This is a genomic window from Acinetobacter bohemicus ANC 3994 (genome assembly GCF_000367925.1).
In the GTDB taxonomy this organism is placed as follows: Bacteria; Pseudomonadota; Gammaproteobacteria; order Pseudomonadales; family Moraxellaceae; genus Acinetobacter; species Acinetobacter bohemicus.
This window is the reverse complement of record NZ_KB849168.1, coordinates 1-52,839: the sequence shown is the minus strand read 5'-3', so window position 1 is coordinate 52,839 and position 52,839 is coordinate 1. Positions and strand designations below refer to the sequence as shown.

The window sequence follows — 52,839 nt, the reverse complement described above, 5'->3', positions numbered from 1 at the left end:
TTCAAATCTTCAAATCTTCAAATCTTCAAATCTTCAAATCTTCAAATCTTCAAATCTTCAAATCTTCAAATCTTCAAATCTTCAAATCTTCAAATTAAGATCTAAATTTGAGTATACTGTTTAAAATATAAGAAATTTTGCATGATGAAAAATCAGTTAGAACTTGCGCAAAATATTATTGAAATTTATAAAAAACATGCGCGTGCATGGACGGAATTACGCGGCAATTTTCTGTATGAAAAAGCATGGCTCGATCATTTTCTAGCACGGATTCCTCAACATTCTAAAATATTAGATTTAGGCTGTGGTTCGGGAAAACCGATAGCAGATTATTTGATTCAGCATGATCATAAAATAACGGGTGTCGATAGTTCAGATGTGATGATTGAAATGGCTAGGCAAAATTTTCCTGAACAGCTTTGGCTTCAAGCAGACATGCGAACCGTTGAATTAGATCAGAAATTTAATGCGATTTTGGCGTGGGATAGTTTTTTTCATTTAACACCCGATGATCAACGGCAGATGTTTAGTCAATTTGTACGATTTGCGCAGCAAGGCACCGTATTAATGTTTAGCAGTGGACCCAGTCATGGTGAAGCGATAGGTGATCTGTTTGGCGATGCTTTGTATCATGCTAGTCTTGCCCCTGAAGAATATCGAGCTTTATTAAAACAGTCTGGCTTTAAAGTAATAAAAATGGTCGCTGAAGATGTTGAATGTACAGGACATACGGTGTGGTTGACCCAAAAAGATAAAATGAGCCAACCTATCTAAAGCTAAAAATGCTTCATATTTAATGTTTTAGAATGTCCAAGATCTCATTTTGGATTAAATTCTGATATTTTGCTGAAAGTTGTATTTTTTACTTTTGACAGAATACTATTGAAATTAAATATCCATAAAAAAACCACTCTCGAAAGAGTGGTTTTTGAAAATCATTAAATGAAATTAAGAGGCTTTGCTCGCCTTGGCTTCAATTTGTTGTTCAGCCTGAATTGCCGTCAAAGCAATAGTGAACACAATATCATCCACCAACGCACCACGAGACAAGTCATTTACAGGTTTATTTAAGCCTTGCAACATTGGTCCTACACTCACGACATTTGCCGAGCGTTGAACGGCTTTATATGTGGTATTGCCTGTGTTTAAATCTGGGAAAATAAACACATTGGCACGACCAGCAACTTGTGAATCTGGCGCTTTTGAACGTCCCACACTTTCAACCGAAGCCGCATCGTATTGTAATGGGCCATCAATCAGTAGGTCAGGGCGACGATGTTTGGCAATTTCAGTCGCTTTCGCCACTTTTTCCACTTCTGCGCCTGCACCCGATGTTCCTGTTGAATACGAGATCATGGCAATACGCGGCTCAATACCAAACGCTTTAGCAGAGTCGGCAGACTGGATTGCAATTTCAGCCAATTGTTCCGCATCAGGATCTGGATTAATCGCACAGTCACCATAAACGTAGACTTCATCAGGTAACAACATGAAGAATACCGACGATACCAATGAATATTCAGGTGCGGTTTTAATCAGTTGGAATGCAGGGCGAACAGTATTGGCTGTGGTATGTACAGCACCAGAGACCAAACCATCTACTTGATCCAGAGCAAGCATCATCGTGCCTAAAACAACCGTATCTTGCAGTTGTTCACGCGCTTGTAGTTCGTTAATTTTACCTTTACGTAGTTCAACCATTTTAGGCACGTAGTTTTCACGAATCAGGTCAGGATCAATAATTTCAAGATCATGCGGTAATTCAATATTACGTGCCTTAGCAACTTCAACCACAACTTCAGGTTTTGCCAATAAAATACAATGTGCGATACCACGTGATTGGCAAATTGCTGCCGCTTGAATGGTACGCGGCTCGTCACCTTCGGGTAATACAATCCGTTTTTTCGCCGCAATTGATTTTTGCACCAATTCATGACGGAAAGCAGAAGGGGATAAGCGTGGTTTATATGAACCATTTAAAAGCAGTGCAATCCAATCGGCATTGATGTGGCTAGACACGAAACGTGTCACTTGTTCTGCACGCTCAGTGTCATCAATTGGAATTTCATTGCTTAAGTTTGCCAGATTTTGTGCCGTTTCAAATGTGCTTAAAGAGGTATGCAGAATCGGTAAGCCATTTTTAATGGCCGCTTGGCAGAATTCTAAAACGGAAGCATTCGGTTCATGATGCTCAGTTAAGACTAAGCCTGCTAATGGAATCCCATTACTTGTTGCTAAGCTACTTGCCAATAAAACATCAATGCGGTCAGAGGCACTAATAATGAGTTCGCCAGCGACAAATTTATTCAGTTCATGTTCAATATTTGACGCAATTAAACTGCTGTGTAATACCCGACGTTGTTTAGCTTCACCTTGGTTAATCCATTCTGCTGAAATATGGGCGGCCAAATCAGAGATTCGCGGCACACTGAGCGTATTACTAAATGGCACTAAACCAATCACTGGAAGTTTTTCAGAACCAATATGTGCATGGGTTTTTTGAATCTGGGCGGTAAATTTATTGGTATCGCTAATCAAGCGTAAGCTTGGATCAATGGTCACTGGAATTTTAGCAGAGTCTTCAGGTAAGCCTTTAGTACGCATAAACAATACGCCAGCCATACGGGTAGATGATGCTCCACCCAAATAGCGTAATTGATTTTCGACTTTTTCAGCAGTCAATTCAGGTTTGTTAATATCGGCATTACTGACGATAATCACTTTTGCATCCAGTGCCTGAACCAAAGCGGCATTGAGTGTAGATGCAAAGGAGTCACGACTGTTTGGAACCAGACCTTCGACAATAATCAAATCATGATGTTTAGCAATTTGGCGATGTAATCGTACTGCATCTTCCAGTAACTCATCATTTTCACCTAAGTTAAGTTGTTGAATGAGTTTGAGATAAGGAATCGGTTCAACCGTTTCGCTGTTTGATAAATGGCGATACAGTGCCGTTGAACGGTCAGATTCTTGATGCGTTTCTTGTGAAAAAGGTTTAAGGAAACCGGCTTTTACACCTTGGCATTCCAAAGCGTAGACAAGTCCTAAGCAGGCTGAAGTTAAACCTACACCTTCTCCAGTGGGTACGAGCAAAATTGTTTTCATAAATTTATTCTAAATAATAAAAGATTCGTTTAATCACATCATAAAGTTTGCGATCACTTAAGCAATCGCAACATCTTTAGACTTTTTTTCAGCTGCTTGATTCACCTCTTGGCTCACCACAGACTCAGTTTCTTTGGCGATACGACCTTCTTCATCGGTCGGAACAACCCAAATTTGAGGACCTGTTCCCGCATCGATACGGCCTTCAGTGCCACGCTTTAAGTTGTCGTTTTGTTCTTTACTTAAGTTGAAACCAAAGTGAGGGAGGTATGCCAGTGTTTTTTCACGAATATAGGCAGAGTTTTCACCAATACCACCGGTAAAGAATAAACCATCAAGGCGTGGTAAGCCGCAGCTTAATGCAGCAAGAGATTTAGCGAGACGGTAGCAGAACACTTCAATTGCGATGCTGGCATCTTCATTGCCTTGTTCTGATGCTTCAATCAGCGTACGCATGTCATTGGATAAATCAGACAAGCCTAATAAACCGCTTTGGCTATTGAGCATTTTATCGATTTTATAAATATCCCAACCCAAATTGCTGGCAAGGAAGCTATGGAGACTTGGGTCGACATCACCGCTACGGGTTCCCATGACCACACCTTCTAGTGGGGTTAAGCCCATAGAGGTATCGACACTTTCACCATTCCAGATGGCACAGGTCGAGCTACCGTTACCCAAGTGTGCTGTAAGCCAGCCGCCTTGTTTATAACTGCCTGCCAATTGAGAACCACGTTCTGAAACATAGGCATGGCTAGTACCGTGGAAACCGTAGCGACGGACATTATGTTCTGTATACAAGAATTTAGGTAATGCATAACGGTATGCATGTGCAGGCATGGTTTGATGGAATGCCGTATCGAATACAGCGACTTGCGGTAATTCAGGGAATAAACGCATGGTTGCGTCAATACCCACTAAATGTGCAGGATTGTGAAGGGGTGCAAGCGGTGTTGCTGCACGAATACGGTCAACAATTTCAGGTGTCAGTAATTCTGCTTTAGTTAGTGTGCCGCCATGTACTACACGATGACCAATAGCTTGCGGATTATAATGCGATAAACGTTCTAAAATGGTTTCCAAAGCCTTTTCATGGTCGGCATGTGGAATTGAAAGTTCAAGTGCAGCACCACCTGCGGTAATGCCTTTGATGCGTGCTTCAGCAGAGCCTAAATTTTCTGCCAAACCAAAAATACGATCTTCACGACGTTCAGAAACAAGTGCATATTTAATTGATGAAGATCCGCAGTTAATTACTAATACTGATGTAGACACGTTTTTATACCCGAATTCTAATTGAAAGTAAGTTGTCCGTAGTGATCTTCATGCAGTACGATTTAATGCAATCTGGATCTGTACTAATGTTTTAACATGTGTTTTTTTTCTGTCCAAGATAGACTTTAGGTGATTAGACTTAAGCACTATCGACCTGAAAACGATTAATACTTAAAATTTATCAGGTGATTGTTTTTATTTATAGTCATGTTTTGTTTGCCAAATACGTTATTGCTTGTATAACAGTAGCATCATGTATCTGAAACCATCGAATAGGCTTTATTCTGAAGGCTTAGATTGGTATTTAATTTCTGACCAACGCACAATCACATAAGCAATTAATGCCACCATAAAAAACACCAGCATCATCCAAGCCAAGCCCTGTAAGGTTTCAATAATCGTGCGGTAAATTTCCAGTACCCAGCGTTCTTGGGTTAATTCAATCACAATTTTTTTGTCGTTATCGGTATAAGTGAGTGGGGTGATATATTTTTCCATATCATAAATACGAATGCCTGATGACGTGCCCACGACCATGCCCGCAAATTTGGTGTATTTAGCCCAAGCACTGTGAATGGGGTCATTGATAATACGTGCCAGAATTTGGTTAATGGAATTGGAAAAAATTTTCATAACGCCAAAAGAAACCAATAATGCCAATGAAAATGTACAGATCATTAAATAATAGAACATCATTTTTTTCCTTTTATCGTTGTTTTTATGATGTTACGAAATTTAGCGCAGGGATATTGTAGTGACTGTGTTCAGCCTCATGCTTGAAACTGAACACCGGTATTTTGATGAATTAAAGGCGCTTATTGGCGAATTTGACCATCACCGAAAACCACCCATTTTTGTGAGGTGAGACCTTCGAGTCCAACAGGACCGCGGGCATGAATTTTATCGGTTGAAATACCAATTTCGGCACCTAAACCATATTCAAAACCATCAGCAAAACGCGTAGAGGCATTGATCATCACTGAGCTTGAATCGACACGTGCTAAGAACTGGCGGGCAAGGCTAAAGTTTTCAGTAATAATCGCATCGGTGTGATGTGAACCGTATTTATTGATATGCTCAATGGCTTCATCAATGCCACTCACCACTTTAACGGCTAAAATTGGACCTAAATATTCGGTGTACCAATCTTCTTCGCTGGCAGGATTGACCATTGCACCGAGTATGCGCTGAGTTTCGCGACAGCCACGAAGTTCCACCTGTTTTTCTGCATATAATTCAGCAATGCGGGGCAAAAATTCTTCCGCCACTTTTTCATCCACCAGTAAGCTTTCCATGGCATTACACACGCCGTAACGATGCGTTTTGGCATTCAGCGCAATCGGTAAGGCCTTTTGCAAATCGGCTTGTGCTTCAACAAAAACATGACAATTGCCATCCAAATGTTTAATCACAGGAATACGTGCTTCATTGCTAATCCGTTCAATCAGGCTTTTGCCTCCACGTGGAACAATGACATCGACATATTCAGACATGGTAATCAGATGTCCAACGGCTGCACGGTCCGCTGTATTCACCACTTGTACCGAAGTTTCAGGTAGTCCTGACGCTTTTAAACCATGTTGAATGGCCTCAGCAATGGCTTTATTGGATTCTAATGCTTCAGAACCACCACGCAAAATAATGGCGTTGCCTGACTTTAATGCCAGCGATGCTGCTTCTAAGGTGACGTTGGGGCGCGATTCGTAAATCATGCCGACAACACCTAAAGGGACGCGCATTTTGCCCAATTGAATGCCGGAAGGGCGATAGGCTAAATCGGTGATTTCACCAATTGGGTCGACCAGATTCATGACGTCTTTTAAGCCATGTAACATGTCTTTAAAGCGTGTGGGGGTAAGCTCTAAGCGATCAAGTAATGCACTGTCCAAATGATTGTTACGACCTTTGGTCATATCCATTTGGTTCGCAGCTAAAATTGCAGCTTCACTGTCTTGTAAAGCAGTGTAAATTGCAGATAAAGCATTGTTTTTAGTTTGGGTAGAAGCGCTTGCCAACACGCGAGAAGCTTGGCGTGCTTGTTGTCCTACCGTTTGCATATATTGTTCAATTGAATCTTGCATAGCGGTTTGATCACTTAGAAATTACACCTTTGATAGTAACAGTCTGGAACACGACAATGAAGCATCTCGCTTGAAAAAAAATCTTTGAAACTTTTCAGGCTGTTAATATTTTGAAATCTTTTTTGTTTGTAAATTTAGATGAGTGGTGATGGAATAAGTTGCACGTGAAATCATCCTCTGTATAGAATGAAAATATAGGGACATAGACGTCTGATAATTAAAGCGAAGAATGGATGCAGTACAACGCAGAAATTCTATATATATTTTCTTGCAAAATAACAATAAGGCAAGGATGGAGGAAGGGATATGAATTCCATGATCCAAATGGACGCGGAAGTACAACAAGCAAATATGAGCGTTGGTTTTTTTGATCTTTATCATCGAAACAGTTTTAAAGCGCCTGCACGTACCACATGGATTGATGGCTGGAAAATTGAATATATGGCGATTGCTCAGCCTGAAACGATGCACAATACGCCAATTGTGATTGTCGGTGGGGCATTTCAAAATTTTAATTCGTATAAATACTGTGTTGAACAGTTGCTGAGTGCGGGTCCAATCATTTTAATTGATCTGCCTTCGATGGGGGCAAACCAACAAATCAGCAATCGTGATACGGGTCTTTCAGCTGGAACTTTAGAGCTACCCGATTTAGCCAAAATGTTAGGGCAATGGCTCGATATCGAGCAGCTATGCAAAGTCTCGGTGATGGGTATGTCGCTAGGTTCGGTGGTTGCTTCAAGTTTTGCCGTGCAACGTCCAGAACTGGTTGATCGCATGATTTTGATGGGGGTGATGCAAAAAACCCGTAAAAGTTGGCGGATGTTGCTTGAAGAATCTTTGCATTTGATGAAAGAACAACGCATGGACGAATTTGGTCAGGCGGTGATTTTATATTTGGTCAATCATGCCAAAATGGACAAAACGCGCATGTCCCCTACGGCAAAGCGTTTGTTTTTTAGGCAGATGGCTGAGTTTACGGCAACCGAGCAAGAGCGCTATGAAATTAACTGTAATCGGTTGCTGCGTTTAACCGATGTGCCTATTCCACAATGTAAGGTGCTGGTGGCATGTGGGCAATATGACAGTTTTACTTTGCCGCATGAAAATGCCAATTTTGCCCTGCAATGTCCAGAGATGGAATTTGCCATGATTGCCAATGCCGACCATGTTCCACAATTACAACGCCGTAAAGAAACCATGGGTTTATTTGCGACCTTCTTACAAGGTCTATCCATTCACAATGTGGAAGGCATTATTCCCATGACACGGGTGCAATTGCTCACCTTGGAGCGTCGTGGGGAAGAACGGATTGCAGTACAACAACCGATGACGCTATTGACCCATCGTCATTCAGATTTGCAACTGCCGACCCAGATTGTTGATTTAAACTACTTTGGCATTTTACTTGAATTTACTGAAGGTTTAACGGCACAAGCGCAACAATATCCACGTGATTTGGCTTTACATCTGGAAGATGAAGAAGGTCAATTTAAAATTGAATGTTTAATTTTTGACGTAGGTTCAACGCAAATTCGTGCTTTATTTAAACATGGTAGTTTTGAGGTAGCGGAGCGCTTAATGCGTTATATACAACGGCAAAAAGAGGCCGTTGCGGTATTGGAAGCGGTGAGTTAATTTTTCAATACGGAATAAAAAACAGCGTTAATCAACGCTGTTTTTTATGCTGGCATGAATCATCCAAACTAAGTCTCCTAGATGTTCATCATTGTCCCCTAGATATTCCTCATTAGATGGTAAAGAGGATGTCTGGTGGTCAAAATATAGTTGCGGTTGAGTAATATTGGCCTGTTCAAAACCTGCTTGCTGGAAAAAACTTTGTGCCTGTTGGGGATGAACGAAGTGAAAACTAAAAGCGCTACGCGACATCCATTTCAGTAATTTACTGCACCCCCAAATAAACTTGGCTAATTTATTTTTGACCGGTTCAGGGTAGAGATCTGTCAGGTAATGCAGTTCTTTGAAATTTTGCCCGTAATGTGAAATGGCATGCAGTAATTGTAATAACATGTTTTTATTGAAGTAGTTAATCAAACCTTCACTAATCACCACCAATGGTCGGGTGGGATCAAAGACTTGAAATGCTTGTTCGAAGTTCGCAGTGAATAAATCGACTGATAAAACTTCGGGGCTATTGCAATCAATTTTTTGGAGAGCTTGGGTTTTAACTCTTGCCATATCGGGTAAATCAAGTTCACGATAATCAAGGTTGGGGAATTTTTGGCGAAAATTCCATCCTCGCGGTGAAAGCCCACTGGCGATTTCCAGCACTTGTAAGTCGGGGTGCTGCTCAATCAGTTGAATAAGGTGTTGGTCAATCATGCTGTGGCGTTGTTTCAGCGTAGTACGCATGCTGCCACCGACAAATTTTTCAGCCCAACTTTCTAAAGGATGAACCAATTTTGCCAGCATTTTACCTTTAGAGGTTGCAAAAACAGGGTGAGAAATCCCCATGCTGTACCAAATATAGCCGGTATAATGCGCAGTAAATGAAATATGTCGATGTTCTGAAAGCTGTTGTGTCATGTCATCCTGACCTTATCTGTTTTTGTAGTTTTAAATGTAAGTCGATTCGATTTTTTATCTTCATCGCGGCTTTTTTTAAATTTCTTGTGCAAGATAAAATGAGCCAAGCAATGTAAAAAGTCTGTGACTTTGTTTTTTATTATCATAAAGAAAAAGGAACACCTTGTCGTGTTCCTTTTGTCGCATTAATTAAATGATTTTTTAAAGTTTTCGATATTGTCTTTCACTTTTTGCCATTCAGTACCTAATTCAAGGATTTGACCCACAGTGATGGATGGGATTTTTCCACGCATACGTTCCAAGCGTTGTTGATTGGGTAGGGGGAGTCGCTGCATACCAGCTAAAGCAGTACACGCTGCTGAACGGTCATTACAGACTAAGCCCATATCACACCCTGCTTTGAGTGCCGCTTGGATACGCGCATCTGCGCCACCGACCACACAGGCAGCTTGCATGGTTAAGTCGTCTGAGAAAAGTACACCCTCAAAGTTCAAGTCTTGACGTAGGACTTTTTGAATCCAATAGGGTGAGAAACCCGCTGGATTTGGATCGACTTGATCGTAAATCACATGCGCTGGCATGAGTGCATCAAGTTGCGGCATGAGTTGAATAAACGTCTGCATATCTTGGTGATAGATTTCGTCATACGAACGCGAATCTACAGGTGCTGCAATGTGAGAATCGGCCTTGACTGAACCATGACCCGGGAAATGTTTTCCTGTATTTGCCATACCCGCACGTTTCATGCCTGCTAAAAATGCACGAGCAAGTGGCACAATATCTTGAATATTTTGGGCAAATGCACGGTCACCAATCACATCACTGACATCATTTAAGTCCAATACAGGTGCAAAGCTAAAGTCGATCCCTACAGCAAGGACTTCGGTTGCCATCAGCCAACCGCATTGTTCCGCTAAAGCAATAGCTTGTTCTGGATCAGTCAGATAGCGTTCACCTAAACGACCCATTGCAGGCAGCAAGGTGAAACCCTGTTTTAGGCGTTGCACGCGACCACCTTCTTGATCAACGGCAATTAAAATATCAGGTCTTACACGACGCATATGATCTGTTAAAGCACGAACTTGTTCTGGTGATTCTATATTTCGCGAAAATAAAATCATGCCGCCTACTTGCGGTGCTTGTAATAGTTCAATATCTTCTTGAGTAAGTTCTGTGCCAGCGATGTCTAGCATCAATGCGCCAATCATATCGGTGTCCGTGTTGGTATTTTATAAAGCAAAAACAATACCTGAATTCTGCAATGATTTGCTACATTTTGACAGTACAGAATATGATAAAACTACACGACATACACATATTAAGTTGTTTAAGAATTTGAATATACTCAATTCATGCTGAAAAACAACGTTGTAATATTGGTCAAAGACCAAGGAAGTACGAATTATTTATGAAACTTCAAACATTAGCTTGTGCCGTTACAATTGCAACGGGTGGATTTTTCTTTTCCCATGTAATGAACGAGGCAATCGCAGCCAATAATACGGTTGCCGCGCCTGAAACCATTCAATCGACACAAGAACAAGCACTGGTATCACGCCAATTGGCAACATTGGTTGACCGTCAACATTACTTAAATATGCGTTTAGATGCCAATACCTCTAATCGAATTCTTGATTTCTATTTAGATAGTTTAGATGCAGACCATTCATTATTTTTAGCCGCTGAAGTTGAACAGTATAAGAAAAATTATGGTGCAACTTTTGGTGCTGCATTAAAAGCTGGGGATTTATCGGGTCCTTATTTAATTCACGCCCAATATCGTGAGCGTTTAAAACAGTTCTATCAATTCATGTTGGCTGAATTGAAAAAACCACAAAACTTAAAGCAAAGTAATGTTTATATTGAAACCGACCGCGAAAAAGCGCCTTATTTTAATTCTGTAGAAGAGCAGCATAAACATTGGCAAAAAATGTTGGTGTCGCAGCTGATTAACTTAAACATTAGCAAAGAAGAAGAATCTGCCAAACAAAAAGCATTAAAAGATGATCCTACTTTAGCCAATGGGCAAGATTTAACCAGCCCAGAAGATTTAACTCCTGTCCAAACATTGACCAAGCGTTATACGCGCCAACTTGAGCGTGTCAGTCGTGTGAAAAGTGATGATGTCTTGGACAAAACCTTAAATGCGATGATGTTGACCTATGATCCGCATAGCAACTATTTCCCACCTGTCGATGCGATGGAGCTGAACCGCCAAACCACGTTGCAATTAGAAGGGATTGGGGTTTCGATTCGTCCTGAACGTGGTAATGAAGACTACACCAAGATTGAAACGATTGTCGAAGGTGGTCCAGCCAGTAAGTCAGGTCAAATTAAATCGGGTGACCGGATTATTGGTGTTGCACAAGATGGCGACAAAATGGTCGATGTTGTGGGGTGGTCAAGTGGTGAAGTGGTTGGTTTAATCCGCGGTAAGCGCGGCACTAAAGTCAGCTTACGTTTACTCGGTGCCGGTGCATCCATGAGCCAAGCGCGTACCGTAAGTTTGGTGCGTGATGTCATTCAAGAAGAAGATGCAGGGGTACGTTCACGTACCGTTGATATTAAGCGTGATGGTAAAAACCATACTTTTGGTGTGATTGAAATTCCATCGTTCTATTTGAACTATCGTGCGCGCCGTGCGGGCGCCGAATATCGCTCAGTTTCTGAGGACACCAACAATGCATTAAAAGCGTTGGCTGCAAAGAATGTTGAAGGGATTATTATTGATTTGCGTAATAACCCAGGTGGCTCACTCGAAGAAGTTGCACGTATGTTGGGTCAAGTGATCAAGACTGGTCCAGTGGTACAAATACGCGACGGCAGTGGTAATGTCAGCGTATTTGAAGATGATGATGGTGGCACACAAACCTATGCTGGCCCTCTGGCGGTGATGGTGAATTTGGCTTCGGCATCTGCCAGTGAGATTTATTCAGCCGCGATTCAGGATTATGAGCGCGGTATTGTGATTGGCAGCACAACCACGGGCAAGGGTACAGCACAAGTTCAATTGGACACCTTAGCTTATGGTCAAGCGACTTTAACGCAGCGTAAGTTCTATCGTGTGACTGGCGGAAGTACCCAAAATAAAGGCGTTGTACCCGACATTAAACTGGTCGATATTTACAATGAAGAGTTTGGTGAGCGTAAGGCGAAAAATGCCTTGAAGTGGGACACCATTCCAACAGCACCGTTTAAACGTGAAGGTTCGGTACAACCTTATGTGCAAAACTTAGCCCAGTTATCACAACAACGGGTGGTGAATGATCCGCAATTTAAATATTTAGAACAGCGTAAAGCCATTGCTAAAAAAACCGATGAGCAAAAACGTGTCGTCCTAGATATTGATCAGCGTAAAGCAGAGTTGAATGCGTTAGAGCAGCAAACCTTAGAGTCCGAGAATCAACGTCGGGCTGTGACAGGACAAAAACCGTATGCCAATTGGGAAAGTTATCAAGCCTCAATTGACGCTTTGATTGAGTCTCGTGCCAAAATGAAAGCAGCAAAACGACCTGCTTTAGCGGAGGAAGAAGTATTTGTGACTGAGTCTGCTCAAGTTTTATTGGATTATGCTAAATTACAATCGACTCAAGCCTCTGCTCAATAGCATGCTTGATTCAGGATTGTTGACTTAAATGTTAAAAAACCAGTCAGCTCAGTTGACTGGTTTTATTTGGCTGTATATTCATCATTGTGGATTGCATAAGGCTGGTTTAATCTGTACCAGCCAGTAAAAAGATATAGCGATTTTTTTTAAATAGATTAGACTTGTTGTTCAATTATTGGGTTTTATAGATGATGACCTTAAGTATAAAAACATGAACGGAGTAGGGTTAATTGAAAAAAAATTGATCTAGGTTTGCTTAATGAAATGCCTAAATTAGAAATAAAAGTGGATAGCGTAATTACCACTTGACCAAAATGAAATAGTATAAGATTCTTATTTTGATCGATTTTTTATATAAGCACTTTTTAGAGGCGAAAAACTTTCGTGAAAGGGTAATTGATATTAATAATGCGGATTAAAACAAAAATATAACCAATACGGAAGCTGAATATGATTCATATACATTATGATTTTAGCCTCATTGTAGGTTCTATTATTCTTGCTATTTTAATTTGCTATTTAGCCATATCGATTGAACAATTATTATTTCGTGAGCTGTTTAAAAAGTATAAAAAAACGCTTCTTGTGATCAGTGGCTTTGTTTTAGGTGCTGCAATTTGGTGTACGCATTTGGTTGGTATACTGGCCAGCCAATTACCAGTAGATTACGTTTCGGATTACAGGTTTATTTTTGTTTCTTATATTATTGCATTCATTGCCTCTACCTTTACTGTCTGGTTAATCACCAAAGAAACCTTGCCTTTTATGTGCCTTATTTTGGGTGCGCTTTTGATGGGACTCGGTATCTCTGGAATGCACTATGTCGGAATGATGGGCTTAGTGCTGGATCAGCATAAGATGCACTACGATCCACTGTTAATCCTGTTTTCTGTTTTGATTGCTATTACTGGATCTGGTCTAACTTTATGGCTGACTTTTAAATATAAAAGTGCGGTCTATAAACTGATTCATATTAAACTCTACCTTGTATTGATGTTGGCTTTTACCATTGTTGCAATGCACTATACGGGTATGGCTGCGCTGTCTTTTGATTCGATTAATACCGATCAGCTGGTTTCAAATAATCCAACTGGACAAGGATTAATTTTATTTACGATCGTATTTATTAGTAGCTTAATTTTGGTTGCTACATTTTGTGTGGCTGTATTAGAACAACGCTTAGAAGCCCGCAATAAACAGCTGTCTAAAGTCAATCGTGAGTTAGCCAATCGCGCGGTAGAAGATAATTTAACCAAATTGCCTAACCGTTTATTCTTAGCAGAATATTCACATTTTTTATTTACTGAGCATCGTTACCGCGATGATAAAATTGCCTTTCTTTATATTGATTTAGATCGCTTTAAAGCAGTGAATGATGTTTTTGGGCATCATGTGGGCGATCAACTGTTGGTACTGCTTGCTGCGCGGATTCACAGTAAACTCAAAGCAAATGAAAAATTGCTGCGTATCGGTGGTGATGAATTTTTGATGGTTCTAGAGCGCGCAACCATTGACACGGCTAGCGAAACCGCAGAAGAAGTCTTGGGATGGATACAGGACAGTTTCTTAATTGCGGGTAAAGAAATTAATATTTCGAGTAGTATCGGCATCGCGATGTATCCAGATCATGCCAATAATTTACAAGATTTATTGATTAATGCCGATGCTGCAATGTTGACATCAAAAAATCAGGGCAGAAATACCTATTCGTTCTTTAATTTTACTGCCGATCAACAAGAAGCGAAAAGCCAAACCAAACTGATCAATGATTTGTATAAAGCCGTAGAAGAACAACAATTTGTACTGTTTTATCAGCCTAAATTTACCACCAAAAATCGTGAAATTTGTGGTGTAGAAGCGCTTATTCGTTGGAATCATCCCAGTTTAGGGCTTTTAGCACCCAATATGTTTATTCCTGGCGCTGAAAAAACCGGACTGATTATTCCAATGGGCTATTGGGCGCTTGAGCAAGCCTGTAAACAAATCCAAATTTGGGAGCAAAATGGTTCAAATTATTTCCCTGTAGCGGTAAATTTGTCTGCTGTACAATTTGAACATAAGCATCTGTTTTCAACACTGGAAGGCTTATTTCAAAAGTATCAAATTAAGCCGAATCATTTGGCAATTGAAATTACTGAATCTACCGCGATGCATCATATTGATGCCAGTATCCGTTGTTTTAATCGTTTGCGTCAGATGGGGATTAAACTTGCCATTGATGACTTTGGGACCGGGCATTCGAGTTTTTTATATTTAAAAAATTTACCTGTGGATGAGCTGAAAATAGATCGAGAATTTATTAAAGATCTGTCTATTGGTTCAAAAGATGAAATGATTTTAGCCAGTATTATTCAATTAGCGATTAAATTAGGCTTGGTGGTGACCGCAGAAGGGGTGGAAACGCCATTGCAGGCGGAGATATTAACCCGTTTAGGATGTCAACAATTGCAGGGCTATTTATTGGGAATGCCGGTGAAGGTTGATCACTTAGAAGAGATTAAATACACATTTTCGAATTAAGATAGATGTGCTTTGAACAAGTTTAGTTCATTTCAAAAGTTTGATGATCTGCTACAATATCGGCAAATTTTTATATTGATCAGTTCTGATCTTTTACACTGCCATTCTGCAGTAGGTATCTTTCATGAGTTTTAAAGACGAATTAGCGGCACAGGTCGCTCAGCGACGGACGTTCGCGATTATTTCCCACCCCGATGCTGGTAAAACCACCATGACAGAAAAACTGTTGTTATGGGGTAAGGCAATTCAGGTTGCTGGAATGGTTAAAAGTCGTAAGTCAGACCGTGCTGCCACTTCTGACTGGATGGAAATGGAAAAAGAACGTGGGATTTCTATCACCACCTCGGTAATGCAGTTTCCTTATAAAAAACATGTCATTAACTTGCTGGATACCCCAGGGCATGAAGACTTTTCTGAAGATACTTATCGTACATTAACTGCGGTTGATTCTGCATTAATGGTGATTGACGGTGCAAAAGGTGTCGAAGATCGAACCATTAAGTTAATGGAAGTCTGTCGTATGCGCGACACGCCGATTATTTCTTTCGTCAATAAAATGGACCGTGAAATCCGTGAGCCTTTAGAGCTGTTGGATGAAATTGAAAATGTCCTTAAAATTCAGTGTGTGCCAATTACATGGCCACTGGGTACAGGGCGTGACTTCGCTGGGGTATATAACCTACTCGAAGAAAAATTTTATGTGTATAAAGCTGGTTTTGGTTCAACCATTACCGATATTGAAGTTCGTGATAGCTATGACCATCCTGACTTGCGTGAAAAAGTGGGCGAACTTGCCTTTGCGGCATTTGAAGAGTCGTTAGAGCTTGTACAAATGGCCAATGAGCCATTAGATCGTGACTTGTTTCTACAAGGTAAGCAAACACCGGTACTGTTTGGTACGGCTTTGGGTAACTTTGCGGTGGATCATGTGCTGAATACATTTATTCAGTGGGCACCTGAACCTAAAGCACATCCAACACATGAACGTGCAGTTGAAGCAACAGAAGAAGGCTTCTCTGGTTTCGTGTTTAAAATTCAGGCCAATATGGACCCGAAACATCGTGACCGTATTGCTTTCATGCGTATCTGCTCAGGTAAGTATGAAAAAGGTTTGAAAATGAATCATGTACGTCTGGGTAAAGATGTACGAATTAGCGATGCTTTAACGTTCCTCGCAGGTGAGCGCGAACAGCTTGAAGAAGCATGGCCGGGTGACATTATTGGTTTGCATAACCACGGAACCATTCAAATTGGCGATACCTTTACCTCGGGTGAAAATCTACACTTTACCGGTATTCCGCACTTTGCACCGGAAATGTTCCGCCGTGTCCGTTTAAAAGATCCGTTAAAATCGAAACAGTTGCAAAAAGGTTTGAAAGAGCTTTCAGAAGAAGGTGCAACGCAGGTATTTATGCCGCAAATCAACAATGACTTGATTGTGGGTGCAGTCGGTGTTCTTCAGTTTGATGTGGTTGCCTATCGATTGAAAGAAGAATACAAAGTGGATTGTGTGTATGAGCCAGTCAACATCAATACTGTACGTTGGGTTTCATGTGATGATGAAAAGAAATTCAATGAGTTTAAGAAAAAAGCCCATGATCAACTGTCCCTTGATGGAGGTGGTCATTTGACCTACCTTGCACCAAGCCGTGTGAATTTACAGTTGATGCAAGAGCGTTACCCTGATATCCAATTCCGGGCGACACGCGAACACTAAATAGAACGCAAAATAAAACAGCTTCTTTATGAGGCTGTTTTACTAGAGGGCTGATGACATTTCATAAATATGTGTCGTCGCAAACATAGATGAAGTGTCAACAGCCCGCTTAGCATCATTCATATAGATTAATTATTTTAGAAAAAGAGTTGTGAGCATGAACGGGAAAATAGTGGCTGCATCCATGATCGCCATTGGTCTGATACTCAGTGCCTGTGATGCTTCAAAACAAGAATCCAAAGAACCGACACAAGAAAATTCACAAGCCTCTATCTTTAAAACCGAGCAAGCGGAAGTACTACCGTATTTAAATATCCAAGAACAACAGGCAAAAATTGCCTTACCTTTTTGTGAAACCAAGAATTGTATCGATCTCAGTATTCAAACCGTACATACTGAAGATACTTGGCTCAATGATTGGATTGCCAAGAGCCAAGCCAAGGTGATTCAAGATCAAATTGGTCTGAAACAAAATATGACTTTGCAGCAAGCCATCAATGCCTATGTGAAAAAATCAGATGCATGGCAAGCGGAATTTTCTAAGAATAAAGCCTACGAATTGTCCATGTATACTCGAATTGCCAATCAACGTAATCAGTATGTGCTGATGCAGTTAGGGGTGGATACCAAGCAAGAAGGGGTTAACGTCAAAGAGCGTTATTACTTCTTTGTGGCGGATCGTAAAAAGCAGCAACCTGTGCTTTTATTAGATTTAATTCAGCCGAAACAGCAAACTCACATGAATAATATTGTGCAGCAAGCGTATCAAAAATGGTTAAAAGAACAGGGTACTGAAGTCAAACAACACGCACCGAAAAAACTTTACTGGGGACAAGCGGATTGGTTCTTTGATCAAGAAGGCATTGGTTTACATTATCGTACCCATGAAATTGTTAAAGATGGCGCGCAACTGGATATTTATTTAAATAAACAACAAACCAAGCAGATATTGAAAGTTGATGCTTATCAGAATATGTTCTAGTCATGCGTAGTGAATACAGACATTTCATGACAGTCAATTTATCAGATAAAAGTTATAGGTCAGAATCATGTTAAAAAATAAAACACTATTTACGATCAGTATTCTTGCATCCATGATGGCATTGAGTGCCTGCCAACCGAAACAAACTGAGCCAAAAGAAGATCCAGTACAAAAGCAGAGCACAGTCGAACCTGAAATTTTAAAATTGACAGGTGATTCTGAAAAGTTAGCCTTGGTTTTGCCTGAATGTGATGGTAACAATTGTCCAGAAATTTCGATTGAACGTCTGTCCAGTAACCAAGCCTTTATTGATGAATTGATTGATCAACAAATCTTAAAACAATTAAACCGAATAATAGATATCTCGCCAAAGTTACTGAAGGCAGATCAACACGCGGCAAGTACTGCTGATCCGAAGGATATTCAGGTGAGTGATCAAGCGACTGCCCCAAAAAAATTGGCAACAGTTGAAACAGCCAAGCAAAAGCTGGAAAAACAAGTGACGCCTTATTTAGTAACCTTTTTGGCTTTAGATAAAGAATTAAAGGCTTTAAGTGCCAATCATCAAATTAGTTTGATGATTAAACCGAAAATTTTAAATGCAAATTTACCTTTGGCGACTGTAGTTTTAAATTCCAGTAGTTATTTGGGCGGGGCACATGGTTCTTCTTCACAGCGTTATTATAATTTTGACCTGAAACAGCAAAAACAAGTTGAGCTCAATGATCTTTTAGCGCCCAATCAAAAAGCCCATTTAGAAAAAAAAGCACACGAGGTGTTTAAAACGTGGGTGCTGGAATCTAAATTAGCCAATAGCGTTGAAGAATATGAACAGGCGTGGAAATTTAGTCTCTCAGATAATTTTTATTTATCTAAACAAGGGTTAATTTTGCAATATGGCGAATATGAAATTGGTCCCTATGTCGTAGGATTACCACGTTTGACGATTCCTTATGACCAGTTGCAAGGCATACTGAAAAAAGAATATTTACCGCAGGTTGAAGTCAAAGATCAGACCGTGGCTGCCAGTGCTGCCACAGTAAATAAAGCCAAACCTTAATGCTTTATTCACTGTTTGATACCCATACCCATTTTGATGTTGCCGATTTTGATTCTGATCGGGAGCAATTGGCACGCGCAGCAAAAGCGGTTGGGGTAGAACGCTTAATTTTGATTGGTTTTGTACAATCGCGTTTTCAAACTTTGCTGCAAAGCCAACATGATTTAAATCAATTAGAGCATGCACCGAAAAGCTATTTAGCGCCGGGCTTACATCCTTTTTATATTGAAGAGCATCAACGGTCCCATCTTGCCGATTTAGAAGCTATTTTAAAAACAGAACAATGTGTGGCGATTGGAGAAATAGGCTTAGACACCTTTTTAAAACAGCACAAACAGTCCGAAATTTTTCAAAAGCAAAAAGATTTTTTTTCTGTACAAATTGAATTGGCTGAGCAGTTTCAGAAGCCCGTGCTTTTGCATATTCGTAAATCGCATGCTGAAACCTTGGCGATTTTAAAACAGCATCAATTTAAATTAGGTGGAATTGCACATGCTTTTAGTGGTGGCATAGAAGAAGCCAAAGCTTTTATTAAACTGGGTTTTAAAATTGGTGTGACGGGACAAATTACCAATCCGAATGCGAAAAAATTACATGCCGTGGTGCAGGCGGTGGGTGCTGAACATTTGGTGCTCGAAACGGACTGTCCCGATATGACACCCTTATGCTGTCAAAGTTCGACTGAACATCGTACCCGAAATACACCAGTCAATTTACCGCATGTTTTAACGGGATTGGCTGCGACACTGCATCTCGATCCTGATATTCTAGCACCGAAGCTATGGCGGAACTCGCTTCAGGCTTTACAGCTTGAGTTTTAAAAAAAGCGTTGCTTAATACCTTTTATCCATAAAGATTCGTATTTAATTTTAGAGTCTGCTATGAATATATGGTATTTGACTTAGTTATATTTTGTCTTGATTTAATGTTCTGATTTGGCTTTTACACGACAGAGCAGTAGTATAAAAAAGAACAAACCCTACTTATATATTTAAAATTTTATTTAAATGAAAAGAATGAGCCCATTATGCAAAGTAATAACCCCATTTTAACTCGGGTAGAAACCCACAGTGATTTTAATGACACGATGACCGTGCAAGGCGCGGTTCAAAAATCGATCTTATTAACCGTCATTGCTGCTGTGGTCGGATTATCCCTGTTTTTTTATAGCTTCATCACCTTAAATTTATCACTGGCCTATGCTGCGGCAATGGTTGGTGCAATTGGTGGCTTGATATTGGCGCTGATCACGACATTTAAGCCAAATACTGCGCCCGTATTGGCCATCCCTTATGCCTTGTTTGAAGGGGCATTTTTAGGGGGGATTTCAGTGGTCTTCCAAGTCAAATTCCCGGGCGTACCGTTGCAAGCTTTACTTGCGACTTTCATTACCACCTTGGTGATGTTTACCTTGTATCGTTTTCAAATTATTCGTGCCACAGAAAAATTTAAGGCGGTCGTGTTGTCCGCATCTATTGCGATTGCCATTGTTTTTGTGGTGCAAATTGTGATGCGCTTGGCTTTTAGTTCGAGCATTCCTTACATTTTTGAAAGCAATTGGCTCGGGATTGGTTTTGCTGCATTTGTTGCGGTGATTGCTTCTTTAAGCTTAATTTTAGATTTTGACTTGATTGAATCATCCGCTGCACAGTATGCACCGAAAGCGATGGAATGGTTGTGTGGTATTGCATTACTTGCGACCTTGGTTTGGATGTATTATTCCTTCCTTCGTTTGCTTAGTTTGTTGCAAGGTGATGATTAATCACGCTAAAAACTAAATGGCTTGTAAGCTCAATGCCCCTAGATCTGATCGAGGGGCATTTTTTATGATTTTTACAGAACATATTAAAAAAAGGCGCATTATGCAATTTCGCAAATGCTTCAGACTTGGCATTATGCTTGTAAATTATTTTAAGCGAGATTCACATGGCACAAGGACTATTGGCGGGTAAGCGTTTTTTAATCGCGGGTATTGCAAGTAAATTATCCATTGCATTTGGTATTGCTCAAGCTTTACACCGTGAAGGTGCAGAACTCGCATTTACGTATCCAAATGAAAAATTAAAAAAACGTGTGGATGATTTTGCTGCACAATTTGGTTCAACTTTAGTTTTCCCTTGTGATGTCGCTGTTGATGCAGAGATTGACCAAGCTTTTGTTGAATTGGCAAAACATTGGGATGGTTTAGATGGCGTGGTTCACTCTATTGGTTTTGCTCCAGCAAACACTTTAGATGGCGACTTTACCGATGTTACCGATCGTGAAGGCTTTAAAGTTGCACATGACATTAGCGCATATAGCTTTATTGCAATGGCACGTGCTGCAAAACCATTATTAACTGTTCGCCAAGGTTGCTTACTAACGTTGACTTACCAAGGTTCTGAACGTGTGATGCCAAATTACAACGTAATGGGTATGGCCAAAGCATCATTGGAAGCAGGCGTGCGCTATTTAGCCTCTAGCTTGGGTAGTGAAGGCATTCGTGTCAACGCGATTTCAGCGGGTCCAATTCGGACATTAGCAGCTTCAGGGATTAAATCTTTCCGTAAAATGTTAGATCTTAATGAAAAAGTTGCACCACTTAAACGTAATGTCACCATTGAAGATGTCGGTAATGCTGCACTATTCCTTTGCTCACCTTGGGCAAGTGGTATTACGGGTGAAATTATGTATGTAGATGCTGGCTTCAATACGGTAGGTATGAGCGCAGATTTGATGATGGATGGTGAATAAATTCATCTAAAAGCTCCTCCCTTTTTTAAAGGGAGGTTGGGAGGGATTCTGTAATCTCCCCCAACCCCTCTTTGATAAAGAGGGCGGCTTAAAAACCAATAAAAAAGACCGTAAATGCGGTCTTTTTTATTGCAAAGCAAAGCTAAATTACGCTTGACCTTCAGCAGCAACTTGAGCACGTTGCATATTCGCTTCGAATTCAGCATCGAAGTTAATCGGAGTAAGAAGCAACTGTGGGAAGCTTCCTTTAGTTACCATATCATTTACAGCTTCGCGTAAGAATGGGAACAAAATATTTGGGCAATATGCGCCAAGAATATAAGGAAGACGTTCTTCTTCAACGCTATCGACCAAGAAGATACCCGATTGAGTGACATCAACGATGAATGCTGTTTCACCCGCGTTGTTCGCTTGAACAACCACTTGTAAAGCCACTTCATAGTGTGTTGCATCAATTTTTTCTGCAGAAGAAGACAAATTGATATTGAGTTCAGGCTGCCATTCTTTGGTAAATACTTGCGCCCCAGGGACTTCAAAAGAAATATCTTTAGTGTAAATACGTTCTAATGCCAATTGTGGTTGAGCTTGTTGTTCTTCACTCATTCTTTAATCCTTAATTATGAAGAGGTGATTTAATTTAAAGTTTTAAACCAATAGTTCGTTGAGTTTGCCTTCACGCTCTAAAGCATAAAGTTGGTCAAATCCGCCAATGAACTGATCGTTAATAAAAATTTGTGGAACAGTACGGTGATTGGTGCGTTGCATCAATTCCATACGGACTTCAGGCGCTTCATTAGACAAATTAATTTCTTTATAAGCCACGCCTTTACGCTCAAGAAGTTGTTTTGCACGCACACAATACGGGCAAACTGTGGTGGAGTAAATTATTACTTCAGCCATTTAAATTCTCCTTAAGTGAATTATTTGCTTTTAATAAGAGGTAAGCCTTGGGCTTTCCAATTGTTTATACCGCCATCTAAACGATAGCTATCGGCATGACCGACTTGTTGTAATGCTGTACCCGCGATTTGACCTAGGTTGCAAATAAACACCAGTGGGCGATCCGCAGATTTTAACTCTTCAATATGGCTTGTAATTTGGCTATACGGAATGTTACGGCTACCACTGATATGACCTTCACGGAAGTCTTTCGCATCGCGTAAATCAATCAGCATGGCATTTTTAGCTTTGACTAAAATACCCAAAGATTGTGCTGAAATTTTACGACCATTGCGTTGTCCTTCTAAAACGAAGAACAAAACAATCAAGACCCCAAGTGTTCCAAACAAGAAGGGGTGATTCCCCATAAATGCCAACCAACGTTCCACAAGTCACCTAATTACAATTTAAAATTGCGTAGAGTATAGCTCATAAATATGGCGATCAAAATCACCGCTTCAAGGGCTAAGGGTTAAGAAAAATTAATTTTTTTGCTGTGCTTCGGCAATTTCATCAGTTAAACGTAAATAACTGTCTAAACGACGTTGCAAAATTTCACCTGATTGCGCTGCTTGACGCAAGGCACATTGCTTTTCATGCTTATGGGTACAATTGCGAAATTGGCAATATCCCAGCAGGTTTTCAATTTCAGGAAAACCATGTTGAACTTTGTCTGGGTTTAAATGCCATAAACCAAATTCACGAATTCCGGGGGAGTCAATCAGTGCTGAACCTTCACCAAAAGCAATCAAACGCGTCGAGGTTGTGGTGTGTTGACCCAGTGCTGAGTTTTCCGAAATGATATTGGTTTTTTGTGCAGCATCGGGAACGATGGCATTAATCAGGGAGCTTTTTCCAACACCAGACTGTCCGACAAAGGCCACAGTTTCACCAGCTAAGCGATTTGCTAACGTGGAGACCGCAGAGGCATCACCGGTCGACTGGCATTGCATGACTTCATAACCTAAGGCTTGATACTCTTGCATCAGCTTTAAAATCGGATCATTTTCTTGAATTAAATCAGCTTTATTTAACACTAAAAGTGCAGGAATTTGGGCATCGGCACATGCCACGATATAGCGGTCAATGAGACTGGGTGCAACTTCTGGAAAGGATGCAAACACAATCACAATTAAGCTGACATTGGCTGCCACGGGTTTAACTTTATGATAACGGTCTGGGCGTGTCAGGAGGGATTGGCGTGGATGAATGGCCGTAATAATACCCAAACCCGTATTGGGGTCTGCTTGCCACTTAACACGGTCACCTGTCACCAAAGCTTCTAAATTGGTACGTGTATGACAGCGCCATACACTGCCAATTTCAATTGGCTTCCAAAAAGGCTCTGGTTCACCTGATTTGACTTCAGGTTTAGTCGGATGCTCATCAGGCATTGATAGGGCTTGAACTTCAAGTTGACGACCATAGTGTTGTACCACCAGGCCTTCAAGATCATTTGAAGTATCGAGTTCTTCTTGACGTGTTTGATGTTGTTTCTGAATGCGACGTTGTTGCTGTTCAGTTAAACGACGTTTACGAATTAAAGCCATTCATATCCTAAAAAAACCATGAACTAAGGAAGGCAAAAATAGCATGAAGCGGGGTATGAGTTACAGCCAAGTTGCAATAAATTTGCTACTATAGCCATTTTTAAGCCTAATAAGATTGCACATTTATGAGCAGCACTCCTGATACCCGCCTCATTTGGATTGACCTTGAGATGACAGGTCTCGATACCGATAACGATAAAATTATTGAGATTGCGACCATTGTGACCGATGACAAGCTCAATATTTTGGCGGAAGGCCCTGTGCTGGCGATTCATCAGTCCCCTTTGATCCTCAATGCGATGGATGAATGGAATACCCGTCAACATGGTCAGTCTGGATTAATTGAACGTGTGCGCCGTAGTAAATTGACTGCACAAGATGCAGAGCAGCAGACGATTGAATTCTTAAAAAAATGGATCAATCCTAAAGTGTCGCCAATGTGTGGCAACTCAATTTGCCAAGACCGCCGCTTTATGCACCGCTTGATGCCTGAATTGGAGCAATTTTTCCATTACCGTAACCTTGACGTATCATCAGTAAAAGAATTGGCGAAGCGCTGGCGTCCTGAAATCATGAGCGGTTTGAAAAAGAACGCCTCACATTTAGCTATGGATGATATTCGTGATTCGATTGCAGAATTAAAGTATTACCGTGAATACTTTTTTATTATGAATTAAGGTGTATAGAAAGAGGCTTAAGCCTCTTTTTTTATGGGCTAAAGATCTGCCCATTTTTTATTTGAATCACATTCTATTTATTCTCTTGAACAGATAGATTATCCGAACAACACAGAATTTGATAAAATGCGCTGGTATTTTTTTAGCTGTTAGATGACGAATGACTGATCTCCCTCAAGATGATGAATATGAGCGCCGCTTTGCTGGTGTGGAAAAAATTTATGGAGAGGATGCTTTTCGTCAGTATGAACATAGCCATGTCATGGTGATTGGGATTGGTGGTGTGGGTTCTTGGGCGGTTGAAGCCTTAGCGCGAACAGGCATTGCTGAACTGACCCTGATTGATATGGATGTGATTGCAGCATCCAATATTAACCGCCAACTGCCAGCCATGAGTTCAACCTTAGGGCGAGAAAAAGTTGAGGTGATGGCTGAGCGTTGCTATTCGATTAATCCACGTATTCAAATTAATGTGGTCGATGATTATTTAACGCCGGAAAATGTTAAAGAACTTTTAGCCAATACACCAGATGTTGTGCTCGATTGCATTGATGATGTCAAAGCGAAACTCGCGCTAATGCTGCATTGCCGATTTAATAAAATTCCTTTAATTGTCTCTGGTGGCGCGGGTGGGAAGCTTGATCCACTGAAGATTCGGGTGGCAGATTTGTCTAAAACCGAACAAGATCCCATGTTGGCAAAATTGCGCAGTCAGTTGCGTGCCAAAGGCATTTGTAAAAAGAGCAAAGAAAAATTTGGCATTACCTGCGTGTATTCGATTGATAATCCATTTTCAAGCGCGGAGGTTTGCCCAAGTGCAGGCTTACGTTGTGGCGGCTACGGCTCAGCAGTGGTGGTAACTTCAAGTTTTGCCATGGTGGCCGTATCCGAAGTGTTAAAAAAACTGGCAGCGAAGAAAGCTAAAATCGAATCGGTAAAGTCGTGATAAAACCTAGCGGCAGTTGATATTTTAATGTGGAAACCACAATACAACTGTCCTCACCATAAAAAGCACTGCTTATTTGCAGTGCTTTTTTGTGAATGTCTGGCGATTGATTTAAAGTATCTTCATTTAAAGCATCATACAGCGCGTATGCTGAGTTTACGTTTTCCAAACACCTAGCACCAATTCTAGAATCTTGATCAAAAATCAAAGTCCAAAATAATAAGCACAGATACAAATCACAATGGTTAACAAAATTAGTTTAATCACCCCAGATGCACCGACTTTTTGCGAAGTATGCGCTGTATGTGTTTTTAAATTTTTTGCTGTGTGGGGTGCTGCATGTGCACCATCTAAAGGATTGGCAACTTCGACTGGCGTCAATTTTGCAGACTGATAATGATTAGCTACTTTAACAATAAATTTTGCCGTTAAGTCATCTAACTTTTGTGAAAAATGACGCAAATTCAGCTGTTCTTCAGGGCTAAGTTCACTACCATCGGCATGGTAGGGGTGTTGTAGTTTGTGCTGAATATAGCTTGATAAGGCCTCTAAACGATGCAGCGTCGTATGTGCATAATCCGCTTGATACTCGGTAGGCAATAACGGGAGATATTTACTTTCTGCGACAGGTGATCTATCGGCACTGTCTAGGTCAGATGGAATGATGCCGTAATAAGGAAAATCTCGGTTTGCTGGTTCGGTAAAGCCTTGAGCAAATTTATTTTCGAACAATTCATTGTTGGTATAAAGCTGAATATCATCCCAATTTGGCTGTTGTAAATCAGCATCTACACGTTTTGCCAGTTTGGGATTCAGCTCAAAACGCCAAAATGTTTCCTGACGGCATTGTTCTTGTTGTGGCTTAGGCACTTCATAGTCATTGTCAGCGCTATACCATTCTGCTAATTCTTTGCCAAAAATCCATGCGGTTTTTTTATGCTGTTCATGACTGATAATAATATGCGGAATCGCGAGTAGTTCTACATTGGCATTTGGATTTTTTTCATCATTTAAAAGACTTGAGCTGTGTAAACTAATACGCTGTGTACCTTGTTTTTTAAGTGCTTCTAGCCAAACTTGAAAATGTTGTGCCAGTAAATGCTGTGACAAAAGATCACGGAAATGCAAGTTATGCTGGTTAAAAATAGCATGCTGTACCCAATGATTAAAGCTTAAATTTTGCTTTAGATACTCATTACCATAGGTCACTAAAGTCAGTTGTTGTTTCCAAATTTGATCGAGAGCCATTGTTATTGATCTCATGAATATTGGCTTTATCTTATCCTTTTTATAAATCCGGATGCTAATCTAATTTTCCTCTACTGGGAACTTCATCAATACGTTCAAAAACTGTTAGAATATGGGGTTTTATTATATTTTTAAATTGTTGCTTTGAGAGTTACTATGTCACTGGAAGCCCTGACCACTGAAGCGCTCGCTGCGATTGCAGCAGCTCAAGACCTTGCTACACTCGATCAAGCCCGAGTGCAATTTACAGGGAAGAAAAGCCAGCTCGCGGAACAATCGAAGGCACTTGGTAAAATGGACCCTGAAGAACGTAAAGTTTTTGGGGCGAAAATTCACGCGGTACGTGAAGCCATTACCGGTGCATTAACGACACGCCAAGCGGAACTACAAAAAGCTGCACTAGAACAAAAACTTGCTAGCGAAGTGATCGATATTACCTTGCCGGGTCGTGGTCAAAGTGTGGGAAGTATCCATCCTGTGACTCAAGTGCAGGAACGTATTTGTCAATTCTTTACCAAAGCAGGTTTTACTGTTGCGACTGGTCCAGAAGTTGAAGATGATTATCATAACTTTGAAGCATTGAATATTCCGGGGCATCATCCTGCGCGTGCGATGCATGACACTTTCTACTTTGATGTGAATCATTTATTGCGTACACATACTTCGGGTGTGCAGATTCGTACCATGGAAACGCAACAACCACCGATTCGTATTGTTTGTCCGGGCCGTGTATACCGCTGTGACTCAGACCAAACCCATTCTCCAATGTTCCATCAAATTGAAGGCTTATACATTGCTGAAAATACCAGCTTTGCAGAACTTAAAGGTTTGTTGATCAACCTGTTAAATGAATTTTTTGAAAAAGATTTAACGGTACGTTTCCGTCCGTCTTATTTCCCATTCACTGAGCCAAGTGCCGAAGTGGATATTATGGATGAGCGTGGTCGTTGGTTAGAAGTTTTAGGTTGCGGTATGGTACATCCGAATGTACTTCAAGCAGCGGGCATCGATCCTGAAAAATATAAAGGTTTTGCTTTTGGTCTAGGTGTGGAACGTTTTGCAATGCTTCGCTACGGTGTGAATGATTTGCGTATGTTCTTCCAAAATGATGTGCGTTTCTTACGCCAATTTGCTTAAGACTTTTAATAAATCCTCTCCTAACCTCTCCTTTAAAAAAGGAGAGGGACTCCGCGAAATGATTGGGGTTCTCCCCCTTTGAAAAAGGGGGAGTTAGAGGGGGATTCAAGAAATTAGATTTATAGGTTTTTAACGAAATGAAAATTAGCGAAAATTGGTTACGCACGTGGGTCAATCCTGCCGTTGATAGCGAAACTTTATCTAACCAGCTCACGATGCTGGGTTTAGAAGTCGATGAGATGATTCCAGCCGCGAAACCTTTTACCGGTGTGGTGGTGGGCGAAGTTTTAACGGTAGAACAACATCCAGATGCAGATCGTTTACGTGTTACTACCGTGAACATTGGTACAGCTGAAACCCTACAAATTGTCTGTGGTGCGCCAAACGTGCGTGTCGGTATGAAAGCCCCAGTTGCAACGATTGGTGCTGTATTACCGGGTGATTTCAAAATCAAAAAAGGCAAACTTCGTGGTATTGAATCACAAGGCATGCTTTGCGGCGCTTCTGAAATTGACCTTGAAGATAAAATTGATGGTCTGTTAGAACTACCAAGCGATGCACCTGTGGGTATCAACATCCGTGAATATCTCAATCTTGATGATCACGTGATTGACATTAGCATCACACCAAACCGTGGCGACTGTTTTAGTATTCGTGGCATTGCGCGTGAAATTGCGGTGATTAACCAGTTGGCTGTAACTGAACCTGTTATTACAGCGGTTGCTGCAACAATTAGCGATGAGAAAAAAGTTGTCGTTGATACCGATGGTTGCCCACGTTATTTAGGACGTGTGATTAAAAATGTGAATACCAAAGCAGCGACTCCAGCATGGATGGAGCAGGCTTTATCTCGATCAGGTATGCGTCAGCACAGTATTTTAGTTGATATTACCAACTATGTACTGATTGAATTGGGTCAACCCTTACATGCATTTGACGGTGCTAAAGTTCAGGGTGCTGTCCATGTTCGTCAGGCAACTGCCGCTGAAAAAGTTGTTTTGCTTAATGAGCAAGAAGTTGAACTTCAAGATAATGTGATGGTCATTGCCGATGATGAAAAAGCATTGGCGATGGCGGGTATTATGGGTGGCTTGTCTTCATCTGTAACAGATGAAACCACCGAAATTTTCCTAGAATCAGCATTCTTTGCACCGCTTGCAATTGCAGGTCGCGCTCGTCGCTATGGTCTACATACCGACGCATCACAACGTTATGAACGTGGTGTCGACTTTGAATTGCCAATCATTGCGATGAATCGTGCATCACAATTGATTGCAGAACTCGCGGGTGGTGAATTCGGTCCGATTACGGTTGCAGAAAAACCGGAACTTTTACCCGCGCGTGAAGCGATTGAACTTAAACAAGTACAAGTTGATCAATTGTTGGGTTATAGCGTTGCAAGCGATTTTATTACGGATGCACTACAACGTTTAGGCTGTATCGTGACGCTCACAGAGCAAGGTGAGTGGAGTGTTATTCCGCCATCACACCGTTATGATATGGCAATTTATCAAGACCTGATTGAAGAAGTTGCCCGTATTCACGGTTATGACAACATTCAAATTAGTTTACCTGTGATTGATGTGAAATTAGCCAAACATCAAGATCAGTTTGAATTACCTCAGCTTCGTCAAACCTTGGTGACTTTGGGTTATCAAGAGGCAATCAGCTTTAGCTTTGCCGATGCCAAGCTTGAAAAACAACTCAATCCGAATGTGAAGCCATTGATGTTGGCAAACCCAATTTCAAGTGAATTGGCTGCGATGCGTTCAACGTTGTTGTCTAGCCTGATTCCATGCGTACAGTATAATATCAATCGTCAGCAAAGCCGTGTACGTTTCTTTGAGCTAGGTTTACGTTTTGATTATCAAGATGCAACCAGTATCCATGACTTAAAACAAATCCCGACTTTGGCACTAATTGCTGTGGGTGCTAAAACAGCTGAATCTTGGCATGCTAAAGCGCAGCCGATGGATTTCTTTGACCTGAAAGGTGAAGTTGAAGAAATTTTAGCAGCGGGTCGTGTCGAAGTTGAGTATGCGCGTTCAGAGCGTGAATGGTTACATCCTGGTCAATCTGCTGAAATTTTAGTGAATGGCAAATCAATTGGTTACCTTGGTCGTTTACACCCATCTTTAGAAGATGAGCTAGATTTAGGTGTCACTTGGGTGGCAGAACTTGATCAACAGGCTGTTTTGCAAACTTATGTATCTAATTTTACAGAATTATCACGATTTCCATCGGTTAGACGTGATATTGCGCTTTTAATTAGTGATAAGATTAATGTTAGTGAAATTCAGCAACTTATCGAAAAAACGGGTGGAGAGCTTTTAGACTCAACTTGGTTGTTCGATGTGTACACTGGACAGGGTGTTGAAGAAGGTAAACGCTCACTGGCATTTGCAATTCTTTGGCAGCATCCAACCCGTACACTTGAAGATGCTGAAATCAAATCCGGTATGGACAATATCCTACAAGTGTTGGAAAACACTTACCAAGCGACATTGAGGGCTTCATGACAGCATTAACAAAAGCAGAAATGGCTGATCATTTAAGTGAGCTCACGAGTTTAAACCGTCGTGAAGCAAAACAAATGGTCGAGCTATTCTTTGATGAGATTAGCCAAGCGCTAATCTCGGGTGAGCAAGTTAAACTTTCAGGTTTCGGTAACTTTGAGTTGCGTGATAAACGTCAACGCCCAGGACGAAACCCGAAGACGGGTGAAGAAATTCCGATTTCTGCACGCCGTGTGGTAACCTTCCGTGCTGGTCAGAAATTTAGACAGCGCGTTGGAAATGAGCAGATCGATTGATCTGCTTTTTTATATTTGAATTTTAATTGATCAGTTACTTTTCTAGAAAATAGAGAGGTAGCGGCATGAGAAGTATGAAAAAGTTATTTTGAATAATGATCATTATGAGGTGCGATGTTTAATCGCTGCAAAAGTGTTTTTAACGCAGCATAAATGCTAATCATGTTTTTATTCAGATTATATTTTTAGAGTGATAAAAAAAGAGAGCCAATGGCTCTCTTTTTTTACTGTCTAATCTTAAAGATTAGTGAGCAGCAGAAGCAGCAGAAGCAGCATCAGCAGCAGCATCAACAGCTACAGAAGCAGCATCAGCAGCTACAGAAGCAGCAGCTTCAGCAGGAGCAGCTTCAACAACAGCAGCAGAAGCAGCAGCTTCAGCTTCAGAAGCAGCAACTACAGCTTCAGAAGCAGCAGCTTCAGCAGCAGGAGCTTCTTCAGTTTTTTTAGCACAACCAACGAAAGCTAAAGTAGTAGCAACTGCAGCAGCAATAGCGATTTTTTTGAATAACATGGCATCACTCTCTAAATATGAGATTAAAAATAACCTTTGTTAGCCTGTTAAGTGCTTTTATTCTTCCTAATATTTTTTAGGTAGTAACAATGCAGAGGCAGTCTAACTGGTCTGCAAATATGCTATCACTGCGCATTTTTAATTACTACTAGGCTGTAGCTAAAAAATGCAAAAAAAGATGAAAATTGAGCAATTTTTTAACAGAAAATAACAATCAATTGCAAGGTTTGTATTGGATAAACACTCAATAACTTGCTAAAAAATATCGCTTTTTTTATCTGATTATTTTAATAATCAAAAACTTGCATAAAAATTTACAAAGAAAAAAGTCAATTGTATCTTTATGTAAGTAAAGTCAACCAAATAAAAAGGCTATCGTTAGAGATAGCCTTTTTATCAAAGTAACTGCATTATTAGCTGGTTGCTTTACGTTTCATTTGATCAAAGAAATCATCATTGGTTTTGGTTTCTTTCATACGATCCAATAAGAATTCCATTGCTGCCAATTCATCCATCGGATGTAAAAGCTTACGAAGAATCCATACTTTACGTAGATTATCTTCACTCATGAGGCGTTCTTCACGACGAGTACCTGATTTTTTGATATTCATTGCAGGGAATACACGTTTTTCAGAAATACGACGATCAAGCGTGATTTCTTGGTTACCCGTACCTTTGAATTCTTCGTAGATCACGTCATCCATCTTACTGCCGGTTTCAATTAAAGCAGTCGAGATAATGGTCAGTGAACCACCTTCTTCAATATTACGTGCCGCACCAAAGAAGCGTTTTGGACGTTCAAGTGCATGTGCGTCTAAACCACCGGTCAAAACCTTACCAGAAGAAGGAATAACGGTGTTATAAGCACGTGCTAGACGGGTGATAGAATCCAGTAAAATCACCACATCTTTGCGATGTTCAACCAAGCGTTTTGCTTTTTCAATCACCATTTCAGCCACTTGGACGTGACGTGCGGGTGCTTCATCAAAGGTTGATGCAACCACTTCACCACGAACAGTACGTTCCATTTCGGTTACTTCTTCAGGACGTTCGTCAATCAGAAGTACAATGAGGAACACTTCAGGGTTGTTACGAACAATCGACTGAGCGATGTTTTGTAGCAACATGGTTTTACCCGCTTTTGGCGGAGCAACAATAATTGAACGCTGGCCTTTACCAATCGGTGCAACCAAGTCAACCACACGTGCGGTTAAATCTTCAGTTGTACCGTTACCCAATTCCATCACCAATTGTTCAGTTGGGAACAGCGGTGTTAAGTTTTCGAATAAAATTTTGTTACGTGAATTTTCTGGTGTGTCGTAGTTAATTTGATTTACTTTTAATAAAGCAAAATAACGTTCGCCTTCTTTAGGTGGGCGAATTGTGCCTGTAATGGTATCGCCAGTACGTAAGTTGAAGCGACGAATTTGAGATGGGCTGACATAAATATCGTCAGGGCCTGCAAGATAAGAACCTGCCGCAGAGCGTAGGAAACCAAAACCATCAGATAGAATTTCTAGAACACCATCACCAAAGATCTCTTCGCCATTCATTGCATGACGCTTTAAAATGGCAAAAATGATGTCTTGTTTACGGTTACGCGCCATTCCTTCAAGGCCCATAAACTCAGCAATCTTGATGAGTTCGCCAATCGGTTTTTTCTTGAGTTCAGTTAAATTCATAGGTGGTCAGATAGAATCAAAATTCTGGAATACAGATGGGAAAAGGGAGCAACATTCAGCCGCTTGCACGTAATAAAAATAACGTAATTGTATTTGCACAATAACAATTCAGAGGTCTGATTCATTGTTTCGAAGAAAAAAGTGTAAAAACAATATATGTTGCCGAGCGGCGATCTTATGTGTTGTGTCTTGTAAGAAAATGCTGGATCGGAAAATCCTTTATTCCTTGAACATGCAATATAAGAGTAATTAAGGGTTTTGTCAATTTATAGACGAAAAAAATACGCTATCCTAAGATAGCGTATTGCATCAAATTGCACTGTTTTAAATTAGATGTTTTCTTCAATAAATGCAGTCAATTTAGATTTTGGTGCAGCACCAACTTGTTGTGCAACGACTTCACCATTTTTAAACATCAATAGTGCAGGAATGTTACGGATATTGTAGTTTACTGCGGTCGCTTCACAAGCTGTTACGTCAACTTTAACAATTTTTACTTTGCCTTCGAATTCTGTAGAGAGTACTTCTAATACAGGGGCAATTGCTTTACATGGTGCACACCAACCTGCCCAAAAATCAACAAGTACAGGAACGTCAGATTGTAAAACGTCAGCTTCGAAGTTCGCATCAGTTGTGTTTACGATATTGCCAGACATGGATATGCTCCAAATAAAATTTTAAGAGAGTTTTATAACGATAAGTATTACATAGCCTTGTTTAACTATGTAGTGCGATATGTAAATTTTCAAACATTATAGTGGCTTTGTCTAATTGATGCTCACGATATCGCTCATCGTGTCCTACAATTATACTTTTGACTAAAAATTTAAAAACTCATCTCATTTGTCTTTATAAATGGCTTTTAAATTGCATGTATGTGAATTACTCTAAGCATAATTCTTATAGGTTCGTTTGAATAATGTCTGATTTTTTGATTGATGAAGAGTTACTTGCTGCCATCGATATGGGGTCGAACAGCTTTCACCTTGCTATTGCACGTGTAGATCATGGCGAAGTAAAAAAAGTGGCTTCAATGTCAGAAAAAGTACAATTGGCAGCTGGTCTGGATGAAAATAAAAACTTAACCGAGGCCGCACAGCAGCGCGGATTGGCATGTCTTGCACGTTTTGTCGGGCGTTTAAGTTCAGTACAAGCCAATCGTATGCGAATTGTGGCGACCAATGCTTTGCGTCAGGCCAAAAATGGGCATGAATTTATTCAAAAAGCGGCAGAAATTTTACCGAAACCGATTGAAATTATTGCTGGTCGTGAAGAGGCGCGTCTGATTTATTTAGGCGTATCACACACCATGGCGAATAGTGGTCGTCGTTTGGTGATCGACATTGGTGGTGGCTCTACCGAGCTGATTATTGGCGAAGAATTTGAACCCATTCATACCGAATCTTTGCAAATGGGTTGTGTGGCTTTTACCAAAGCCTATTTCAGTGATGGCGAAATTAATCAGAAAAATTTTGATAAAGCGGTTGTTGCTGCCCGTAAAGAGCTTTCCGGTATTGCCAATACCTATAAAACAGCCGGTTGGGATACCGTTGTCGGCTCAAGCGGTACGATTAAAGCGTGTCGTCAAATTACCATTAATATGGGCTGGAGCGATGAGCAAGAAAATTTAACCCGCGAAGGTTTAGAAAAGCTCAAAGAAAAATTACTTAAATTTAAAGACATTTCTGAAGTTGATTTTGATGGCTTAAAAGAAGATCGTCGAGCAGTTTTGCCAGCTGGGGTTGCCATTTTATATGCTGTGTTTGATGTGCTTGAACTGGATAAATTAGTTTATTCTGATGGTGCATTGCGTGAAGGTGTAATGTATGACCTGCTAGGTCGTTTCCAACATGAAGATATCCGAGATCGAAGTGTTCAAGCGTTAATGGGGCGCTATAACGCCGATCCTAAACAAGCTGAGCGTGTGGTAAAAACGGCTCAAGACTTGTTTGATGGTGTTTCTAAGGTATTGAATTTAAACACTGAAGATAGTGATTTACTGCGCCGCGCTGCATATTTGCATGAAATTGGTTTGGCGATTAGTCATGGTGGTTATCATCGTCATGGGGCTTATTTATTGCAACATTCAGATATTGCTGGTTTCTCGCAAATTGATCAAAATCATCTTTCACATTTAGTGGCGCATCATCGTCGTAAGCTACGCGGTGACAGTCGGGTTGATGTAATTAAGGTGGGAGGTAGCAAATTAGTTTATCTTTGTCTATTGCTTCGTCTTGCAGTTTTACTCAATCATAGTCGTAGCGATGAGATGCTTCCTGCCATTGAATTAAGTATCGGCAATGAGCAACAATGGCAACTCAGTGTTTCTGGCGATGCCAAACAATGGCCTTTGCTTGTGGCAGACTTGTATGATGAGCAAGTGCAGTTCAAGCATTGGGATATTGAATTGAATATTCAGTCGGAACAATTTATCTATTAACAAGTGATTGGTTAACAAGTGATTGTTAATTTAGGGATAATGGTCGACCTATGAAAAAAGCTGCTCAATCTAAAGCATGGACAACGGTTCAAATTGCACGTCATCCGGAACGTCCGCAATTTTTGGATTATGTTGGTGAAATCTTCACTGAATTCGATGCTTTACATGGAGATCGGGTGTTTGGTGATGATGGTGCAATGATCGGTGGCTTGGCACGTTTTAATGGTCAGCCAGTCATGATTGTTGGACAACATCGTGGTCGTAGTACGCGTGAAAAATTGCAACATAACTTTGGGATGAGTAATCCAGAAGGTTACCGTAAATCGCAACGTTTACTGGATATGGCAGAACGCTTTAATCTACCTGTGTTTACTTTTATCGATACCATGGGTGCATATCCGGGTGTGGGCGCGGAAGAACGTGGTCAAGCAGAAGCGATTGCGACCAGTCTTGCACAGCTTTCAAGCTTAAAAGTGCCTGTGATTGCAACGGTACTTGGTGAAGGCGGTTCAGGTGGTGCACTCGGTATTGGTGTGGCAGATCGCGTGATTATGCTGTCTCATAGTATTTATTCTGTGATTTCGCCTGAAGGCTGCGCTTCTATTCTTTGGAAAACAGCTGAGAAAGCCGAACAAGCCAGTGAAGCATTAGCATTGACCGCTGAAAAACTCAAAAAAATGGGTATTGTGGAATATGTCGTTGATGAAGGTGAAGGTGCACATTTGCAACCTGAACAAGTCATGCAAGCGCTTAAAGATGTGTTACAACAAGCTTTAGACGAATTGCAACCAATGGAAGCGAATGAACGATGCGAAGCGCGTTACCAGCGTTTAATGAAGTTTGGCAGCGGCAATTTAGGTCTGATGTCTTAAAACAGGAACAACAGTTTCCTGAAAATACCTGCTTTTTAATTGGATGTAGTGGCGGCATGGATTCCATGTTGCTGCTGCATCTGATGTCTTATTTGTACCCTGAAAAAATCCGTGCCATATACATTGACCATCAATTGCAAATGCCCAGTGCCAGTTGGGGAACATTTGTCTCTGATCAATGTGCTGCGTTGAATGTTCCTTGTATTGTTGAAGTGGTCAAGGTACAAGCAGGTAATGTAGAACAACAAGCCCGTGAAGCACGTTATCAAGCCTATTTAAAGCATTTAAAACCCAATGAAATTTTAGTTTTAGCCCATCATCAGCAAGATCAAGCGGAAACATTAATATTACGTTTGCTTTCAGGTGCTGGCGTGCAGGGTTTATCGGCCATGAAACAGGTCGATATTCGTGAGCACTTTAGCCTTTGGCGACCGCTATTAAATATTTCTCGTGAGCAGATTTGCCAATGGGCAGCACAGTTGGATGTGCAAAATATTGAAGATCCAAGTAATTTGAATACCGATTATGATCGGGCATGGTGTCGTCATGAGCTGTGGCCAATGTTACAAAATCGTTATCCGAAAATGCAACAAGCACTCAGCCGTACCAGCTATTTAATGCAAGATGCGGATGAAATTCTGCACGATGTTTTGCAGCAAGATTTGGTATTTTGCGGAACAGCAGCTGAACTTGATTTAAAAAAATTATCAGAGTTATCCACTGCGCGTCAAAGACAGCTTTTATCGACATGGATGAAAGGGCTGGATCGCTATCGACCTAGTTTTGAGATGCTTCAATGTTTGCTGCATGAAGTGATTGAGTCTAAGTCAGATGCGCAAGCGGCTTTGCATTGGAATCAATATTATTATGTGCGTTATCAGCAAAAACTTTTCCGTTTAAGTGCAGAGGAATATCTTGCTGATAAAAATCAACTGGATATTTTAATTACCACGATTCAAGTACAATTCAAGCAAAGTATTAATGTTCTTTCAGGGCAATATCGCGCTGAGCCTGCGCAAATCGGATTATCAGCATCTTTATTGGGTAAAGCGTTAAATTTAGTACTGCGTCAAGGCGGAGAAAAAATTCATTTACATGGGCGAGTCGGGAGTTGGCCATTAAAAAAAGCCATTCAAGAAGCGCAAATTTTTCCTTGGCAGCGTCATACAATTCAAATATTAAGCATAGATAATGTTATGCTTGGTGTTTTTACACCAAAAGGGTTTTGGTTAGCTCAATCTGAATATTGTGAAGTCGGTGGTTGGCAACCAAATTTGATCTCTTAGTTAAAAAATTCTACGTCGAGTATGATTCATGAGTGCAGCTTTAAATTGTAATATTTGTTTTATTGGTGGCGGTAATATGGCTCAAGCCTTAATTGGCGGGTTAATTTCACGCGGTTTGCCTCCAACACGTATTACAGTTTCTGATCCGGTCGAAAAAGTACGTCTTTTATTAGCTGAAAAAGATGTCTGTGTGACCGATGATAATATTGCTGCCATTCGTGATGCCGATATCGTCCTTTTTGCGGTAAAACCACAGGTATTGGCCAGTGTATTAAAGCCTCTTAAGGGTTTGTTTGAAGGCAAATTGGTCATGTCCATTGTTGCTGGTGCTGAAATTGCAACCATTGCAACGCTTTTGGCAACAGACCGAATTGTTCGTGTGATGCCAAATACACCTGCTTTGGTGCAAACAGGCGCACATGGTCTATATGCGACTGAAGTAGTTGATAGCAAAGACCGTGAGCTTGCAAGCCAAGTTTTAGCGGCAACAGGTTTAACCCTTTGGGTAAATTCAGAAGCACAGATTGATGCAGTTACGGCAGTATCTGGTTCTGGCCCTGCATATTTCTTCTATATGATGGAAAGCATGATTCGTGCAGGTAAAAACTTAGGTCTAGATGAGAAAGTGGCGACAGCGCTGACTTTACAAACAGCCTTAGGTGCTGCACAAATGGCGATCACCAGTTCAAATACACCTGCGGAATTACGTAAAAATGTAACTTCACCAAATGGTACGACTCAAGCTGCACTTGAAGTTTTTGATCGTGCACAAATTTCTCAAAATATTCAGGCTGCTTTGGCTGCTGCACAAAAGCGCAGCCAAGAACTTGCTCAAGAGCTAAGTGAAAGTAGCAAATAACTCGTTTTTATTTAGGAAAGTTCCAGTATGGGTGCAAACTCTGCGCTGATTTTTGGCATTATCATTAACGTAGCGATTTTGCTCGTATTTTTTCGTTTTCTCATGCAGTTGGCAGGGATAAATGCTTATAATCCAGTGGTGATGTCTACGGTTAAAGCAACGAAAATAGTGGATGTTTTTGGTCGTATTTTTCCAACGGTGGCAAAAGGTCGCGTTAATTTAGCGGCTTTGGCTTTATTGTTGGTTTTATATTTACTCAAAATTTTTGGTGTCATGTATTTGTCAGGTGCTATGCCGAATAGTCCGGTGCATTTGCTGATTTTGACTTTTGTCACCATGATTCAAGACCTGATTCGTTTCTGCCGTTATTTAATTTTTGCGACCATTATTTTAAGTTGGGTGGTGATGTTTACTCAATCTCGCTCGCCTTATATTGAGGTGATTCAAGAGCTTGCAGAACCATTATTGGCACCGTTCCGTCGTATTTTGCCAAATATGGGCATGATTGATTTATCTCCAATTGTGGCATTTTTAGCTTTGTATATTGCTGAAATTATTATGAATGAAGTGGCGATTGCACTTCTGACAGGGCTTTAAACTTTAAGCAATAAAAAAGGGCTCAATGGAGTCCTTTTTTATTGCACTTATTTTAAGGATTAATGCGCCTCATCCCAATTCATACCTTTGCCCACTTCAACAATTAGTGGAACTGAAAGTTTCACCACCGATTGCATTACTTCAGCCAATTTAGGCGCCAGTTCATCAGCAATATCGGCATCAACTTCAAATACCAATTCATCGTGTACTTGTAATAACATTTTGGCTTGATCTTTCGGTAATATTTTATCGACTTCAATCATCGCCATTTTAATAATGTCCGCAGCACTGCCTTGGAGCGGAGCATTGATTGCCGCACGTTCAGCACCTTTACGCACCATCATATTGCGCGCATCAATATCAGGCGTATATAAACGGCGACCTAAAATTGTTTCGACAAAACCTTGTTCCAAAGCCACTTGACGAGTGCGTTGCATATACTCATAAATGCCCGGATAACGATGGAAATATTGTTTGATATAGTCTTGAGATTCTTGACGGGTAAAGCCTAACTGACGAATCAAACCAAATTCAGACATGCCATATAACAGACCAAAATTGACGGCTTTGGCTTGACGGCGTTGGTCATGCGTTACATCTTCTAGCGCAATGCCTAAAACTTCAGCGGCGGTACGACGATGCACATCTTGCCCATGATTAAAGGCATGCACTAAGGCATCATCTTGAGAAAAATGTGCCATTAAACGAAGTTCGATTTGTGAATAATCGGCTGCAAGCAGCACACGACCTTTAGGTGCAACAAACGCTTTACGAATTTGACGGCCAATTTCTTCACGGACAGGAATATTCTGCAAGTTTGGATCGGTCGATGATAAACGACCAGTTGCCGTGAGCGCTTGATGATAACTGGTATGGACACGGCCACTGTCATTGTTGGCCTGTTTTTGTAGACCATCGGTATAGGTGCTTTTGAGTTTTGAAAGACCACGGTATTCCAAAATTAACGCGGTAATCGGGTGATCAATTTTTTCTAAAATACTTTCACTGGTACTGTATTGTCCAGTAGCGGTTTTCTTGCCACCTTTTAATCCCAGCTTATCAAATAGAATCTCACCGACCTGTTTTGGCGAACTAACATTAAAGCTTTGTCCGGCCAATTCGATAATTTGATTTTCTAAATTTTGAATGGCATTTGAAAAATCGACCCCTAATTGATCGAGGAATTTTAGATCAAGCTCAATGCCGTTTTCTTCCATCATGGTCAGCACACGGGCCACAGGCATTTCAATATTATGCAAAATATTATCGAGTTCAGCTACGGCTTTTAATTTTTTCGACAGCACTTCATATAAGCGATAAGTCACATGCGCATCTTCAGCGGCATAATGCGCAGCGATTTCAATCTCAATTTGATTGAAGGTTTTTTGTTTCATCCCTTTGCCCGCTACTTGTTCAAAGGTGGTGGTCAAATGACTTAAATATAAACGCGCCACATCATCCATGCCGTGACGCGTTGCCACAGAATTGAGCACATAAGAAGCCAGCATGGTGTCGAAATACCAGCCTTGTAATTCAATGCCGTGATTCTGCAAAATGTGTGCATCATATTTTAAATGATGGCCAATCTTTTTAACCGAAGCATCTTCTAAAATGGGTTTGATTTGCGCAAGAACCGTTTCACGATTCAGCTGTTCAGGTGCGCCTTCATAGTCATGTGCCAGCGGAATGTAATAGGCATCATGGGCATCAAATGCTACTGAAAAACCGACCATTTTTGCAATACGGTAATCTAAACTGGTGGTTTCCGTGTCAAAGGAGAAACGTTTTTCAGTGCTGAAACGCTGGAAGAATTTATCCCAGTCTGCTTGGCTTAAAATGGTATGGTACGTGGCTTGTCCCAGTTGATCATCGACACTGCTCATGTCAGCTTGATCTTCAGTTTTAATCACTTCTTCCGTGTGTGCAGATTTCTCAATCACTTTTGAGGTTTGTTTATAAACCGAACTATTTGGATTATTGGGATGGTCTAAAGACTGTAATTGGTTACGAAATTCAAGTTCGGTATAAAGCTGACGTAAAGCTTCAACATTTGGATCAGCCAATTTTAAATCGTCATATGTAAGATTTAAATCTAGGTCAATCACAATACTGGCAAGTTGATGGTCGAGGGCAATACCTTCGACATTGTCTTTAATATTTTGACCGACTTTGCCTTTGATTTGATCGACATTTTCTAAAATGCCACCGATAGAACCATATTCAGTTAAAAGTTTAGCTGCCGTTTTTGCGCCGACACCGGGTACGCCACGAATGCCATCGGAAGTATCGCCCATAAGGGTTAAATAATCGATAATCTGATTCGGCCAAACCCCGAATTTTTCAAAGACCCCATTCACATCCATTGGCTTATCTTTAAAGCTGTCTTCCAAAGTCACTTTGTCCGTGACCAGTTGCGCCATGTCTTTGTCGCCGGTGGAAATGAGCACTTGATGACCTGCTTTTTCAGCCCGTTTCGCCAGTGTTCCAATCACGTCATCGGCTTCAGCACCCGGCAGGGTGTACAAAGGAATGCCTAAAGCACGAATCAGATTGTGCAGATAAGGAATCTGTTGTGAAAGTTCATCTGGCATACTTGGTCGATCACCTTTGTAAATCGGTGAAAGCAGATGACGGAAAGTTGGCTCTGGCGTATCAAAAATGACGGCCATATGCGTCGGTTGAATACGACGCATCAATTTTTGAATCGCAGAAATCGCACCACGAATTGCGTTGGTCTGTAAACCCGTAGAAGTGGTTAGTGGTGGCAGTGCATGGTACGCACGAAATAAAAAATATGAGCCATCGACCAAAACAAATGGTGGCATTGAAAGATTCCTAATTCAAATAACCCGCTTATTGTACGTGATTTTACCGCTGATCACAGGCACATCATGAAAGATGCATGTTACCGAATATCTGATGAATGCTTAAAAATCAAAGTCGGAGCTGTTGTATGATCAATTCATCAGGATGTAGAGAAAGACAAGATGCACAAAGGGCAGAGCGAAATCCGGATGATTTGGCTGATGGTATTGATTATTGTCGGTGTAGGGGCGTGGTTTTTTAAACTACAGATCTTTACTTATTTGTGTGGCTTAGCCTTTGTCATAAGTGTAATGCAGTATGTCGATACGCTGCAAACTCCAGCAACCCAGATTGCGTCTAAGACGCATATCTCATTGCAAGAAACCTCAAAAGTTCCGCTTTATCTTGCATCCATTATTGCGCTTGTGGGTGGAGTAATGGATTGGAGCTTGGTGGTCGGTGCAGGCATTACGGCTTGGATTTTTTTCTTCCTGCGTTGGTTACGGCGTTTAGAAGCCTTGTTAAATCAAGTGCACATGCGATTACAGCAAGTTCAAAGCACGACTTATGCTGCTGTTGAACCGACATCCCGTACAGAACCGCCTGAATTAGCAGCGACATCAAACTCGATCAGTCTAGTTGATCAGTTCAGAACGTGGATATTTCAGGGCAATCCTGTTTTAAAAGTTGCCATTTTGGTACTGATTATTGGCATCGTGTTATTGCTACGTTTTGCCACTGAACATTGGCAGTTGAGTCTGGCGTTGAAACTGGCGATTGTTGCAAGTGTAAGTGGTGCAGTGACTGCATTGGGCTATGGGTTACAGGCTAAAAACCGCAGTTTTGCTTTGGCTTTAGAAGGTTTAGGTTTAGCGGCATTATTTTTGACCTTATTTTTTGCCTATTACAATGGCGTGATTGCGACTTTAGGAATCGCAGCATTGTGCTTTGCTGTGATTATGTCGCTCACCCTGTATTTAAGCTTAAAGCAGCAATCGATTGAATTGGCACTGATGGCCATGATCATTGCCTATATCGCACCGTTCACTTTACCTATTCGCAATGCGACCGCGGTTGAATTGATTGCTTATTATGCGGTGATTAACCTTGCGGTTGCTGTACTGAGTACATTACGCCCGTGGAAAATTCTGAATCAGATTGCATTCCTTGTCGCGGTGATCGTGGGTGGCAGCTATGCCTTTTATCAGGGCGAAACAGAAGAACGCAGGATTTTAACGGCACTGGTTGTGGTACATACCGCCATTTTTGTTTGGCTGAGTTTTCGCTTTAGTCAGCTGCTTGCCAAGGCGGATCTTGCTCAATTTAAACTCAAACCTGCTTTAGATGTTGCGCTGATTTTTGGTGCGCCTATTGTGGGTTATATTTTTATTTATTTAATGTATTTTGATGAAATGTATTGGCAAGCCGGTGCAAGTTTAGACTTTGCAATGGTGTATGCAGGACTGTATCTGCTTTCTAAACGTCATCAAGCGGTGCAACTGATTTCGCAAAGCTATTTAAGCCTCATGCTGATTTTCTTGGCCTTAATTCCGCCGATTCTTTTACCTGAGCAATGGAGTGTGATGGGGTGGGCGGTCGAAGGTTTAATGATTTTTATTTATGCCTTATATCGCGAATCGAATGTCAGTCGTTATCTGGGGATGGGGTTGTTGGTCGTTGCAGGCTTGTCCAGTTTTTATTATCTGGCAGAGCTGAGTCAATTTCCACGTGAAATGTATTGGGGACTGTGTCTGAGTTATTTTGCGGTGGTATTGCTTGCCAATAGTCGTGCGTCTTTTCGCAAGCAATTGAGCCATGCCACGATCGCTTTTCATTGTTTGCAGATGCTGTCAGCAACCACGATGTTGATTATTTTATTGCTTGATCAAATTGATAATGCGAGTCAGTTGGTGATTTGCCTATTGATCGTTAGTAGCTGCTATTTGCTGATGAATGAAGTCATGTTGTATTGCAAAGCCACATGGTCGTGGCTACTGCCGAAATGGCTCGGGTTAATTCCAGTCTTTGTTTTTGCCTGCATTATTGTGCTTGATCAGAGTAAGCAAGGCATGATCGTTTGGTTATCGACTTTTGACCGCATTGCTTTTGCACTCTCTGGTTTAATGTTGACTGCCTTGTGGCTGCGCCCCATGTTGGGCGTTCGAGCCGAAAAAGAATGGGTGAGTTTCTGGGTTTTGCTTAGCCTCGGGATGAGTAGTTTAAGCTTGGTTCCAAGCATGCCGTATATGAGTGTGGTGATCTTACCTTTGCTGTTCTGCGCTTGGTGTTATTGGCAAGTGGATAATCCAGATTGGAAAATATTTTGGCAAGCACGCAGTACTTTGCTTTTAATGGCAACTTGGATGCTGTGCTCGCAGCTCTTTAGCCAGCAAGCATTCCAAGCGTATGTGCTGCCCATTTTAAATCCATTTGATTTGGTCAGTATCGCCATGTGGATTGGGTTTATGTGGATGCTGTCCTTACAGGTTAAATCAGGTTTGGATAAAGGCATTGTTGCTGTGCTGATGGTGCTCAGTTTACTTTGGTTAAGCAGTTATATTGTGCTGCGTGCATTACATGTTTATTTAGGCACACCCTTTAATGAACTGGCTTTGTGGCAAGATGGCACGGTTCAACTCAGTTTAACTTTACTTTGGGTCGGTTTGGCCTTTATGACCATGAGTTTAGCCAGTCACAAACAGCTGCGCTCAGTTTGGATTTTGGGTGGCAGTATTTTGGTGATCGTGACTTTAAAATTGGTACTGTTTGATTTGTCGCATATTGGTACGTTAACTCGGGTGATTTCATTTTTAGGTGCAGGCTTTGTGATGTTGATGATTGCATATATCGCCCCGATGCCTGAAAAGTCATCTGACTGAAAAATCCCCCTAAATCCCCCTTTGATAAAGGGGGACTCGAGTCCAAATAAATGTTTGATTGGATTCTCCCTCCTTTTAAAAAGGAGGGTTGGGGAGTATTAAATGATTAAAAAAACTATTTTAAATTAGGCTCTCTTTTTACTTCTTTGGCATTGGCATATTGATCAATATCGGCATCATTTAAAGGTGGCATATTGACTGGCCGATCGACCAAGCCCATTTTAGGTACAGGGATTTCAATTTGATTGTCTAGGAAGCCATTGCGGATACGTTCTTGCATTTCATCACGCACTTTAAAAAAGTTTTCACGGTCACACCAAATTGCAAATAACAGTTCAATGGAAGATTCACGGAATGCGGTCACGGTCACTGCGGGTTTCGGGTCGGCCAAAACCAATGGATATTTATTGGCAACATCAAGCAGCACTTCACGAACTTTGATAATATCTTCATGAAAATTAATGGCTAAGGTGATGGGAATACGCCGTATCGGAAATTTTGACAAGTTATGCACAGGTGCACGAATCAACTGTTCATTCGGGAGCCGAACATACACATTATCTTGGGTTAATAGTTTGACAGAAAGTAAGTCAATTGAAATCACTTCACCCTCAATGGTATTTCCACGAATTAAAGTCAGTTGAATGGTATCGCCGATTTCAAAAGACCCCTCACCAATCAAGAATAAACCGCTGATTAGGTTGGAAGCCGAGGTTTGTGAGGCAAAACCCAAAGCAACGGTTAAAATGCCTGCTGCACCTAAAAAGACACTCAGCTTAAAGCCGGCTTCTTTTAAGCTCGCCATGACAAAAATCAAGAAGATGAAATAGAAAATACCGCGTCGCCACACCAGACGTTGGTGTGCATTAAAACGTGAACCAATGGTTCGAATAAAAGCATTCGATACAAATCGGGCAATCAGAAAACCAATGACCCCCAAGGACAGTGCAACCAAAATTTCAGTTAATCGATCGGTATTAATGTTGGTGAAAATACCTTTGAGGCTACTGGTGATTTCTTTTGGAATATTTGAATCGGCCATTTTGCCCCCTAGAAAAATGAATCAAACATATTAAACAACGCACTGGCTGGCGCACGTGGCGGATGGACATACATGACTTCACCGGCATGTGGTGGGGTACGATTTTCAATCCGAATTCGAGGCGGGCGATCCAAACCTTCATGTAAAACTTTAATTTGTGAGGTCCATAATCGCCCCGTACTTTCACTATAAAACAGCGGGAGTGCAGAAACAGGCACATTCATTCGGTCAAAGCGTAATTGTTGGTGACTGGTATTATGAAATTCAATCGGGGTGACTGCACGAAAGGCACGCGGTTTTAACTGATGTAATTCGGTACGGCCATCAACAGCGGTCGCATAACAAATTTCGCCCATACGATGATTCGGACCAAACCAAGTGTCTTTGGGTAGAATGACCGGAATATCAAACAGAGGATCTTTTTGTCCCTCGACAAAACCAGCAATCCATAACGGGGTGCTGATATACAATGTGCCACGTTGTCCAGCGGGAATATAAATCGGATCGACCGGTTTAATCACCACAGAGCGATCCGCTAAACGCGGCATCAGTTGCAATTTACTTTGCGTTGATTTGAACATATAGCGTTCTATTTTCGCGGGCTGAGGAAAACCAAAATGTGGATCTTCAATCGCATGCCATTTTTGTTCATAGTCATACTGAACTTGTGGGCGGTGAAATTCCATCCGCCATTCTTGCAGTCCGCGCGTGAGACGAAATAACAGGGAACCAAATTGCCATGCCTTGGGCTGATTTAATTCAAAGCTGTATTCGCCCCACCATTTTAAATTGGGATGCTCAGGTTCGAGCAATTCATTATTTTTAGACAACAGCACATTTCCTATATTGCTTAATCAGTAAAAAACAGACTTCACGCTGCCATATGCTTAGAGTACACTCAAATCAATTTATTCATCATTATAAACTTTGATGCAAATACTTAAACAATTACAAATACCCTATAGTTTTGCTAAGCGTCATGGCGTATTGCTCCGATACGAGGGTGATCAAGCTTTTATTGTACGCCGTGAAAATACGCCATTGCTTGCGATACAAGAAGCGCGTCGCTATTTAGCTTATCCTGCACAGCACCAATTATGTAGCGAGCAAGAGTTTCATCAATTGCTCAGTTCAAGCTTTGCGGGTGATACCGGTGAATCACAACAAGTGGCTGCGGGTTTAGAAGATCATCCAGATTTACTCAGTTTGGCAGATTCAGTACCTGAAGCTGAAGATTTGATGGATCAGGAAGATGATGCTCCGATTGTTCGTCTGATTAATGCTTTGCTCTCAGAAGCCATTCGAGTTGGTGCCTCCGATATTCATATCGAATCTTTTGAGAAAAAATTGTCCGTCCGCTTACGGGTTGATGGACAACTGCGCGAAATTGTCCAACCACGTCGTGAATTGGCACCACTGTTGGTGTCACGTATTAAAGTCATGGCAAAACTTGATATTGCTGAAAAGCGCGTGCCGCAAGATGGTCGTATGTCTTTAAGGTTGGCAGGGCGTGAAGTCGATGTGCGTGTCTCGACCTTACCTTCGTCACATGGCGAACGTGTGGTAATGCGTTTACTCGATAAACAAGCTGGTCGGTTAAACATGACGCATTTGGGCTTGATGCAGCCTGATTATGAGCGCTTAACTCATTTGGTACATCGTCCACATGGCATTATTTTGGTTACTGGACCTACAGGTTCAGGTAAAACCACCACTTTATATGCCGCTTTATCGGATTTAAATGATGGCTCAAAAAATATTTTGACTGCGGAAGATCCGATCGAATACCAATTGGAAGGTATTGGGCAAACGCAGGTCAACACCAAAGTGGATATGACCTTTGCTCGGGCGTTAAAAGCCATGTTGCGTCAGGATCCTGATGTCGTCATGGTCGGTGAGATTCGTGATTTAGAAACCGCAGAAATTGCTGTGCAAGCCTCACTCACAGGTCATTTGGTGCTTTCAACCTTGCATACCAATACAGCGATTGGTGCAGTCACACGATTAAAAGATATGGGGATTGAACCCTTCTTGTTAGCCAGTTCTTTGATTGGGGTGATCGCGCAGCGTTTAGTGCGAACTTTATGTTCACGTTGTGCTACATGGCACGATGCTGATGCATTTGAAACTGAACTTTTTCGACATTTAAATGCCAAAGCTGAACTGAAGTTGCCACAACCGAAAGGCTGTGATCATTGCTCCCATACAGGGTTTATGGGGCGAACGGCAATTTATGAAATTGTCCCTGTTGATGATCAAATGCGCCGTTTCATTCATGGCAATGCTGCGGAATATGAGTTGGAAGCCTATGCACGTCAGCAATCAGGCTCGATTCGTGATGACGGTTTACGTAAAGTTTTACAGGGCAAAACCACCTTAGAAGAAGTCTTACGCGTGACCAATGAAGCTGCGGAATAACGTGAAGTCTTTTGAATGTCTGTAATTTAATCAATTGCTGAACTGAATAAAATTCGGCAATTTTTTTATGTATTGTGCGTGAAATAGGGTGCGAGTGATCTGAGTTGTGTTTTATTGAGATTTACATCTTATTGAATCAATGAAAAATTCTATCCTAAAATGATGAGCTTTATTTTAGGATAGATTAAGTGCTTGCTTAGGTAATCACGTTCAACGTGACGTTAATATTGCCACGAGTCGCATTAGAATATGGACAAACGATATGTGCTGCATCCACTAATTTTTGTGCTTCAGCCTGATCCATACCTTCTAAGTGAATATTTAATTTTACTTCAATACCAAAACCTGTAGGAATTGGTCCAATACCGACTTCGCCTTCAATAAAAGCATCTTTGGAAATGTTGAGTTTATCTCTGCCTGCAACGAATTTCATTGCACCGAGGAAACACGCTGAATAACCTGCTGCAAAAAGTTGTTCTGGATTGGTGCCTCCACCAGCACCGCCCATTTCTTTAGGTACGGCTAATTTCACATCTAAAACTTCATCTGATGATGTCGCTCGACCATCACGTCCGCCTGTTGCTTTGGCTTTTGCTGTATAAACCGCTTTTTCTAAAGGCATTCTGTTATCCCTTGTAAATTTTTATCAAGATTTTATCTTGGATGATTTGGAGGGAAAAATAAGCGGTGATTTTGTAATTTTTATATCGAATTTTTTGCTTTAAAGAAAAAAGATTTATAACGTCATCAATTTACGATGCTGTATCAAAGGCATCGATGCACGTATTGCCTGTTGTTCTTTTAAATCGAAAGGAACCGTTATCAGCTGAGCACCCTCAGCCTCTGTAATTGCTAAAATTTGACCACGACTATGGGTTGCCCCCGCATGTCCCCACGTTTGACGCTTTTCACCGTGCCAGCCTTGTTGTGCAGCGCCTAAAACATGACATTGACTGTCGATTGCTCGTGCTTGTAACAATAACTGCCAATGCATTTGACCTGTGGTGTAAGTAAATGCCGCAGGTGCAGTCAATATATTTGCACCTTGAGCACGTAAAGTGAGTGCCAATTCGGGAAAGCGTAGGTCATAACAAACCATCAGTCCAATATGGCCAAAGGGTGTTTTTGCAACCACTATATCGGTTCCAGGTTCAAAAAATTTAGATTCTTGATAGCCACCGACAGCATCACCAACGTGCACATCAAACAAATGAATTTTGTCATAACGTGCTTCAGTACGTTCAGGGCTAATACATAGGCTGACCGTACGGACACGACCATCAGGAATGATGGAACCATCGGGACGGAAGGGACAGGGAAGTGTCCCCGCCACAATCCAAATTTGATATTGCTGGGCAAGATGTTCTAACCGCTGTTGAATCGTTTCAAACTGCGCTGCTGTCTCGCGTTGTTTTCCACCTGCAAAACACACAAAGTTTTCAGGGAAAACAATCAGCTCTGCACCATCTACTTTACTTTGTTGTATCAACGACTCGATCACGATGAAATTGGCATCAATATCATCTTGAGAATTCATTTGTACAACAGAGAGTAAAGTCATGTGGTGAGCTCTAATAAATAATTTTTATACGTTTTGTTGAGACACTTGCTCAATATTATCTTGTTCTTTTTGCAGCTGTTTAACCAAAGGCTCAAACATATTGAGGTTGTTTTCATTCAACTCCATCAGTGTTTTATGCGCATCTAAAACCGTGGTTAACATGGTGTTATGACTAATGTGTTCTTCCATTAATTCAAGTGTGCATACTTTGGGGTCACCACAATAATTTAAGATCACAAAAACCTGACCCAAACCCATACTGTTGGCCAAAGTTGTAATATCAGGGTTGGTAGATAGCATGACGGCCTGAATGTGGTGGATTTGCTTGAGCTTGAGACCAAGCTTGGCGAGTACACCTAAAACAGTACTGTCAATAAATGTGGTTTGGGTTAAATCTACGATTGCCCCAACCACATTTGATTGCTGTTCAATTTTACTAAGGAGTTTGTCTAGACTGATACAAGATTGGGCACGCACTTCGCCAATAAGCTTAAAAATATGCGTTCCATTCAAGCTTGCATATTCAACATGACCTGTTGACATATAAATGCCATTTGCAGAGAAGGATTGTAAAATTATCACATAGGGCCACTAGAGACTCAAGTAGCCAAAAGGAGTAGTTTGCTTAGTTGAAAGTTAACATATTGATTATATGATTAATTCATTCGGCGTAAACTTAAGATAGCAATGTCATCTGCTACATGTTCAGGGGCTTGGAACGATTGATTTTGCAAATGGAAGACCAATTTTTCAAATTGTTCATTTAGGCCACCATCAAAAGGTTCGAGTGCACCATCGGAACAAATAATAAACCGCGCATGACGATTCAACACACAGACAAACTCTTCGACTTCCAAATCTTCAGTTAATCCCAAAGGGAAGCTACTGGTGTTTAAAATTTTAGGTGGCTGGTTGGGTTCAAAAATAATTGCAGGCGGATAATGTCCGGCGCTTGACCAACGTAATTGATGGGTCTCTAAATTTAAGACTCCGGCAATCATGGTAATATGCTTTTCAATATTTTCTTGAACCAGCATGCCATTGAGTTTTTTAATCAATTCGCGTGGTGTTTTAGATCGACCATGAAAGGCCGCCATCCAAGAGGTGAGTAAACTGCTGGTGACGCCATGTCCAGAAACATCAGCCAGATAAAACATAATTTCTTTATCGCTAATTTTCCAATAATCGTACCAATCCCCAGACAAATAGGCAGAAGGTTGAAACAATGTTTCAACCTTATAGTTCATCAATTCAATTGGATTGGGCAATAAGCATTTTTGTAGATGTGCAGCTGAGGGTAGATCACGACTATCTTGATTGCGCTTATATTGTGCATCAATTTTAAGTAATGCTCCTTCAGGGTCACGCGGAAGTTTATTCCAGATCCAACCTGCTAAAGCACCCAGTTCCCAAGCTTGAGCTAAGGCCGTGCCTTCATTTTCAAAGGCCAATACAATGGTAGGGAGCGACCATTGATGGGTCAGATAGTCTTGCACATCAGCAATGGCTAAAATGGTGGGATCATACAAATCAATATCATCTATGCAAATCATTTGCACACTGGGGAGTGTACTGAGTACCTGATCTAAATAAGGAATATTACGAGTTGGTTGAATGAAATACATAAAGAAATTGTATGACCCTTAAAGTGATGATGCCTATAGTTGTACTATAACAATCTAATGATCAGCAAAGAAAGATGCTTAACTGATCATATTTTGAATAAATGGAAAAGACTTATTTACTTGTTTGTTGTATCTACATCATCTTCTGGCACGTCATTCTCAGTGCTATCTTGATCATCATCAATAAACAGTGATTCAGATTCTAGTCCTTTTTTTTCTGCAATAGCGAAATTTTTACGTTGTAAGTAAATATCACGAATGGCGGCATATTTATCGCCTTGTAAAACATCTTCTATATCTAGAAGTTGAGAACGCGCATCAATGCCGCGTAAAACTTGGTCTGTCCAATAAACACCTTCACGATCTTCAAAGATATATTTTTGTGGTCGGGCTTGGCTGTCCATGACGAGACCCACAGTATCTCGAAATGTACTTGGACCAAAAACAGGTAAAACCAAATAAGGTCCCGAAGGAATGCCGTAATAACCTAATGTGGTGCCAAAGTTTTCTTCTTCAGCATATAAGCCTAAACGTCGAGCAGGATCGGCAAAACCTAAAGTCGTAATAGTATTAATGGAAAAACGGCCTAATGATTCTGCAGCTCGAAGTGGTCGCCCCTGAATCAGTTGATTGGCTGCATTCCATGGTTCACCTAAATTTTTGCGAAACTGACGATATGATCCGCGTATATCAGAAGGTACTTTTTCTTTATATTGAACAGCGAGTGGTCGAGCTACATGACGGTCTAGAGCATCATTAAAAGCATATACCTGTCGATTTAAGGGCTGTAACGGATCTTTTTGGCTTTCAGGCTGGGTTGCATTCGCATTTACTTTTAAATCTTTGGCTGTCACATTTTTTAATTCTTTTAATGCTTCAAGACGAGGATGTTGAGCACCTTGGATTTGTTGAGTCGAAGGTGTCTCTAGACCTTTTGCCGTTGGTAATTCAGAATTACCCATTGAATCATTTGCAACTACAGGAGAAATTAACCCAAAAGATAAAAGGCTAGCCCAAACATAATGGAAGTGACGCATAAAAAATCCTAGAGCTCTATATTAAGCTGCTGCTTAAAGCTGAAACTACATAATAAAGTATATTAACAGGTCTTTGAATGTACGTATTAAAACAAATTTGATCAAAATATGTAGAAAAATAAGACAAAAAGACTAATTTAGAGCAATAAACAACCACTCGTTAAAAATAGATTGAAAAAGGGGTTGTATGGGATGTGAAATGCTGTAGAATGCACATCCATCGGCGGTGATGTTAAATAAAACCTCTGATAAATCAATAAGTTGGTTGGATTGTTAAGATTTCGAA

General features: G+C 40.9%; 45 protein-coding genes. 22 read left to right on the top strand and 23 right to left on the bottom strand.

Annotated elements, in window-relative coordinates; genetic code table 11:
- Positions 1-144: 144 nt before the first annotated feature.
- Positions 145-774, top strand: coding sequence for a class I SAM-dependent DNA methyltransferase (locus F994_RS07975; protein WP_034696977.1), 630 nt, complete (start codon positions 145-147; stop codon positions 772-774).
- A 174-nt stretch (positions 775-948) separates the two neighbouring features.
- Here the strand turns inward: F994_RS07975 and pta are convergent, their stop codons facing one another.
- The 4 genes from pta to F994_RS07955 form a co-directional block, all read right to left on the bottom strand.
- On the bottom strand, positions 949-3,108 hold the full coding sequence (gene pta, locus F994_RS07970; RefSeq protein ID WP_004649774.1) for a phosphate acetyltransferase: 2,160 nt from the start codon (positions 3,106-3,108) through the stop codon (positions 949-951).
- A gap of 57 nt (positions 3,109-3,165) precedes the next feature.
- The gene (locus F994_RS07965; RefSeq protein ID WP_004649772.1) at positions 3,166-4,383 is read right to left on the bottom strand and encodes an acetate/propionate family kinase; all 1,218 of its coding nucleotides are present in this window, start codon (positions 4,381-4,383) and stop codon (positions 3,166-3,168) included.
- Positions 4,384-4,662: 279 nt separating this feature from the next.
- On the bottom strand, positions 4,663-5,076 hold the full coding sequence (locus F994_RS07960; RefSeq protein ID WP_034696940.1) for a hypothetical protein: 414 nt from the start codon (positions 5,074-5,076) through the stop codon (positions 4,663-4,665).
- A 122-nt stretch (positions 5,077-5,198) separates the two neighbouring features.
- On the bottom strand, positions 5,199-6,464 hold the full coding sequence (locus F994_RS07955) for a glutamate-5-semialdehyde dehydrogenase (protein ID WP_004649770.1): 1,266 nt from the start codon (positions 6,462-6,464) through the stop codon (positions 5,199-5,201).
- Between the two features lie 306 nt (positions 6,465-6,770).
- Between F994_RS07955 and F994_RS07950 the strand changes: the two genes are divergently transcribed.
- The gene (locus F994_RS07950) at positions 6,771-8,102 is read left to right on the top strand and encodes an alpha/beta fold hydrolase (RefSeq protein ID WP_004649769.1); all 1,332 of its coding nucleotides are present in this window, start codon (positions 6,771-6,773) and stop codon (positions 8,100-8,102) included.
- A gap of 27 nt (positions 8,103-8,129) precedes the next feature.
- On the opposite strand, the gene F994_RS07945 is transcribed toward F994_RS07950, so the two are convergent.
- Positions 8,130-9,011: a class I SAM-dependent methyltransferase gene (locus F994_RS07945; protein ID WP_004649767.1), complete on the bottom strand. Its 882-nt coding sequence runs from the start codon at positions 9,009-9,011 to the stop codon at positions 8,130-8,132.
- Between the two features lie 185 nt (positions 9,012-9,196).
- Entirely contained in the window at positions 9,197-10,219 is a 1,023-nt protein-coding gene (gene nagZ, locus F994_RS07940) for a beta-N-acetylhexosaminidase (RefSeq protein ID WP_004649766.1), read from the bottom strand.
- A gap of 200 nt (positions 10,220-10,419) precedes the next feature.
- Between nagZ and F994_RS07935 the strand changes: the two genes are divergently transcribed.
- From F994_RS07935 to F994_RS07900, 8 genes are all read left to right on the top strand, one after another.
- Positions 10,420-12,618, top strand: a complete 2,199-nt coding sequence (locus F994_RS07935; protein WP_004649765.1) for a carboxy terminal-processing peptidase — start codon at positions 10,420-10,422, stop codon at positions 12,616-12,618.
- 450 nt (positions 12,619-13,068) lie between these two features.
- Positions 13,069-15,138 (top strand): bifunctional diguanylate cyclase/phosphodiesterase, encoded by a 2,070-nt coding sequence (locus F994_RS07930; RefSeq protein ID WP_004649764.1) that lies wholly within the window; start codon positions 13,069-13,071, stop codon positions 15,136-15,138.
- A gap of 124 nt (positions 15,139-15,262) precedes the next feature.
- Positions 15,263-16,855, top strand: a complete 1,593-nt coding sequence (locus tag F994_RS07925) for a peptide chain release factor 3 (protein WP_004649762.1) — start codon at positions 15,263-15,265, stop codon at positions 16,853-16,855.
- A 157-nt stretch (positions 16,856-17,012) separates the two neighbouring features.
- A complete protein-coding gene (locus tag F994_RS07920) occupies positions 17,013-17,837 on the top strand; it encodes a hypothetical protein (RefSeq protein ID WP_004649761.1) in 825 nt (274 codons plus the stop codon).
- 67 nt (positions 17,838-17,904) lie between these two features.
- The gene (locus F994_RS07915) at positions 17,905-18,897 is read left to right on the top strand and encodes an RsiV family protein (RefSeq protein ID WP_004649760.1); all 993 of its coding nucleotides are present in this window, start codon (positions 17,905-17,907) and stop codon (positions 18,895-18,897) included.
- Positions 18,897-19,718 (top strand): TatD family hydrolase, encoded by an 822-nt coding sequence (locus tag F994_RS07910; RefSeq protein ID WP_004649759.1) that lies wholly within the window; start codon positions 18,897-18,899, stop codon positions 19,716-19,718. Before F994_RS07915 ends, F994_RS07910 begins: the two co-directional genes overlap by 1 nt.
- 206 nt (positions 19,719-19,924) lie before the next feature.
- Positions 19,925-20,659, top strand: a complete 735-nt coding sequence (locus F994_RS07905; RefSeq protein ID WP_004649758.1) for a Bax inhibitor-1/YccA family protein — start codon at positions 19,925-19,927, stop codon at positions 20,657-20,659.
- Between the two features lie 164 nt (positions 20,660-20,823).
- Positions 20,824-21,630, top strand: coding sequence for an enoyl-ACP reductase FabI (locus F994_RS07900; protein ID WP_004649757.1), 807 nt, complete (start codon positions 20,824-20,826; stop codon positions 21,628-21,630).
- A gap of 147 nt (positions 21,631-21,777) precedes the next feature.
- Here F994_RS07900 and secB read toward each other — a convergent pair whose 3' ends face one another.
- The 4 genes from secB to rsgA form a co-directional block, all read right to left on the bottom strand.
- On the bottom strand, positions 21,778-22,233 hold the full coding sequence (gene secB, locus F994_RS07895; protein WP_004649756.1) for a protein-export chaperone SecB: 456 nt from the start codon (positions 22,231-22,233) through the stop codon (positions 21,778-21,780).
- Between the two features lie 42 nt (positions 22,234-22,275).
- Entirely contained in the window at positions 22,276-22,530 is a 255-nt protein-coding gene (grxC, locus tag F994_RS07890; RefSeq protein ID WP_004649755.1) for a glutaredoxin 3, read from the bottom strand.
- 20 nt (positions 22,531-22,550) lie between these two features.
- Positions 22,551-22,958 carry a rhodanese-like domain-containing protein gene (locus F994_RS07885; RefSeq protein WP_004649754.1) on the bottom strand — a complete coding sequence of 136 codons (408 nt, stop codon included), beginning with the start codon at positions 22,956-22,958 and terminating at the stop codon, positions 22,551-22,553.
- Between the two features lie 93 nt (positions 22,959-23,051).
- A complete protein-coding gene (gene rsgA, locus F994_RS07880; protein ID WP_004649753.1) occupies positions 23,052-24,119 on the bottom strand; it encodes a small ribosomal subunit biogenesis GTPase RsgA in 1,068 nt (355 codons plus the stop codon).
- Positions 24,120-24,244: 125 nt separating this feature from the next.
- Between rsgA and orn the strand changes: the two genes are divergently transcribed.
- Positions 24,245-24,796 carry an oligoribonuclease gene (gene orn / locus F994_RS07875; protein WP_004649751.1) on the top strand — a complete coding sequence of 184 codons (552 nt, stop codon included), beginning with the start codon at positions 24,245-24,247 and terminating at the stop codon, positions 24,794-24,796.
- Positions 24,797-24,956: 160 nt separating this feature from the next.
- A complete protein-coding gene (locus tag F994_RS07870) occupies positions 24,957-25,742 on the top strand; it encodes a tRNA threonylcarbamoyladenosine dehydratase (RefSeq protein WP_004649750.1) in 786 nt (261 codons plus the stop codon).
- Here the strand turns inward: F994_RS07870 and F994_RS07865 are convergent.
- The gene (locus F994_RS07865) at positions 25,717-25,911 is read right to left on the bottom strand and encodes a hypothetical protein (RefSeq protein ID WP_034696937.1); all 195 of its coding nucleotides are present in this window, start codon (positions 25,909-25,911) and stop codon (positions 25,717-25,719) included. The two genes, F994_RS07870 and F994_RS07865, sit on opposite strands and share 26 nt — an antisense overlap.
- Before the next feature lie 35 nt (positions 25,912-25,946).
- Positions 25,947-26,990 carry a hypothetical protein gene (locus F994_RS07860; protein WP_004649749.1) on the bottom strand — a complete coding sequence of 348 codons (1,044 nt, stop codon included), beginning with the start codon at positions 26,988-26,990 and terminating at the stop codon, positions 25,947-25,949.
- 156 nt (positions 26,991-27,146) lie between these two features.
- Here F994_RS07860 and pheS point away from each other — a divergent pair, with 156 nt between their 5' ends.
- From pheS to F994_RS07845, 3 genes are all read left to right on the top strand, one after another.
- Entirely contained in the window at positions 27,147-28,127 is a 981-nt protein-coding gene (gene pheS / locus F994_RS07855) for a phenylalanine--tRNA ligase subunit alpha (protein ID WP_004649748.1), read from the top strand.
- Between the two features lie 137 nt (positions 28,128-28,264).
- A complete protein-coding gene (pheT, locus tag F994_RS07850; protein WP_004649747.1) occupies positions 28,265-30,646 on the top strand; it encodes a phenylalanine--tRNA ligase subunit beta in 2,382 nt (793 codons plus the stop codon).
- Positions 30,643-30,939, top strand: a complete 297-nt coding sequence (locus F994_RS07845; protein WP_004649746.1) for an integration host factor subunit alpha — start codon at positions 30,643-30,645, stop codon at positions 30,937-30,939. The genes pheT and F994_RS07845 overlap by 4 nt, the downstream gene beginning before the upstream one ends.
- Before the next feature lie 244 nt (positions 30,940-31,183).
- Here F994_RS07845 and F994_RS07840 read toward each other — a convergent pair whose 3' ends face one another.
- The 3 genes from F994_RS07840 to trxA form a co-directional block, all read right to left on the bottom strand.
- Positions 31,184-31,450, bottom strand: coding sequence for a hypothetical protein (locus tag F994_RS07840; RefSeq protein ID WP_004649744.1), 267 nt, complete (start codon positions 31,448-31,450; stop codon positions 31,184-31,186).
- 413 nt (positions 31,451-31,863) lie between these two features.
- On the bottom strand, positions 31,864-33,132 hold the full coding sequence (rho, locus tag F994_RS07835; RefSeq protein WP_004649743.1) for a transcription termination factor Rho: 1,269 nt from the start codon (positions 33,130-33,132) through the stop codon (positions 31,864-31,866).
- A gap of 329 nt (positions 33,133-33,461) precedes the next feature.
- Complete coding sequence (gene trxA, locus F994_RS07830; RefSeq protein ID WP_004649742.1) at positions 33,462-33,788, bottom strand: thioredoxin; 327 nt, start codon at positions 33,786-33,788, stop codon at positions 33,462-33,464.
- Between the two features lie 263 nt (positions 33,789-34,051).
- On the opposite strand from trxA, the gene ppx reads away from it, so the two are divergent.
- From ppx to F994_RS07805, 5 genes are read left to right on the top strand one after another with little or no spacing between them, the layout of a single operon-like run.
- Positions 34,052-35,572: an exopolyphosphatase gene (gene ppx / locus F994_RS07825; protein ID WP_004649741.1), complete on the top strand. Its 1,521-nt coding sequence runs from the start codon at positions 34,052-34,054 to the stop codon at positions 35,570-35,572.
- A 50-nt stretch (positions 35,573-35,622) separates the two neighbouring features.
- Positions 35,623-36,444 carry an acetyl-CoA carboxylase carboxyltransferase subunit alpha gene (locus F994_RS07820; protein WP_004649740.1) on the top strand — a complete coding sequence of 274 codons (822 nt, stop codon included), beginning with the start codon at positions 35,623-35,625 and terminating at the stop codon, positions 36,442-36,444.
- Positions 36,381-37,730 (top strand): tRNA lysidine(34) synthetase TilS, encoded by a 1,350-nt coding sequence (tilS, locus tag F994_RS07815; RefSeq protein WP_081399746.1) that lies wholly within the window; start codon positions 36,381-36,383, stop codon positions 37,728-37,730. The genes F994_RS07820 and tilS overlap by 64 nt, the downstream gene beginning before the upstream one ends.
- A gap of 28 nt (positions 37,731-37,758) precedes the next feature.
- Positions 37,759-38,589, top strand: a complete 831-nt coding sequence (gene proC, locus F994_RS07810) for a pyrroline-5-carboxylate reductase (RefSeq protein WP_004649737.1) — start codon at positions 37,759-37,761, stop codon at positions 38,587-38,589.
- Positions 38,590-38,616: 27 nt separating this feature from the next.
- Entirely contained in the window at positions 38,617-39,186 is a 570-nt protein-coding gene (locus F994_RS07805) for a YggT family protein (RefSeq protein ID WP_004649736.1), read from the top strand.
- 59 nt (positions 39,187-39,245) lie between these two features.
- Here the strand turns inward: F994_RS07805 and polA are convergent, their stop codons facing one another.
- A complete protein-coding gene (polA, locus tag F994_RS07800; RefSeq protein WP_004649735.1) occupies positions 39,246-42,011 on the bottom strand; it encodes a DNA polymerase I in 2,766 nt (921 codons plus the stop codon).
- A 162-nt stretch (positions 42,012-42,173) separates the two neighbouring features.
- Here polA and F994_RS07795 point away from each other — a divergent pair, with 162 nt between their 5' ends.
- The gene (locus tag F994_RS07795) at positions 42,174-44,870 is read left to right on the top strand and encodes a DUF2339 domain-containing protein (RefSeq protein WP_004649734.1); all 2,697 of its coding nucleotides are present in this window, start codon (positions 42,174-42,176) and stop codon (positions 44,868-44,870) included.
- A gap of 115 nt (positions 44,871-44,985) precedes the next feature.
- Here the strand turns inward: F994_RS07795 and F994_RS07790 are convergent, their stop codons facing one another.
- Complete coding sequence (locus F994_RS07790; RefSeq protein ID WP_004649733.1) at positions 44,986-45,912, bottom strand: mechanosensitive ion channel family protein; 927 nt, start codon at positions 45,910-45,912, stop codon at positions 44,986-44,988.
- Between the two features lie 8 nt (positions 45,913-45,920).
- Positions 45,921-46,742, bottom strand: coding sequence for a hypothetical protein (locus F994_RS07785; RefSeq protein WP_004649731.1), 822 nt, complete (start codon positions 46,740-46,742; stop codon positions 45,921-45,923).
- A 100-nt stretch (positions 46,743-46,842) separates the two neighbouring features.
- Between F994_RS07785 and gspE the strand changes: the two genes are divergently transcribed.
- Positions 46,843-48,330 (top strand): type II secretion system ATPase GspE, encoded by a 1,488-nt coding sequence (gene gspE / locus F994_RS07780; protein ID WP_004649730.1) that lies wholly within the window; start codon positions 46,843-46,845, stop codon positions 48,328-48,330.
- Between the two features lie 196 nt (positions 48,331-48,526).
- On the opposite strand, the gene F994_RS07775 is transcribed toward gspE, so the two are convergent.
- The 5 genes from F994_RS07775 to F994_RS07755 all read right to left on the bottom strand — a co-directional run bounded on the left by F994_RS07775 (position 48,527) and on the right by F994_RS07755 (position 52,553).
- On the bottom strand, positions 48,527-48,952 hold the full coding sequence (locus F994_RS07775; RefSeq protein ID WP_004649729.1) for an organic hydroperoxide resistance protein: 426 nt from the start codon (positions 48,950-48,952) through the stop codon (positions 48,527-48,529).
- A 114-nt stretch (positions 48,953-49,066) separates the two neighbouring features.
- A complete protein-coding gene (locus F994_RS07770; protein WP_004649728.1) occupies positions 49,067-49,891 on the bottom strand; it encodes a carbon-nitrogen hydrolase family protein in 825 nt (274 codons plus the stop codon).
- 24 nt (positions 49,892-49,915) lie between these two features.
- Complete coding sequence (gene gigB, locus F994_RS07765) at positions 49,916-50,434, bottom strand: anti-anti-sigma factor GigB (protein ID WP_004649727.1); 519 nt, start codon at positions 50,432-50,434, stop codon at positions 49,916-49,918.
- A gap of 113 nt (positions 50,435-50,547) precedes the next feature.
- On the bottom strand, positions 50,548-51,516 hold the full coding sequence (gene gigA / locus F994_RS07760; RefSeq protein WP_004649725.1) for an RsbU family protein phosphatase GigA: 969 nt from the start codon (positions 51,514-51,516) through the stop codon (positions 50,548-50,550).
- A 116-nt stretch (positions 51,517-51,632) separates the two neighbouring features.
- Positions 51,633-52,553, bottom strand: a complete 921-nt coding sequence (locus F994_RS07755) for an MlaA family lipoprotein (protein ID WP_004649724.1) — start codon at positions 52,551-52,553, stop codon at positions 51,633-51,635.
- Positions 52,554-52,839 lie beyond the last annotated feature (286 nt).

Bases quoted from the DNA above. Each gene is read 5' to 3' on its own strand.
- pheT (WP_004649747.1), top strand. From the start codon at position 28,265: ATGAAAATTAGCGAAAATTGGTTACGCACGTGGGTCAATCCTGCCGTT.
- gigA (WP_004649725.1), bottom strand. From the start codon at position 51,516: ATGTATTTCATTCAACCAACTCGTAATATTCCTTATTTAGATCAGGTA.
- F994_RS07920 (WP_004649761.1), top strand. From the start codon at position 17,013: ATGAACGGGAAAATAGTGGCTGCATCCATGATCGCCATTGGTCTGATA.
- F994_RS07910 (WP_004649759.1), top strand. From the start codon at position 18,897: ATGCTTTATTCACTGTTTGATACCCATACCCATTTTGATGTTGCCGAT.
- F994_RS07775 (WP_004649729.1), bottom strand. From the start codon at position 48,952: ATGCCTTTAGAAAAAGCGGTTTATACAGCAAAAGCCAAAGCAACAGGC.
- F994_RS07955 (WP_004649770.1), bottom strand. From the start codon at position 6,464: ATGCAAGATTCAATTGAACAATATATGCAAACGGTAGGACAACAAGCA.
- F994_RS07945 (WP_004649767.1), bottom strand. From the start codon at position 9,011: ATGACACAACAGCTTTCAGAACATCGACATATTTCATTTACTGCGCAT.
- F994_RS07900 (WP_004649757.1), top strand. From the start codon at position 20,824: ATGGCACAAGGACTATTGGCGGGTAAGCGTTTTTTAATCGCGGGTATT.
- F994_RS07950 (WP_004649769.1), top strand. From the start codon at position 6,771: ATGAATTCCATGATCCAAATGGACGCGGAAGTACAACAAGCAAATATG.
- orn (WP_004649751.1), top strand. From the start codon at position 24,245: ATGAGCAGCACTCCTGATACCCGCCTCATTTGGATTGACCTTGAGATG.
- F994_RS07975 (WP_034696977.1), top strand. From the start codon at position 145: ATGAAAAATCAGTTAGAACTTGCGCAAAATATTATTGAAATTTATAAA.
- F994_RS07930 (WP_004649764.1), top strand. From the start codon at position 13,069: ATGATTCATATACATTATGATTTTAGCCTCATTGTAGGTTCTATTATT.
- trxA (WP_004649742.1), bottom strand. From the start codon at position 33,788: ATGTCTGGCAATATCGTAAACACAACTGATGCGAACTTCGAAGCTGAC.
- F994_RS07840 (WP_004649744.1), bottom strand. From the start codon at position 31,450: ATGTTATTCAAAAAAATCGCTATTGCTGCTGCAGTTGCTACTACTTTA.
- ppx (WP_004649741.1), top strand. From the start codon at position 34,052: ATGTCTGATTTTTTGATTGATGAAGAGTTACTTGCTGCCATCGATATG.
- F994_RS07870 (WP_004649750.1), top strand. From the start codon at position 24,957: ATGACTGATCTCCCTCAAGATGATGAATATGAGCGCCGCTTTGCTGGT.
- secB (WP_004649756.1), bottom strand. From the start codon at position 22,233: ATGAGTGAAGAACAACAAGCTCAACCACAATTGGCATTAGAACGTATT.
- tilS (WP_081399746.1), top strand. From the start codon at position 36,381: ATGCGAAGCGCGTTACCAGCGTTTAATGAAGTTTGGCAGCGGCAATTT.
- F994_RS07860 (WP_004649749.1), bottom strand. From the start codon at position 26,990: ATGGCTCTCGATCAAATTTGGAAACAACAACTGACTTTAGTGACCTAT.
- polA (WP_004649735.1), bottom strand. From the start codon at position 42,011: ATGCCACCATTTGTTTTGGTCGATGGCTCATATTTTTTATTTCGTGCG.
- F994_RS07770 (WP_004649728.1), bottom strand. From the start codon at position 49,891: ATGACTTTACTCTCTGTTGTACAAATGAATTCTCAAGATGATATTGAT.
- F994_RS07805 (WP_004649736.1), top strand. From the start codon at position 38,617: ATGGGTGCAAACTCTGCGCTGATTTTTGGCATTATCATTAACGTAGCG.
- F994_RS07790 (WP_004649733.1), bottom strand. From the start codon at position 45,912: ATGGCCGATTCAAATATTCCAAAAGAAATCACCAGTAGCCTCAAAGGT.
- rsgA (WP_004649753.1), bottom strand. From the start codon at position 24,119: ATGGCTTTAATTCGTAAACGTCGTTTAACTGAACAGCAACAACGTCGC.
- F994_RS07795 (WP_004649734.1), top strand. From the start codon at position 42,174: ATGCACAAAGGGCAGAGCGAAATCCGGATGATTTGGCTGATGGTATTG.
- gspE (WP_004649730.1), top strand. From the start codon at position 46,843: ATGCAAATACTTAAACAATTACAAATACCCTATAGTTTTGCTAAGCGT.
- F994_RS07960 (WP_034696940.1), bottom strand. From the start codon at position 5,076: ATGTTCTATTATTTAATGATCTGTACATTTTCATTGGCATTATTGGTT.
- pheS (WP_004649748.1), top strand. From the start codon at position 27,147: ATGTCACTGGAAGCCCTGACCACTGAAGCGCTCGCTGCGATTGCAGCA.
- grxC (WP_004649755.1), bottom strand. From the start codon at position 22,530: ATGGCTGAAGTAATAATTTACTCCACCACAGTTTGCCCGTATTGTGTG.
- rho (WP_004649743.1), bottom strand. From the start codon at position 33,132: ATGAATTTAACTGAACTCAAGAAAAAACCGATTGGCGAACTCATCAAG.
- pta (WP_004649774.1), bottom strand. From the start codon at position 3,108: ATGAAAACAATTTTGCTCGTACCCACTGGAGAAGGTGTAGGTTTAACT.
- nagZ (WP_004649766.1), bottom strand. From the start codon at position 10,219: ATGATTGGCGCATTGATGCTAGACATCGCTGGCACAGAACTTACTCAA.
- F994_RS07915 (WP_004649760.1), top strand. From the start codon at position 17,905: ATGTTAAAAAATAAAACACTATTTACGATCAGTATTCTTGCATCCATG.
- F994_RS07925 (WP_004649762.1), top strand. From the start codon at position 15,263: ATGAGTTTTAAAGACGAATTAGCGGCACAGGTCGCTCAGCGACGGACG.
- F994_RS07905 (WP_004649758.1), top strand. From the start codon at position 19,925: ATGCAAAGTAATAACCCCATTTTAACTCGGGTAGAAACCCACAGTGAT.
- F994_RS07845 (WP_004649746.1), top strand. From the start codon at position 30,643: ATGACAGCATTAACAAAAGCAGAAATGGCTGATCATTTAAGTGAGCTC.
- F994_RS07755 (WP_004649724.1), bottom strand. From the start codon at position 52,553: ATGCGTCACTTCCATTATGTTTGGGCTAGCCTTTTATCTTTTGGGTTA.
- gigB (WP_004649727.1), bottom strand. From the start codon at position 50,434: ATGTCAACAGGTCATGTTGAATATGCAAGCTTGAATGGAACGCATATT.
- F994_RS07935 (WP_004649765.1), top strand. From the start codon at position 10,420: ATGAAACTTCAAACATTAGCTTGTGCCGTTACAATTGCAACGGGTGGA.
- proC (WP_004649737.1), top strand. From the start codon at position 37,759: ATGAGTGCAGCTTTAAATTGTAATATTTGTTTTATTGGTGGCGGTAAT.
- F994_RS07820 (WP_004649740.1), top strand. From the start codon at position 35,623: ATGAAAAAAGCTGCTCAATCTAAAGCATGGACAACGGTTCAAATTGCA.